The sequence below is a fragment of the Sphingobium terrigena genome (assembly GCF_003591655.1).
Classification (GTDB): Bacteria; Pseudomonadota; Alphaproteobacteria; order Sphingomonadales; family Sphingomonadaceae; genus Sphingobium; species Sphingobium terrigena.
Genome location: NZ_QVRA01000029.1, coordinates 1 through 45,959, shown reverse-complemented (window position 1 = coordinate 45,959; position 45,959 = coordinate 1). Strand labels below are relative to the sequence as shown.

Sequence of the window (45,959 nt, the reverse complement as noted above, 5' to 3'; positions counted from 1 at the left end):
ATGGGCGAGGAGAATCGCGATGCAGCTTAAGCTCCTCCTGATCGCGGGCGGCGCGGCGCTTGGCCTGGCAACGCCCGCGGCCGCACAGATGGACCATTCCAACATGCCGGGCATGAAGATGCCGCCGCCTAAGACGCCAGCGGTGAAAAAGCCTGCCGCTAAGAAGCCAGCAGCGACCAAGCCCGCCGCGCGCAAGAATTCCGTGAAGCCCGCCGCCAAGTCGACACCGCGCGCGAAGGCGGGATCGGGGGCCAGGCCCGCCGCAAGTCGGTCCGCCAAGCCGCCGGCCCCTGGAGCGGTCGTTGCCGATCCTCACGCGGGTCATGACATGACGGCCATGCCGGGCATGACTACGCCTGGAGCCAACCCCAATCCTGGTGCCGGGCACGACATGTCGGCGATGCCAGATACCTCCGGCGGTGCCGCCCCCGGCCAGCCAGGTGCCATGCAGGGCATGGACCATGGTTCGGGCGCTATGCAAGGCATGGCAGGTCACGACATGGGAAGCATGCCTCCTTCCACGACAGGCATGACGATGGTCGGGACCAACCTGCCGGCCGGCAACGCTCCGCCGCCGCCGATCCCGACGGATCGGGCCGCGGACCAGGTCTACTCTGCCGCCGCCATGGCGCATTCGCAGCAGCATCTGCAGATGCACGGCGGCCAGAATTTCTCGCAGGTCATATTTAATCTGGCCGAATACCAGATCCGCGACGGTCGCGATGCCTATCGCTGGGATGGCAGTGCCTGGTACGGCGGCGACATCAATCGGCTGGTGCTCAAGACCGAAGGCGAAGGCAATTTCGGGAGAAGCCTCGAAAGGGCGGAGCTGCAGGCGCTCTATGCACGGGCGATCGGACCCTTCACCGACTTCCAGGCCGGGATTCGTTACGACTTCAAGCCCAACCCCTCCCGTGTCTACGCTACGGTTGGGTTCGAGAGCCTGGCCCCAGGCTTTTTCGATGTGGAGGGCGCACTGTTCTTGTCTAGCAAGGGTGACGTGCTCGGCCGCGTTGAAGGATATTACGATCAGCGTATCACCCAGCGCCTGATCCTCCAGCCTCGTCTCGAAGCGGAATTTGCGGCGCAAGACGTTCCGGAAGACCGGATCGGCTCGGGCTTGTCGGACCTCGAGCTTGGCTTGCGGCTGCGCTACGAGGTGAAGCGCGAGTTTGCCCCTTATATCGGTGTTTCATACGAGCGCAGAGTGGGCCGCTCTGCTCGTTTTGCACGCGAGGACGGCGAGGATGCGTCATCGACCAGCCTTGTTCTGGGCATTCGCACATGGTTTTGAGGCCGATTGGGCTTTGTTGCGTTGACTAAGTCCAAGAAGGAGCAGGCAATGTTTAAGACACTTACAGCTCTGGCTCTGGCGGCGATGGCAGCGAGCCCGGCTTTGGCTCAGCAGCAGATGCAAGGCATGGACCACTCGAAAATGCAGGGCATGAACCACGACAACATGCCTGGCATGAACACGCCCTTCATGCCCGCCGAGATGGCGATGCACGAGAAGATGATGAGGGCCAAAGGCGCCAATGCAAATGAGACGTGGGCCCGCAAGATGATCGAGCATCACCGCGGTGCGATTGCCATGTCGCAGATCGTTCTCCGCGAGGCGCCCGATGCGAAGACCCGGCAAATGGCTCAGAAGTCTATTGCCGAGCAAAACAAGAGCATCGGTGAACTCCAGGCGATGCTCCGGTCGATGAGCAAGCGACCTCAGTGATAATCTTCGTTCCTCCCGCCCCACGAGGGGGCGGGAGGAATGACCAAGGAGTTTTTCCATGAAGACAGCTTTACGATCCGCGCTTACTGCCGCAGCCTTGTTGGTTCCGGTTGCCGTCAGCGCGGCCACCCCGATCGTTATGCACCGCGATCCCGGCTGCGGCTGTTGCGCCAAGTGGGCAGCGCAGGTGCAGCGGCAGCTCGGGCGCCAGGTGCGCGTCGTCGATGATTCCAATCGCCCGGCGCTGCAGAAGCGCGCGGGGGTCCCTGCGGACGTCTCGTCCTGCCACACAGCAATCGCCGATGGCATGGCTTTCGAGGGCCACGTGCCGATTGCCGATATGAAGCGGGCTCTCGCGACCCGGCCCAAGGGTGTGCGAGGCCTCGCGGTCGGCGGTATGCCGCTCGGCTCGCCGGGAATGGAAGTGCCGGGCGTCAAGACGCAGGCCTATGACGTGGTCGCCTTCGGTCCCGGCGGGCGCCGCCTGTTCGCGCGCCACGGCAGCTGATCGGCGGTTTTTTCAGGCTAGCGGCGCAGGACCCGGCCGCCGCAGCCGGCGTAGCTCCACGGTCCAGTTCGTCTGAAAGAGCAGGCGAAGAGTTCACAAAAGGATTCGGACGGGTGAGGAAAACGGGAATCGATGAACACGGATCAAGGGGTCGGGTGATGGGCGGTAAACGAGGCGGGGCCTTCGCTTTGCTCCTTGCGGTTGCAATGTCAGTAAGCACGTCGGCATCGGCTCATGAAGATCACGATGCGCTCGGGGCCGGTCCCGGGTCGGCCGCTAACAGCGCAGGCGAGACTCAGAAAAAGGATGGAGCAGACGCTGGCGACGGTCACATGGGGATGGGCTCTATGTCGACCGTGGACATGAACATGGCCGGCCGCGACATCGCCGGCGATGACATGGACATGGGCGGCATGCACGAGGAGACCGCCAACAAGAACAAGACTTTCGGCGAACGTCTTGTGAGTTGGCTGGGTCGGCTGCACACCATGGTCATTCATTTTCCCATCGCACTGTTCATCGGTGCGTTCGGGGTGGAGCTGTTCGGGTTGTGGCGCCGCAACCGGGACTATCAGCATGTCGCACATATAATGTTGGTCGTCGGAGCGCTGGGAGCAATCGCGGCGGCGTTCCTGGGCTGGTTCGCAGGCGGGTTCTACCTGACCGACCGCAACCCGATCCTGATGACGCATCGCTGGCTCGGAACGTTGATCGCGGTCTTCGGCGTTGCGCTGGCTTGGATGGCAGCGCGCCACCGTAAGGGTCCCGAGCGGTCGCGGACGTTGTACTGGGTGTTGCTTGGCCTGATGACGCTGGCGATCTCCATCCAGGGGTTCCTTGGCGGAACCTTCATGCATGGCGGAATAAACCACTTGGCGTTCTGACCCAGTCCGGCTGTGTGCGTGAAGCGGTCGTTTCCTGAACAGGGACCGTCGAGGACGCGTCTCCGCCAAGGACGCGTCCTCGGCTGATCAGCGGATCGACTGAACCGCTTCGTTGCAAGCCTGTTCGCAGCGGCGACAGTGTTCAGCGCAGATGCGGCAATGCTCGTGCATGCTCGCATGCTTCTCGCACTCCTCCGCACACAGCCCGCAGGCGATGGCGCAGGCTTGAAGAGCCGCGACCAGCGCCTGCTCGTTGCTGCCGGTGCGGCGGGTGCCGAGCGAGCCTGCCGCCAAGCAGATGTCGGCGCAGTCGAGGTTCAGACGAATGCACTGGCGAAGCTGCGCGACCATCTCTTCCGCCAGACAGGCATCAGCGCACGACGTGCAGGTTTGAGCACATGAGTAGCACTCCTCGAGACAGCGGATCAGTGCATCGTTCGTGCTTCCTTTCACGTCCGGATGCGTCGCGATCATCTCTTTCATGTGGTGCATCGTTCTCTCCTGTTCAGGCAGTGGTCTCACCACCTGTCGAAGCAAGAGGTTACAAACCTGAATGTTCCGGCCTTTGCGTTGGACCGTGCGGCCGCTTTGGCGTGTCGAGTAACCTCTGGCGCTGGTGGTAGCGCACCGTCTCGACGCCCATGCCGCCTGCGTGAGCGAGCCCGGGATCGTAGTGCGGGAATTTGAACGGAGAAGGGCCGTGTCGCCGATCGTCGTGTGGGTACGAATCAGCGCTGGGTGGCGGCTTTACTCGTTGCACTGCCAATAGCTCGCGCTAGGTCGGCAGTACGCCCCGAGCGGGACACAGCCCGGCCATGGCGGATGCCAATCCGCTGTCGCGGTCGCGCAACAGGTTATGGATTGCGGTCGCAGCGACCGCTGCTTGTCCGGTCGCGACGCTGATCTGATCGAGCCCTTCCACAACGTCACCAACCGCGTAGAGGCCGGCAACCGAGGTTTGTTGGTGGGCGTCGGTCAGCACGCATCCCGTTGCCGCGAGCTTCGCGCCCAGCGAAGTGGCAAGCCCTGTTCGAGGCGATGAGCCGAGCGCAGGGTAAAGCGTGTCGAATTGTAGCTCCAGGCCATTGGCCAATCGAACCTCGACACAATCGCCAAGACGCAGCTGCTCGACAGGCGAGGGCGCGACATCGACGCCCTGCTGGGTCAGCCTGGCAAATTCGGTCGGTGCGAGGTCGAGCGACCGTTCGGCGAGAAGCGTGACCTTGGCACCATAAGCGCGCAGGAATTCGGCTTCTTCAGCGCCATGGCGGTCGCAGCCGAGCACCGCCACGCTCATCCGCCGAGCCTCATAACCATCGCAAATCGGGCAGTAGCGGAGAAGGCCACGCGCGACGCCGATGTCATGCATCGCATCGGGCATCTCGGGACGTCGATTGACGACACCCGTCGCGAGCACGACGGTCCGCGCGTACAGGACGTTCGGTCCGCAACTTGCCGAGAAGTGATCGCCTGATGCGACGATCGCGTCGATCTCACCGCTCTGGACCGTACCGCCATATTCATGCAGCTGAGCCTGCAGGCGCGCAAGAAACGTGACGCCGGAAATGCCGCCGGGAAATCCTGGGAGGTTGTGCGAGCGCGGGATGGAGGCGGCGCGCCCCGCCGCCGCGTCGTAAACGACGCAGCTCCTGAGAAAGCGGGAAAGATAGATCGCGGTCGTGAGGCCAGCGGGACCGCCGCCCACAATCAGACAGTCGATGACCTCCTCGGGATCGCCAGTCCAGCCTTGATTGGTCAACCGCAACCTCATCATTACCCCGCGCATGCGCCCGGCGGGCCCGCGGCCCTACTCATTCGGACGGTAGGCGCAGGTAGAAAGCGCTTTGTACTCCCTTGTGAATACGTGCCGATGCCGCTTCCCCCTCATCAAGAGGGTGCGGCGGCACGAAAAAAGATCGTGAGGGGTGACCCGTCCTGCTGCGTAATACAGGTGAACTCAACGGAAATGGAGATTACCCGCATGCGTCGCTTGTTCATCACGACTGCTGCCGCCGCCTTGTTCTTCGCAGGCGGCGTGGCAAACGCGCACCCGAAGCTGGTGTCCGCCAGCCCCGCCGCCAACGCGGCGGTCGCGACCCCGGAGAAGATCAGCCTCCAGTTCAGCGAGAAACTCGTGCCTGCTTTCTCCAAGGCCGAACTGATCATGGCCGCGATGCCTGGCATGGCGGCCATGAAGATGCCGAGCAGCGCCGCGGTCGGCTCCGACGGGCGTACGCTCACGATCATCCCGAAGCAGCGTCTCCCGCGTGGGCGTTACAACGTCGACTGGCAGGTCGTTTCCGGCGACACGCACAAAATCACTGGCAGCTACACCTTCACGGTGAAGTGAGCGGATGATTGACTGGCCGACCGTCGCCATCCGCTTGGCGTTATACCTCGTCCTGGCGGTGCTGTTCGGCCTGTCGGCGTTCAGCCTCTATGGCCTTCGGCTCGGCGAGCGCGAGGATGCAATCGCTCTGCGGCCTTGGCTTTCGGGAAGTGCTGTGCTCGGGTTGCTGCTCTCAGCCGCTGGCCTGATCCTCATGGCCTCGTCGATGGCCGGATCTCCATTCTGGCCGGTCGACGAGGCCGCGGTGGCTGCCTTGCTCGGAGGGCCACCGGTTGGCTCCGCCTGGAAGGTGCGCATGGTAGCGCTGGTCATTGCCGGGGGCGCGGTCCTACTGGCGCGAGGCAGAGCATCATGGCTGGCGATGGCCATGATTGCCGCCGCTACGGCGTTGGCGACACTCGCGTGGAACGGGCACGGTGCCATGGACGAGGGAAGCACCGGATGGCTTCACCTGGGCGCGGACATTCTCCATCTCCTCGCAGGCGGTATATGGGTTGGCGCACTGTTCGGATTGCTTCTCCTGATGATGCGCCGCGCCGAGGCGATCGATGCCGCGCACCTTCAGCTTACCCATCGGGCGCTGCACGGCTTCGGGGCGGTGGGCACGCTCGTGGTTGCCATTTTAGTGATCACCGGCTTGATCAACAGCTGGCTGCTCGTGGGCCCAGCCAATTTCACGGCCTTGGGCACGACGCTCTACGGCTTGCTGCTGCTCGCCAAGCTGGTCTTGTTCGCAGCGATGCTGGGACTCGCGTCGCTTAATCGGTTCCGCCTCACGCCGGCCTTCGAACGCTCGATTGCCATGAACGATCATGACGGAGCGCTTATGACGCTGCGGGTCAGCCTGGCGGTCGAGACAACCTGCGTGATTGGTATCTTGGCGCTCGTAGCATGGCTCGGCACCCTCGCACCGCCCGCATCGGGCATGTAGGTGAGGTTAGCTCTGCTGGGTCTGTTGATGTATTCAAAGGTGAACGAACGAGGGTGGCAGAGTCATGACCGACGTCGAACGCAGCGAGCCCGGGAGCGGCAAGGGTGCTCCTGAGATCGTCCTCATCACGGGTGCGAGCGGTTTCATAGCCGCCGCGCTCATTGCCCGGCTCGGCGAACGGTACACGGTCGTCGGACTCGATCGTGCCGGTCCTCCGGACCCGCCGCCTCCTGCGGCCGCGGTCGCCATCGATCTCGGGTCCGACGAGGCGGTCCGCGCCGCGCTCGAGGAGGTGCGCGCACGATACGGCGCCCGCATCGCGTCGGTTATCCACCTAGCCGCTTATTACGACATAACCGGCAAGCCTAACCCGCTCTATGACAAGGTGACAGTCCAGGGCACCCGCCGGCTGATTGACGGGCTGCAATCGTTCGAGGTCGAGCAATTCGTCTTCGCCAGCACGATGCTGGTCCATAAGCCGACCGCCACTCCGGAGGAGCGCATCAGCGAGGAGTCGCCAATCGGTGCGTCCTGGGCGTATCCGCAGTCCAAGGTCGACACCGAGGCATTGCTGCATGAGCGCCACGGGAACATCCCCGTCGTCTTCCTCCGCGCCGCAGGAGTTTACGACGACGACGGGCGCTCGGCGTTTCTCGCGCAGCAGATATCGCAGATCTACGAGCACCGCCTGATCTCGCATTTCTATCCCGGCATGCTGTGCGCGGCACAGTCATCGGTGCACCGCGAGGACTTGGCCGACGCCGTGGTGCGCCTCGTCGATCGGCGGCACGACTTGCCGTCAGAACTGCCGCTGCTCGTCGGCGAACCCGACCCGCCCGGCTATGCCGAGATCCAGGACATCGTCGGGGAGGCGCTCCACGGCGAGGGCTGGAAGACGATCCGCATCCCGCAGCCGCTCGCGAAGGCCGGGATCATCCTGCAGAACGAAGCGCTCGGCAGCGACGACTTTATCCAGCCCTGGATGATCGACAGCAGCAACGACCACTATATCCTCGACATCTCGCGCGCACGGTCGCTGCTCGGGTGGGAACCGAAGCACAGCCTTCGCGACACGCTCCCGGCGATCGTCGCTGCGCTCAAGCGGCATCCGCGGGCCTGGTACCGGAACAACAAGCTCAACGAGAACCTGGTCGCGTGGGATGAAGAGCCAGAGGCCGAGCTTGCGGGGTCTGGCCACCACCAGCCCGCAGCGGCCGCCGGAACGGGCGGCATAGATCACGGCGGGATGGATCACAGCAAAATGGACCACGCGGCGATGGGGCACGGGTCCGGCGCCGCGGTCGCGGCCATGTCGGACCACGGCGGGCACGGCGATCACATGGCCTTGATGGACCGCGATGAGCGCCGCGCACGCTGGGCGCTTTACGCCAACATCGGTCTCGGTCTGTGGCTCGCCTCCAGCCCGCTCATCTATGATTCCATGACCACGCAGAGCGTCGGCGAAGCCGCGCGTTTCGTAACCGTCGATCGCGGGCTGCCTTCGATCGAATGGCGGGCCAGCGCACTGGCTATCAGCGATGTCGTCAGCGGGCTCGCCATCGCGCTGTTCGGCGCGCTGTCGCTCGCCCCGCGCACCAAGACATGGGCGCAGTGGGCTGTCGCGTTCATCGGCATCTGGCTGTTCTTCGCGCCGCTGATCTTCTGGAGCCCGAGCGCCGCGCAGTACAACAACAACCTGCTCATCGGCTCGGCCGTGATCGCCCTGTCGGTGCTCGTGCCAATGATGCCGGGCATGAGCATGGCGGGCATGATGGACCCCAAGAACATCCCGCCTGGCTGGACCTATTCGCCATCGACGGACGCGCAGCGGCTGCCGATCGTCGCCATGGCGCTGATTGGGCTTCTGACCTCGCGTATCCTGACGGCCTACCAGTTAGGCCACATCGATACTGTGTGGGAGCCGTTCTTTGCTGGATCGCTGGCCGACCCGCGTAATGGGACCGAGGAGATCATTACATCCGACATGTCGAAGGCTTGGCCGATCCCCGACGGCGGTCTTGGTACAGTCAGCTACGTGCTCGAAATTCTTATGGCGGTGATGGGCACCCGCGACCGCTGGCGGACCATGCCGTGGATGGTGACCTTCTTCGGCATTCTCGTCATTCCGCTCGGCGTCGTCAGCATCTATTTCATCATCAGCCAGCCGATCGTCATCGGCACGTGGAGCACGCTGGCGCTGATCGCCGCGCTCGCCATGCTGATCATGATCCCGTTCGCATTGGACGAGGTCATTGCCATGGGCCAGTTCCTCGCCTGGGCGAAGCGCCGCGGCAAGCCGCTGATCCGCACCTTCTTCCAGGGCGACGCGGTCGAGGCGGGGGCCGAGGACGCATCCGACGTGATGGCCTCGCCTTCTACCTTCTGGGCGGATGCGAAGCGCGGGCTGACGCTGCCGTGGACGCTGGCGGCCAGTATCGTGCTCGGCGCCTTCCTGATGCTGACGCGGGTGATCCTGGGGAACGAAGGCGAGATGGCGAACAGCGACCATGTCGTCGGCGCCCTCGTGATCACAGTCGCGATCATTGCCACCGCAGAGGTGGCCCGCGCTCTCCGCTTCATCAATGTCGCGTTCGGGGCATGGCTCGTCGCTGCCCCGTTCCTGCTGACAGGGGCCGGCCCCCTTGGGGCGATCGTGTCGGTGGTCGTGGGAATCGCGCTCATCGGGCTCAGCCTGCCGCGCGGCAAGCGCAGCCCCGAACATTATGCGAGCTGGGACAAATACGTAATTTGAGGCCTTACTCGCCTCCAGAGAGGAGGGGCACAGCATGGCGCAGTCCAGGTACCGAGTTCTATCCGGGGGTCATTCAGGCGGTTATATGGCCGTCGATTATGGCGGTGCGGTTGCCGATGGCCGGGTCAAGAGCGGCCGAGTATGCCGAGATGAACGAGTTCGCGTGAAGCTGCTCCAGGCCGCAGGCGTCGGCGTGAAGTTCGCGATCCATCCGGTTGCGGGGCGCATGCCCGGTCACATGAACGTGCTGCTCGCCGAAGCCGGCGTGCCCTATGACATCATCTTCGATATGGAAGATATCAACGCCGAGTTTGCCAACACCGATGTCGCGCTGGTCATCGGGGCCAACGATGTCGTCAACCCGGCGGCACGCACCGACAAATCCTCGCCGATCTACGGCATGCCCATCCTCGATGCCGACCAGGCCCACCAGGGGTCTATGTCGTCAAGCGCGGTCAGGGCAAAGGTTATTCCGGCGTCGAGAACCTGCTCTTCTTCAACGAGAATTGCAGCATGGTCTATGGGGATGCCCAGGCGGTGCTGACGCAGATGGTGCAGGCCGTGAAGGATCTCGGCGCGTGACCGTACCCCTTACCCCCGAAATCTGATTCACCACAGGAGAATGGACAATGACCTACGCGACCATCAATCCCTATACCGGAGACACTGTTGCGACCTTTCCCGACGCAACGGACGAGGAGGTGAAGACCGCGCTGGACAAAGCAGACGCGGCTTTCCTCAGTTGGCGCGAAACCTCCTTCGCCGAGCGCGGCCGTATCCTGCAGAATGCCGCAGACATCCTGCGCCGGGACAGCGATGCTTTTGCCCGCCTGCTGACGCTGGAAATGGGTAAGCTGGTCGCCGAAGCGAAGGCCGAGGTGGAACTCTCCGCCAAGATCTTCGAATATTATGTTCGGCATGCGGAAGACCTGCTGAAGCCGGAGAAGCTGCCGGTGCTCGATCCCGCCGAAGGCGAGGCGATGCTGGTGCACGAGCCGCTCGGCGTCCTCCTGGCGATCGAGCCATGGAATTTCCCTTATTATCAGATTGCCCGCATTCTCGCGCCGCAACTCTCGGCCGGCAACACGCTGATCCTCAAGCACGCCTCGAACGTTCCGCAGAGCGCCGCGGCGTTCGAGAGACTGATGAACGAAGCGGGTCTGCCGGAAGGCGCGTTCCAGAATCTCTATGCAACGCGCGATCAGATCAACTTCATCATCAACGATCCGCGCGTTCATGGCGTGGCGTTGACTGGCTCGGAAGCTGCCGGCGCGGTGGTTGCATCCGAGGCCGGCAAGGCGCTCAAGAAGTCGACCATGGAACTGGGCGGCGCCGACGCCTTTGTCGTGCTCGCCGATGCCGACATGGACAAGACGATCGACTGGGCCGTCTTCGGCCGGCACTGGAACGGTGGCCAGGTCTGTGTTTCGTCCAAGCGCATGATCGTCGTCGATGAAGTCTACGACACCTTCCTCGACGGTTATCGCAAGGGCGTAGCCAAGCTCGTCATGGGCGACCCCTCCGACCCCGGCACCACTCTCGCGCCGCTCTCCTCGCAAAAGGCGGCCGACGACATCAAGGAACAGATCCGCAAGGCCGTCGAACTGGGCGCCAAGGCTGAGGAAGTCGGTCCTACAGTGCCGAACAAGGGGGCTTTCGTGCAGCCAACTTTTCTGACCGACCTCGATGAGGGCAATCCGGCCCGTTATTGGGAATTCTTCGGTCCGGTATCGATGCTGTTCCGTGCGAAGGATGAGGACGATGCCGTGCGCATCGCCAACGACTCGCCCTTTGGCCTGGGCGGCTCCGTCTTCACCTCCGATCCTGTCCACGGCGCCGAAGTGGCGAAGCGGATTTCCACCGGCATGGTCTTCGTCAATCACCCGACTAAGGTGGAGGCCGACCTGCCGTTCGGCGGCATCCGTCGCTCGGGCTATGGCCGCGAACTGCTGGGCCTCGGCCTCAAGGAGTTCGTCAATCACAAGCTGATCGATGTCGTCGATATCGACGCGCATTTCTGAGAGAGGAACATCGCCATGGAAAGCACGATGAAAGCCGCGGTCGTCCGTGAATTCGGAAAGCCATTGGTCATGGAGGAAGTCGCGGTGCCCCGACCTGGCGCCGGCCAGATCCTCGTCAAGATCGCAGCCACCGGTGTGTGCCACACCGACCTGCATGCCGCTGAGGGCGATTGGCCGGTCAAGCCCAATCCACCCTTCATTCCTGGTCACGAGGGCGTCGGACATGTGGTCGCGGTTGGCGCAGGTGTGAAGCATGTCAAGGAGGGCGACCGGGTGGGCGTGCCATGGCTATATGATGCCTGCGGCCATTGCACGCACTGCCTGGGCGGCTGGGAAACGCTGTGCGAGGAGCAGCACAATACCGGGTATTCGGTGAACGGCAGCTTTGCCGAATATGTTCTCGCCGATCCCAATTATGTGGGGCATCTGCCCGGCAACGTTTCGTTCGTCGATATTGCGCCGATCCTGTGCGCCGGCGTCACCGTCTACAAGGGCCTCAAGGTAACCGACACCAAACCGGGCGACTGGGTGGTGATCTCCGGCATCGGAGGTCTCGGCCATCTCGCCGTGCAATATGCCAAGGCGATGGGCCTCAACGTCGTCGCCGTCGATGTCGATGACAGGAAGCTCGACCTCGCCCGGTCGCTGGGGGCCACGTTGGCAGTCAACGCCCGTTCGGAAGACCCGATCGCTTTCGTGAAGAAGCAGATCGGAGGCGCGAATGGGGTGTTGGTCACCGCCGTGTCGCCCAAGGCCTTCGAACAGGCGATGGGTATGGTGGGACGCGGCGGCACGGTCGCGCTCAACGGCCTGCCGCCCGGTGACTTCCCGCTGCCGATCTTCGACACGGTGCTGAACGGCGTGACCGTGCGGGGATCGATCGTGGGGACGCGGCTCGATTTACAGGAAGCCTTGGACTTCGCCGGTGACGGCAAGGTGAAGGCCACGATCTCAACCGACAAACTCGAGAACATCAACGACATCTTCTCCCGGATGCACAAGGGCGACATCCAGGGCCGCGTCGTCATCGATTTCGAGCAATAACGAGCCGCTTTTCGATCGGGCGTGTCTTCGTCGATCAGCCGGTCACCGCCGGGGCCGGAGGTCAATTGCCTTTCTGAACGCGTCTCCTCTCACCCTTAGGAGGGAGGAGACGCGCCGGTGGAGGAGAGGCGCCATCCTGAACAGACGAAGGAAGATTATCATGACTACTGGCAAGAAGGTCGCAATCGTCACAGGTGCCGGCCAGGGCATAGGCTTGGCCATCGCGGTGCGTCTCTCCCGGGAAGGCTTCGCCATCGGCTGTCTCGATTATAATGCGGAAACGGCAGAGGCGGCAGCCGATGCAATCATCGCTACAGGCGGTGAAGCACTCGCGGTCAAGGTCGATGTCGCTCAGCGCGATGACGTCTTCAAGGCGGTGGATGCGGTCGTTCAGCGGTTTGGCCGGCTCGATGTCATCGTGAACAACGCAGGCCTCGGACCGACCACACCGATCGAGGAGATCACGCCCGAAATCTACCACAAGGTGTTCGACGTCAATGTCGGCGGCACCTATTGGGGCATCCAGGCGGCGCTCAAGCATTTCAAGGCACGTAAGCCCGAGAAGGCCGGCGATATCGTCGGCAAGATCATCAATGCTTCGTCACAGGCGGGACAGGTTGGCAATCCCGATCTGGCGGTTTACGGCGCGACCAAGTTCGCGATCCGCGGCATCACCCAGACAGCAGCCAAGGATCTCGCACCCCTTGGCATCACCAGCAATGCCTATTGTCCCGGTATCGTGCGCACGCCCATGATGGAGGGCATTGCTCAGAAGGTCGCTGATGAAAATGGCCAGACCCTTGAATGGGGCCTGCAGCAATGGGCGAAGAACGTAACGCTCGGGCGCATCTCTGAGCCGGAAGACGTGGCAGCCTGCGTATCCTTCCTTGCTGGCCCGGACTCGGATTACATGACAGGGCAAGCCCTGATTATCGACGGCGGCATGGTCTTTAACTGAGGCAGAGGTTCGAAGACGATCCTGTTTCGGCAGGCTCGTCTTGGTGCAGCTGTCAGATGCTGGGAGGCATGCGATGCATGCAATGGTCCTGAATGCGGTCGGTCAGCCGCTCGTGTGGACCGAACTTCCGGATAGAAGGCGTCACCTCAAGGTTTGTGCGCCAGACAACTACAAGGGTTCCTGGGGCGCGCCTTCATGCATGGCGGCCTCAACCATCTGGCATTTTGAAGGGGGAAACATGATTTTGGCGTTTAGGGTGGCAATGGCCACAGCACTGGCGATGCCGATCGCGGTCGCCGCCCAGCCTGCATCGCGCTTCGCGGATACGAAGGCCGTGGAGGCAGTACTGTCGCAGTACAAGGCGGCGATTGAAAAGCTCGATGCGAAAGGAACAGAGCGACTCTTCGCGGCCGACTCCCAGATATTCGAAACGGGTGGCTCGGAGGGAACCTACGCGACATACCTCGCCCATCATCTTGGGCCAGAGCTGGCAGCCTTCAAGTCGTTTACATTTTCCGACTACAAGGTGAAGGTTCGCTTTGAGGGTCCGGTCGCACTTGCCACCGAGACCTACCGCTATCGGATCGAGCCGAAGAACGGGGCTGTTGCCGAACGTATTGGCGTCGCAACCAGCGTCTTAACGCGCTCGGGGAGCAGCTGGAAGATCATCAGCATGCACAGTAGCGCTCGCAAGCCGAAAGGCTCCTGATCGGTCAAGATCACATTGCGCCCGGACCCAGCTTCAGGGGTCGGCAATATGGCCGCTACTGCTTCTTCGCTGGATTCGGCGTAGCCGACTGCGGTGTCGCATTTGTAGAATTCGTCGGGTGATCGTGCTCCGGTATGCCAGCATAATGGTTCATCTGATCCTCGGAGATGTCCGACGTTTCCTCGCTGCTGCCACAAGCCGTTACGGCCAGAGGTAACAGAAACATGGCTGTGATAATCGCCCTCGATCTTCTCATAACAGAATACCCTTCGATGCCGATCTGAACCCATCATAGCTGATACGGTGGGATGCTCGTATCTGACTTCCTTACAATGATATGATCGACAAGGTTTTCGCTAGACTGGCATGCTCATGATGTCCTTATACGCGGAAAGCAACTTATTGCGAACTTGCAACGTCGCCTCGAACGCGATCGACGACTCCTGCCGCGCGAGCATTACCTTTGCAATATCGACCTCTTCGCCGCGTTCATAGGCAACCGTCAACTTTCCGGCGCGAGCGTTGATTTCATTGATCTTTTGAAGCTGTGTTTGCAGTGTAGAGGTAAAGCCACCTGGTTCCGCGCGCCCGGCAGCCGAGATCCCTTGGGTCGAACCTGGACCTACGACCGAGTCTGCACCGTCCGCCTTTCCAAGCACGGTATTCATCGCTGCTTCGAATTTTGCTCCCGCACCCTCGGGGCTACCAACAGAAACCGCGCTGCTTGCTACATTCCGAAGCGCCGCATTCCTGTCGAGAATGGCGCTTCGCACGGCCATGACGTCGTTGATGAAGATGCTGCTCATGTTCACCCCGGTGCGTCATCTAGCCCGCACTATTCATGAGCCCGCATGACTGAACGTATCCGGCCGGATTTTTCGGTGATCGTGTAATCAGGGCGAGCGCCATCGTCGGCATTTTCACCGAGTCAGGATCAATTGGCTTTTCAAGGTTGATGGACGAGGGCTCAGGCTTTGTGCGGCACGGCCGCGCTGACTATGTAGGTGCTGGCCGGAGGCTGATGGCGATGGCCTTGAACACGTTGGCATCGGGGCAGGCTGACGCAAAGGCGACACGGATGCGCGTGGCAGTCTCGATGACGCGGGCGGCGACCTTGAGCAGCCGCAAGCGCAAGGTGGCGAACTCTGCAACGGCGAGAGCCGTTGTCCTGGGGATCGCCTGCTGGATGCGCCACATCAGCCAGTAAGCAGCAGTATGCAGGATCAAGCGCATCTGGTTGGCGTTGGCCGAGCGGCACGAGGTGCGGTCGCTGGCGAGTTGGGTCTTATGCCGTTTGATCAGGTTCTCGGCCTGACCACGAGCGCAGTAGAGTGTGTCATAGATGTATTCGGCCGAGCCGTCCGTCAGGGAGGTCACGACGTAGCGGATGTCCATGCCGAGCTTGCTGGCCTCGATCCGGGCGGCGACGCGGCGCTGGCATTTCCAACTTTTAGCACCGTAGCGGGTCTCGGCATAATTGCGCAGGACGGCCCGATCTTCCTCGGCGCGCTTGACTGCACAGGCATCGGCGGCTGCAACGATGACCGGATCGGCGCGCAGCGCGGCATTGGTCGGCAGGCCGAACACGTAATCGACGCCAGCTTCCTCGCAGAAAGCCATCACCTCTGGTCTGCCATAGTGCCCATCGCCGCGGACGGTGATGCGGGTTGTGGGCCAGTGCTTGCGGATGTGGTGCACCAGGCGCCGGATGTGACCTGCCGCTTCGGCGCCCGATGGCGTCTTGCCGGTGCGCAGCAGCATCGCCACGGGTCGCCCTGTCGCGGTATCGTAGACATGGATCGGAAGGAAGCAGCGCTCGCCGTGGTGGCCGTTCCAGAATGAAAGCTGTTGGTAGCCGTGCACGACATCACACGTATCATCGATATCCAGCGTAACCGCCTTGGGCGCTATCGGATAGCTGGCGCAGTAGACGCCGATCATGGCCTGCATCATGCGCACCAGTTCGCGCGTGGTGGCTGCGTTTTCCCACCGGCTCATCGTCGGCTGACTGGCAAGGCCCGCGCCGGCGCCTGGCAGTTTGCCCAGCGCCAGGCGGAAGCCGGGATCATCGCGCAGAGCATCAAGGTCATCGGCATCCTCGTAGCCGCAGCAGATTGCCAGAACTCGCGCCCGCAGGATGTCGTCCAGCGCATGGATTACCCGAGAGGGATCGCGCAGATCGGCAATACAGCCGGCGAGCTGCGCGCAAATTCCCATCTCGCGTTCGGCCTGCGCCAGCAGTAGAACTCCGCCGTCCGAGGTCAACCGGCCACCGTCGAACGCGGCGCTGACTTTCTTGCGCCCGATGGCTGGAAACGAAAACCGGGGCGCGCTAACCTCGCTGTCGACGGGTGTGGCTTGTGGCATTTTCTGTCCTGAACAGGAACGGTGTAGACAACCAATTTCCTACTTTAGAACAGTGCCTTACGCCACTCCCGTCAACTGCCTCATGCGCCCCGGTGAATAACAGCGGCTAGCATAGCTGCATGATCGCATCGCAAGCGTTAGAGGATGGTTAACGACGCTTAGGAATGATTTCTTCATCGTAAAGCCAGGCGTCGATCGTTATCGGATTTGCCCAAGCCTGCCAGATGACGCGCGACCAGATGATCCAATCATTGGCACTTGGCGAAATGGTCGCACGACGTTACGGGGCATCTTAATCGTGCAGCGCGCTCTCTCTCTGTGTAGGGCGGTGACAAACCCGGCCACGGGAGCGCCGGCATAGGTGCCGGTGCGGCGGAGAGAAATCCTGCCAGTGGTAAGCTGCTCCATTTGGGGCGGCGAGGATGTTTGCCTTGGAGAGCTACGCGGTCGTTCGGCGTTTCGTGTTCGTGGAAGGTCATAGTCGCCGGGAAGCGGCGAAGGTGTTCGGTCTGAGCCGGGACACGGTGGCGAAGATGTGCGCGTTCTCGCTGCCACCAGGCTACCGGCGCGCGAAGCCGCCGGAGAAGCCGAAGCTGGGGCCGCTGTTGCCGGTCATCGACGCCATGCTGCGCGAGGACCGCCTGTCGCCGGCCAGGCAGCAGCACACCGCCAAACGGATCTTCGAGCGGCTGCGCGACGAGCATGGCCATGGCGGCGGCTACACGGTGGTGAAGGACTATGTGCGGCTAAGTCGGGCCCGCAGCCGGGAGACGTTCGTGCCGCTGGCGCACCCGCCGGGCCATGCCCAGGTCGACTTCGGCGAGGCGTGGGCAGAGATCGGCGGCGTGCGGCAGAAGGTTCATTATTTCTGCATGGACCTACCGCATTCCGATGCGTGTTTCGTGAAGGCCTATCCGCGCGAGACGACCGAGGCGTTCCTGGACGGCCATGTTTCGGCCTTCGCCTTCTTCGGCGGCGTGCCGCTGTCCATTCTCTACGACAATCTGAAGATTGCGGTGGCGAGGATCTGCGGCGACGGCAAGCGCGAGCGCACGCGGGCCTTCACCGAGCTGGTCAGCCACTACCTGTTTGCCGACCGGTTTGGCCGGCCCGGCAAGGGCAACGACAAGGGGAAGGTCGAGGCGCTGGTAAAGCACGCCCGCGCGATGTTCATGGTGCCCATTCCCGTGGCGGCCAGCTTCGACGAGTTGAACGAGCGCCTGGCGAAGGACTGCCTGGCCCGACAGAACGGGCATGCCGGACGCCATGCCGACACCATCGCCGAGCGGCTTGCCGCCGACCGGCAGGTCTTCCGGGCCTTGCCGGCGGTGCCGCTGGAGCCGTGCGAGAAGCGGTCGGCGCGCGTGTCGTCGACCGCGCTGGTGCGCTACCGGACCAACGACTATTCGGTGCCGACCGCCTACGGCTTCCGCGACGTCCTGGTGAAGGGGTTCGTCGACGAGGTCGTCATCAGCATCGCCGGCGAGGAGATCGCCCGCCATCCGCGCAGCTATGGCGAGGGCGCCTTCGTCGCCAACCCGCTGCACTATCTCGCGCTCATCGAGCAGAAGCCCGGCGCGCTCGACCAGGCGGCCGCCTTGCAGGGCTGGGATCTGCCCGAGATCTTCCAGCATCTGCGCCACCTTTTGGAAGCCCGTATGGGCAACAAGGGGAAGCGGGAGTTCATCCAGGTGCTGCGGCTGCTCGAAGCCCTGCCGCTCGCCGTCGTCTCCGACGCGGTGACACAGGCCGTGCAGCTCGGCGCCATCGGCTTCGACGCGGTGAAGCTCATCGCGCTGGCGCGTATCGAACGGCGACCGCCCCGTCTCGATCTGGCCGCCTATCCGCACCTGCCCCGGACGGACGTGAAGACGACCCGGGCGGCGGACTATGGAGTGCTGGCGGCATGACAAGCGACAAGATGCCGACCGGCACGACCGGCGGGACACCCCAGGTGCTGCTCGCCCACCACCTCAAGCAGCTCAAGCTGCCGACCGTGCTGCGCGAATATGAGAAGGTCGCGCGCGAATGCGCCCGCGACGGTATCGACCACCCGCGCTACCTGCTGCGTCTCATCGAGCTTGAGCTCATCGACCGGGAGCGGCGCACGGTCGAGCGGCGGATCCGCGCCGCCCGCTTCCCGGCGGTGAAGAGTCTCGACACCTTCGACTTCACCGCCATCCCCAGCCTCAACAAGATGCTGGTGCTCGAACTCGCCCGCTCGGAATATATCCTGCGCCGGGAGAACGTCATCGCGCTGGGTAACAGCGGCACGGGCAAGACGCACGTCGCCCTCGCGCTCGGCCTGGCGGCTTGCCAGAAGGGTTTCACCGTCGCCTTCACGACCGCGGCCTCGCTGGTCAACCAGCTGATGGAGGCGCGCGACGAGCGGCGTATGCTCAAACTCCAGCGGGAACTGGCGGCCGTGAAGCTGCTCATTGTCGACGAGCTCGGCTATGTGCCGCTGTCGGCGACCGGCGCAGAACTGCTCTTCGAGGTGCTGTCGCAGCGATACGAGCGCGGCTCGACCATCATCACGTCGAACCTGCCGTTCGAGGACTGGACCCAAGTGCTCGCCTCGGAGCGGCTCACCGGCGCGCTGCTCGACCGCCTCACGCACCACGTCTCCATCCTCACCATGAATGGCGACAGCTACCGCCTCAAACAGTCCGCCGGCCGGCGCTCCGCCAGAAGGGCGGAGCAAAACCAGGCCACTGTGTCGGCCGACCCGAACACCGGAGAGATCCCGCCGACATAGCCGGGAGAAAACGGTCGCGACGACATGGAAAGGGCCCCGATCGGGGCCCTTTCCATGTCGTCATCACACCTCGACCGCTGGCCTACTTTTACACCGCCACCGTGGCCGGATTTTGCTCCGCCGTTGACACTCTCGCTGAATCAAAGGACCATCCCGCGAAACCCTTGCCGCTCCCGCGTCGCTACGCCTTCGCGACGCGGCTCGGTGCGCCGACGAGCTTCGGCGCGGTCCTAGCCGCCGCGTCTTGTCGCTCGTGCTGCGGCGTTGGGTGTGGGGGCTGGCCTTCGCCGCGCTGATGCCTCTACGCTGGCCCTGACGGCGCTTTCCCTCGTCGGCCTGGCTGCCGGGTAGTCGACCTATGAGCGGCGTCGAAGTGCCTGCGCCGCGGATCGGTCCTGCACCGTGACACTACCCTCCCGCGCAACCCCGATCATGCTCGCGATCGGCACGGCAAGGTTTCGACGCCTCCGCCCACGTCTCCGCAAGCGAGCGCCACGCCAGGACAAAAGCTTTAAGAAATCCAACAATAGGGAGACGGTGGATCAATTCCTGATCCACCCGATGCAGGGTGTGGCAATAATTGATCCACCCTTATTGAGGGCATCGCGTGGAAGGTACGCCAGACGATGGAGTGGATGGCTCCCGCTCACCGGCTGAGGCAGACTGCCTCGGCTGAAGAGCGAGGAGACGGACGATGAGTGAGATTGTCACGATTGGGCTGGATATCGCGAAGTCGGTGTTCCAGGTCCATGGTGTAGACGCTGCGGGTCAGGTGGTTGTGACCCGGCAATTGAAGCGCGGACAGATGTTGAAGTTTTTCGCGGCATTGCCTCCGGTTCTGATCGGGATCGAAGCCTGCGGAACGGCGCATCACTGGGGTCGGCAGCTCCAGAACCTGGGCCACGACGTAAAACTCATCCCGCCGATCTACGTGAAACCTTACGTCAAGCGGCAGAAGAACGATGCCGCCGATGCCGAAGCGATTTGCGAGGCGGTGACGCGGCCGACAATGCGGTTCGTCGAAATCAAGTCAGTTGACCAGCAGGCTGGCGGCGTGCTGCACAAAACGCGGGCACTGCTGATCAAGCAGCGGACGATGATGTTCAATGCCGTGCGCAGCCATCTGGCCGAATTCGGTCTTGTGACGGGTACCGGCGTGGCGCAGGTGGTGCGCATGGTCGATCGGCTTGCGAAAGGGGACGAACTCGATCTTCCGGAACTGGCGCGCGAGACACTCGGCGTCTTAGCGCGCCACATTCAGGAACTGCAGGACAAGCTCACCGGGATCGATAAGCAGTTGACCCGCTGGCATTATCGCAACGACGTCAGCAACATCCTTGAAACCATCCCCGGCGTTGGTGTGATCACCGCCTCGGCGCTCGCGTCGATGGTGACCAACGCGCAGAGCTTCAGGTCGGCCCGCCATTTCGCCGCCTGGCTTGGACTCGTGCCCCGGCAAAACTCGTCAGGTGGCAAGACCCGCCTGGGCAAGATTACCAAGGGCGGCAATCGCTACCTGCGACAATTGCTGGTCGTCGGTGCGACTTCAGTGCTGCGGCATGTCCGGGCGGGCAGCGTCAAAGGCTTTGAATGGGCCAAAGCCTTGCTTGATCGCCGTCCGCCCAAGGTCGTGGCCGTTGCTCTGGCCAACAAGATGGCGCGTATTGCATGGGTGGTGATGACGCGCGGCGTCGAGTATGAAAGAAAGGAATTGGCGATCGCAGCCTGATTGGCAGGCGATGGCAAAACAAGGTTGAGGTGTGAAGACCGACTGAAGGCAAGCCATTCGATCCACCGAGCTTCGGCAAACCTGCTTAGCGTACAGGACTTCGAGTCCGCGTAAACGATGAGGAGGCCAGGGCTGGCGGAATCCTTCAAGGCCAGCAGCCGTATAAAGGCTGCACATAAAGGCCGGACACGCGACTGCACTCGATATGGCATGTCAGAACGTCAGAAAATCGCACCGCAACGCGGGAGCCATCCACACGCAACGCTAAGCGAGAACATTTCAAGAACCGTATGATGGCCGTTACCGCCGGAGGTCGCTAAGCCCCAGTTCTTCCCACATCCATGTAAAGTCATAGGTGCCCATCGGATCGGCGGTGCCCGATTTTGCCGCGCCATTTTCGATATATTTGAGCCAGTCGGCTACCTTTACCCGCCCCGCCTTTGTACAGGCCAGAACGCGTGGCGTCTTGTGGCTGAGGGCTGGGACCGGCTCATCGAGCGTTTTCGTATATTCACGGGTCAGCATATCGTGAACGATGCGCTCCATTTCATGCGGTGGAATATCCAGCGCCTCGTCCTGTGGCGTGCGGGCGGCATCGTCGGCCATAACCTGATCGAGCGTCCGGATTTCGGCCATAGGCGCGCTCACGCAATCACCAAGCCATTCGCCCATCTGGGTAATTGCTCGCTCCGCGCGGGCGGCACTGTTTACCTCGACGATCAGCTTGCGCCCTGCCAGTTCCACATTGGCAAAAACCGGCGTGCCGTCATCCATGGTCGTGACGAAGGCCCGCTTGCCTTTGGTCGCTTGCGGCTTCTTGTTCTTCGTCGCTGGTGCCAGCCAGTTCCAGAAACTGTCGCTGGCAGGTTCCAGCCATTGTGCCGCGTTCAGCCTTCGGATCAGGCTCTTGCCGACCACGCCTTTCGCCAGCGGAAAAACGATACGGTGGAACACCAGGTCATCGCCGTCGGCGTTGACCATATCCGGCGCGCTGCCGGGCATGGCCTTGCCCAGACAGTCGAGCAGCCACATGTTCGTGAACATCGGTCCCGATGCTCCCAGAAGCGCGTCCCGATCGGACGGGTCCAATTCCGCAGTGTCCTGAGTTTCGTCGGCAAGTCGGGAAAATGCATCGACCACTCGCACGGCGCCCTCAGCGCTGAACGGCAACAGCGCTCCGGAAATGCCATGGCGCCCGTTCACGTCGACAACCCTTGCGGCGATCTTGTCCCAGTTGACCAGGGTCTGGGTTGCACCGTGTTCGCGCACCGTCACCGGAGCAACGTCGCGCAGCAGATCGCGCAAGGTCATCGACTGACCAGGCACGACTTCGCTGACCTCATAGAGCGACATGACCGTATCGCGTAACGCGCGCATATAGGCCTTGTTCGGCGCCTTTTCGTTCCAGCCCCGGCGCTTGAGATAGTCATCGACCAGATTGCGACCGTCGGGTTCCAGTTCCTGCGTAAGCAGATCTTCAAAGGCGCAGCCCCATAGCGGCCCTTGCCAGTGATCGCCAATTATCTCGAATATGGCGTCAGGCTCGAGTCCGGTCGCTTCGCTCGCCGGATCGAGATGCGCGGACAGCATTTCGGCCAATGCCTCATCCCATGGCGCGCGATCCGCATATTTCATCAGGCCGGAAAGATCGTGAGCCGATTTCGATCTGGACATTCAGATGGGCCTTTCCACGCCGAGGCGGCGCATTTCTCGATAGATGGTCGATCGGCCGATGCCGAGTTGTCGTGCTGCTTCTGTCGGCGAGATGCTCGCTTCGACCAGTTTGATGGCGGCATGTACCTTGGACATGTCGAGCGGCTGACGGCCGGGCAACTTGCCTTTGGCGCGCGCGGCGGCGATCCCATCCCTGGTTCGCTCGGAGATCAGTCTCCGCTCGAAATGGGCGATGGCCCCGAACACATGGAAGATGAGTTCGCCGGCGGCCGACGATGTGTCGATCTTTTCCTCAAGACTCAGGAGCGCGATGCCCTGGCCGCGTAGCGTCTCGACCGTGGTGAGCAATTCGGCGAGCGAGCGCCCAAGCCGATCGAGGCGGACCACCGCCAGCGTGTCGCCCTTGCGGGCATAGGCGATCAGTTCGGCCAGACCGGGCCGCTCCATGCTCTTGCCCGACATGACGTCGGTGAACACCTTGATCGCGCCGGCCTCCTCCAGACGCATGGTCTGTCCAGCCACGTCCTGATCGCCGGTGCTGACGCGGGCATAACCCAGAATATCGCCCATCCCGTGCGTCTCCCAAACGGTCGTTCTGTGGACGATCTGAAGGGCGATCGCTTCGCCCCATCCATATCCGTCCACATACTATGTCTCTTTACTCATGGCTGTCCATAGGCCCAGATGACCTTTTGTGGACGGGAATCGGAATGACGAAGCGTAAGCATCAACTCCTGACCGAGAGCGAACGCGATCAGATCCTCGCCATCCCGAGCGAGCGCGACCATCTAGCCCGGCTCTACACCTTCGAGCCTTCGGACATCGAGATCATCGGCGCACGACGGGAGCGACGGAACCAGTTGGGTGTCGCGCTGCAACTAGCGCTCTTGCGGCACCCGGGCATCACACTGGCGCAGTTGATACAGGACAAGGGAGCGATACCCCATGATCTCGCCGCCTTCGTCGCGGAACAACTTGGTCTACACGTAACCGACCTGGCCAACTATGCAGCGCGGGATCAGACGATGACGGACCATGCCCGCGAGCTGGCGATGCGAGCGGGCCTTCGTGGACCAACCCGCGCCGACATTCCCTTCATGATCGAAGCGGCCGCGAAAACGGCATGGGCGACCGACAAGGGGATGACGATAGCGATCGGCGTTGTCACCGCCCTTCGCGAGGCCCGGATTCTACTGCCGTCCATCTCCACCATCGAACGCGCCAGTAGTGCGGGACGCGCGCGTGCCCGCAAGCAGGCTGCCTACGCCCTGATCGCTGATCTTAGCGCCGAACAGGTCCACGCCCTCGACCAGGTCTTTGACGACGCCGGCGGCATGAGCCAACTCGCTTCGCTCAAGACCATTCCCGTTGCGGCCAGGCCCGATCACATCCGCCAGATTCTCGACCGCCTGCGGCAAGTGCGGAAGATCGGCATCTCCCCGGACGTGGCTGGCCGCATCCATGCCGACCGATTTCGGCAATATGTCAGGGAAGGCCGCGCTTCGCCTGCCTATATGATCGAGCGATATATTCCCTCCCGACGGCGCGCTACGCTGGTTGCGTTCCTGCTCGACCTCGAGGAACGACTGACCGATAACGCCTTGGAGATGGCGGACAAGCTGATCGGCAGCATCTTCACCCGCGCGAAGAACGCCCAGGCGCGCAGCTATGCCACCACGTCAAAGAATGTGGCGCGGCTGATGCTGATCTTTCGCAGGACAATCGACGCATTGACCGATGCGGTCGATACCGGCGAAGATCCAATGGAGGCCCTGGACGCATCGGTCGGGTGGAACACCCTCCTGAAGGCGAGGCCAGAAGTGGCGACAATCGCGGAAACCGCCAACCTTGATCCGCTGACGGTGGCGGCCGACCGCTATGCGACGTTGCGCAAGTTCGCCCCCGACCTGCTTGAGGCGCTCCAGTTCAGGGCCGGAAAGGGCAGTGCAAAAACGATCGCCGCCATCGAGATGCTGCGCGACCTCAACAGGTCGGGCAAACGCGATCTGCCTGCCGACGCTCCGATGCCCTTCCGCAAGGAATGGCGGAAAATCGTCGTGGGCGATGACGGCAAGATCAACCGGCGTCTCTGGGAAATCGCGACGATCGCGCATCTGCGCAACAAGCTGCGTTCCGGGGATGTCTGGGTGGAGCGATCGGCAGGATACCGCCGGTTCGACAGCTACCTGCTCAGCGAACCCCAGGCGAAGCCGATCGTGTCGGCTCTCGGTCTGCCACCCACAGCCGGCGAATGGCTCGAACAGCGGGGCCGCGAACTTGACTGGCGGCTTAAGAAATTTGCCCAGCGCCTGAAGCGCGACGCTCTGGAGGGTGTGCGATATCGCGACGACCGCCTCCAGATATCCCCCGTTCGCACGATCGCGACGCCCGACGCCGAAGCGCTGGCCGACCGGCTCGATGCCATGATGCCACGCATCCGCATCACCGAGCTACTGCATGAGGTGGCGCAGGAAACCGGCTTTCTTGCGGCGTTCACCAACCTGCGTACCGGCGAGCCGTGTCCCAATGAAAACGCGCTGCTCGCCACGATCCTCGCCGATGCGACCAATCTCGGCCTGTCGCGCATGGCGGCGGCGAGTCAGGGCGTCACGCGCGATCAGCTCCTCTGGACCCATGACGCCTATATCCGCGACGACAGCTACCGCGCGGCGCTGGCCCTCCTCATCAACGCGCACCACCGCCTGCCATTCTCACGAGTATGGGGCGACGGCACCACGTCCAGTTCCGATGGCCAGTTCTTCAGGGCCGCGAAGCGCGGCGCGTCGGGCGGCGATATCAACGCCCGCTATGGCGTCGATCATGGCTTCAGCTTCTACACCCATAATTCTGATCAGCGCGCGCCCTACCACGTCAAAGTGATCTCGGCCGCGACGCATGAGGCGCCCTATGTCCTCGACGGCCTCACCAGCCACGGCACCGATCTCAGGATCGTCGAGCATTACACCGACACCGGCGGGGCGACCGATCATGTCTTCGCCCTGTGCGCGATGCTGGGATTTCGCTTCTGCCCGCGCCTGCGCGACTTCCCCGACAGGCGGCTCGCGCCGATCGCGCCGGTCACGGCCTATCCGTCCATCACCCCGCTGTTGGGCAAGCGTATCCGCACCGACATCATCGGTGAGCAATGGGAAGACGTGCTGCGCCTCGTAGGGTCGATCAAGGCCGGCCATGTCGCGCCATCGGTCATGCTGCGAAAGCTCGCTGCCTACGAACGGCAGAACCAGCTCGATGTCGCGCTACAGGAAATCGGCAAGATCGAGCGGACGCTGTTCATGCTGGACTGGCTAGAAAATCCCGATCTGCGCCGGCGATGCCATGCCGGTCTCAACAACAGCGAGCAGCGCCATGCCCTGACGCAGGCGATCTACACATTCCGCCAGGGCCGCATCATCGACCGCAGCCACGAGGCGCAGCAATATCGGGCGTCCGGCCTCAATCTGCTCGTCGCCGCGATCGTCTATTGGAACACGATCTACATGGATGCCGCCGCCCAGCATCTACGATCAACATCGGTCGCGGTGCCTGATGATCTACTCGCCCATACGTCCCCAGTAGGTTGGGAGCATATTGCTTTCTCGGGCGATTTCCTCTGGGATCGAGCAGCCGCTTCCGCTGGCCGCAAGGCCCTCAATCTGCCGCCGGATAGCCGCGCCGCCTAAGCGTTCGCTGATTGTTCGCCCTTAGCGTTGTTTAGCGTACCATCCACGCTATGCCCTCTAGTTTCGCGCTTTTCAGAACCGCCCCTCCATAGTCGCTGCTGGCATCACTTCATGCCGGCATGTCTTTCATCATCTCGTCGTGATCGGCCGGCACACTCGCCACAAGCCCTTGTACTGCTCGCGCATCGTTCCCTGGAGCCTGGGCACGAACGCGAGCATACCCCGCGCGAAGAAGTTTAGGCGGCCATCTTTTCGCAGGCGTCGGCGCACTTGCGGCACGCGGCCACGCAATCCTCCATGCCGTCCAGGGATTCGCAGCTCGCAGCGCACGCTCGGCAGACCTCGGCGCACTCGCGGCAGATATGTTGATGGTGGGACGACTTGCGCGCCATGAAGTCGATTGCGACTTCGCAAATCTGCGCACAGTCGGCCATGATCTTTATATGCTCCGGTGCGGCGTGCTGGCCGCCCATTTCAAGGCAATGGTTCATTGCCATGTGCAGGCAGGTCACATGACACTCGTGGCAGGCGTCCATGCAGGCCTGCATGTCGGGGTTCATCTGATGCATCGATCCATCTCCGTCTGAGTCCCCCCACTAGAAGATACGCGCTTTGCGCGATAACCCCTTGCATAAAAATTCCAGCGGCGCTTGCCGGTTCCAGACCAAGCGATGTCGCCACCATAATTCCGCCGGCGAGCGCAAGCGGCGTCAACCGTCATCGTCGAGATCTGGCCCGCGCCCGCGCCCGCGCCCGGCTCTGCTGCCATGTCGGCCATCGGACCCGGAACCTGCTGAGCATGGGAGCGGCCATCTTTTCGGGCGTGACACTCTGCCCGTGGGGGGCCAGCGCGCGCATCGTGCCGATGACGTGCTTCAGCCACACACCCACGAGCCACAGGTCAACGCGATGTACCGTTGCGTACCGACAGCTTCGACAGTGCTTACGACACTCAAATGGGGAGCGACCTGAGGTGCGTCATCGAGGACAAGGCCGAGCCGCCAGATAGGCTCAGGACGCCAGACGCGTGAGTATAGGGCATTCGGGCCGCTCGTCCCCATGGCAGGCATTCGCAAGGTCGAGCAGTGCTTCGCGCATGGCATTGAGTGCATCCGCCTTCCGACCCAGGTCTCCCGCGCGCGATTCCGCCAGAGCCTTGACCTCCGCGCTCGCGCGCTCGCGGTCGGACCAGAGATCAAGCAGCACGCGGATTTCCCCAATGGGAAAGCCGAGATCGCGGGCGTTGGCGATGAAACGCAGGAGGTGCACGTCGGCTTGCGAATAGTCGCGATACCCGCTGTCACGTCGCGGCGGCGACGGGATAAGCCCGATCTTCTCATAATGGCGGATCATGCGCTGCGACACAGCGCTCGCATCGGAGGCCGCGCCGATGTTCACAGCGTCACCCGATTGAGACGCAGCGCGTTGGTGACGACGCTGACGGATGACAGGGCCATCGCCGCAGCGGCGATGACAGGCGACAGAAGGATGCCGAACACCGGATAGAGCAGCCCGGCGGCGATGGGGACGCCAGCGGCATTGTAGATGAAGGCGAAGAACAGGTTCTGGCGTATGTTGGCCATCGTTGCCTCGCTCAGGCGCCGCGCCCGCACGATGCCGTTGAGATCACCCTTGAGCAGTGTGATCCCGGCGCTTTCGATGGCGACATCGGTGCCCGAACCCATGGCGATGCCGACGTCCGCCGCCGCGAGAGCGGGCGCGTCGTTCACCCCATCGCCAGCCATGGCAACGACATGGCCTTCGCGCTGCAGCCGCAGGACGACAGCGCTCTTCTGATCGGGCAGCACCTCGGCTTCAACCGCATCGATGCCTAGTTTCCGGGCCACCGCCTCGGCGGTTGTCCGGTTGTCGCCCGTCAACATGACGACGCTCACGCCCTCTTTTCGCAAGGCGGCCAGCGCCTCCGCTGTGGTTGCCTTGATCGAGTCCGCAATGGCGAGAATTCCGGCGACCCGGCCATCAACGGCCGCGAAAATCGCCGTCGCTCCGTCCGCCCGCAGCTCATTGGCGCGTGCAGCCGCGGCTGACACATCGATGCCATTCTCTTTGAGATAAACGGCGCCGCCCAGAAAGATCCGCTTGCCGTCCACGGTCCCGACCGCGCCCTTTCCGGTAGGCGAGTCAAAGTCGGAAACCTCGGGAACGTCGATGTCACGATCCTTCGCGGCCGCGACGATCGCGAGCGCCAGCGGATGCTCCGACGCCCGCTCGACGCCCGCCGCCAGGCGAAGAAGATCGTGCTCCGAAAAGCCGTCCATCGCCACGATATTCGTGACCGATGGGCGCCCTTCTGTCAGCGTGCCGGTTTTGTCGACGACGATCGTGTCGACCTTTTCCATGCGCTCCAGCGCCTCGGCATTCTTGATCAGGACACCGAGGCCGGCCCCCCGTCCGATCCCGACCATGATCGACATCGGCGTCGCGAGACCCAGCGCGCAGGGACAAGCGATGATCAGCACCGCGACCGCGGCCACGAGGCCATGCGCCAGTCGCGGTTCTGGACCCCATATTCCCCAGATCGCAAAGGAGAGCAGTGCGACGGCAAGCACTGCCGGCACGAACCAGCCCGCAACCTTGTCGGCCATGCGCTGGATCGGCGCGCGCGAACGCTGCGCATCTGCCACCATCTGGACGATCCGCGCCAGCATCGTATCCCGGCCAACCTTGTCCGCGCGTATGACGAGCGATCCTGTTTGGTTTATCGTGCCCGCCACTACATGGGCATCGACCGTCTTCGTCACCGGCATCGACTCGCCAGTCACCATGGACTCGTCGATCGAAGAGCGGCCGTCCTCGACAATCGCATCCACAGGCACCTTTTCGCCGGGGCGGACGCGCAACCTGTCGCCGACCACGATCAGGTCAATCGCGACTTCCTCGTCGTGACCATCCGGCAGGATCCGGCGGGCAGTCTTGGGTGCCAGATTGAGCAGGGCCTTGATCGCGCCCGATGTCCGCTCTCGCGCGCGCAGCTCGAGAACCTGCCCAAGGAGCACGAGGACGGTGATGACCGCGGCGGCCTCGAAATAGATGGCGACCGTGCCATCCATCATGCGGAATGCCGCCGGGAATATTCCGGGGGCAAGCGTGGCCACCACGCTATAGGCCCAGGCGACACCGGTTCCCATCGCGATCAGCGTGAACATGTTCAGGTTTCGCGTCCGAATGGACGCCCAACCGCGCTCGAAAAACGGCCAACCGGCCCAAAGCACGACGGGGGTCGCCAAAGCGAGCTGAACCCACCCTGATATTCGCTCGGGGACGAGTTGATGAAGCGCGGGGAAAAGGTGTCCGCCCATTTCGAGTAGGAATATGGGCACCGTCAGCGCCAGGGCGATCCAGAAGCGCCGTGACATATCGACGAGTTCAGGGCTCGGGCCTGATTCCGCCGTTATGAGCTCGGGCTCGAGTGCCATGCCGCAGATCGGGCAAGGACCGGCACGATCTTTTCGGATCTCCGGGTGCATCGGACAAGTCCAAATCGTGCCAGGTTCTGCGGCCGTGGGCGTGTCGCCCCCGCTCGACAGATATCGTTCCGGCTCGGCGACGAACTTCGCCCGACATCCGGCACTGCAGAAGTGAAACTCCTGGTCGCCGTGTGAGGCATGGTGCGCGGTCGCGCCGGGATCGACCATCATGCCGCAGACAGGATCCTTCGCTGTCGTCGGACCTTGCGGCTCGCGGTGCTTTCCAGCGCAACAGTTATGCGCACCAGATGTGTTCGCGGAAATAGGATCGGTCATGGCTCGTCTCCTTGTCGACGCTAAACAATCTGGGGTCTGACATCGTGTCAGGGTCAAGGCCCCGGTTCAAATATTCTGTCCGCCAGACGCTGGAGCCTGATTATTCGAGCAAGAGATTGTGGATCGCGGTCGCTGCCTTGGCCGCCTGACCCGCCGCGACGGCAATCTGGTCCAACCCTTCGACGACGTCGCCGGCAGCGAACAGGCCGCTGATCGATGTTCGTTGGTGGTCGTCGACGATGATGCAACCCGACGCGCTCAACGAAGCACCGGCTACCCGCGCGAGCTCTGATCTTCCGGAACTTCCGAGCGCGACATAGAGCGTATCGAAGCTGAGCGATTGGCCATCGGACAGGCGCACGAGAACATCATCATCGTTTATCGATAATGTTTGTATGGCGGCACGTTCGACCGCAATTCCGCCGTCCGCAAGATCAGCTTGGTCGGCAAGAGAAAGCTGCACGGATTCTTCAGTGAGCAGGGTAACGGTTTCGCTGTAGCGCCGCACGAAGATCGCCTCGGCCGCTCCATGCTCCGAGCAGCCCAGGACTGCCACGCGCTTGCCGCGCACCTCGTACGCATCACAAATTGGGCAGTAGCGGATGAGGCCGCGCGAAACGCCTCTGTCATGTGCAGCTTGGGCGAGGTTGGGTCGGTGGTTTGCAACGCCCGGCGCAAGCAACACCGTCCGCGCCTCGAGGGTGCGGGAACTCATGCCCACGGCAAAGCCTGTCTTGGACTGCATGATACCGAGGGCCACGTCACTGACCAATTCCGCACCGTAGCCGACAGCGTGCTGACGCATACGCGACAACAACTCCTCACCAGATATCCCTTCCGGGAAGCCGATGAGATTATGCGTCGTGGGAATGCTGGCGGCACGTCCGGCCCCGGCGTCGATAACCAACGTGGCACGCAGAAATCGACCCAGGTAGGTGGCAGCTGTCAGGCCTGCGGGGCCTCCGCCAATGATAATGCAGTCGTACATGCGCACCTCGCCGACGGTGATCCTCATTTCTATTACGCGCGCTCGCCCATCTTCCCTCGCATGCCCTTCGATGTTTTGAAGAAATTGCTGGCCGGGGCGAGGGGTGCGCGCCGCCGGTGCGTAAGTCAGTAGTAGCCCGTCGAGAGACTCGATGGGCCATTCGGGAGCCCACGGGTCGCAGCGTGGAGCGGGGCGAGCGTCCAAGGGAAGACCTGATCGAACCAACGATCATCCGCTTGGCCGTTCGTCCCGCGATGGGCGGAACTGTTGGCTCCTTGGCACTTGCGAGCGCAAGTGCAGGGGGAGGTATAAATGGAGACCTACAGTCCTTTTTCTGTGTCGATGGGACGTGCGCTTTGGGTCATGGCCATGGTAGCGGGACCGCCTTTGATCATCATGGGTGTCGTGGGGCTGGTCATCTCGATTATTCAAGCCGCGACGTCGATCAACGAGCAAACGGTCAGCTTCGTGCCTAAATTGCTCGCGCTGCTGCTATTCCTGGTCCTCTTTGGTGCCGCGATGGGAGCATTGCTTGTCGATTATACGCGCGACCTCCTCATCCACATTCCAGACGACATCCAGTGAACAGCGAGGCAATCGACTTCCGCATGGCGTGGCAGGGATCAGGAATCTGGCCTGCCGTCGACCACAATGCTAGCCTCTCGAGCTCATCGAGTAATCGACAAAGGGGGACGGTTTGGCGGATTTTGAATTGCTGGCACGGCAACTCATTCAGCGATGGAAGGAAGATCCGAACGCGACCTATCAGAGCTGGTTTTTGTGGGACGAGCGGATCAAGAATTTCCGCTCCATCCGCCGCGGTCTGGCCCAGGTGGTCGCCGAGATCGAGACGGGACGATTTGGCGTCGCTTATCGCGGCTCGTCGCTGGAAACCGTGGTTCATTCGGTCGCGGAACAACGGCAGATCTTCAAGGGGGCAGATCATGCCTTTTTGTGGAAGCCAAAGCTGCGGATACCGGACATTTATGAGAACGCGGCGCATCAGCGCGCCTTTGGCCGGTTGCTGGATCACTGCGCGTGCTGCGATACGGCGGAAGAAATTATTTCCGGCATCCATACGATCGACCGGCTGAACATTAAGGGGCTCGGGCCAGCGGTCGCCAATCTCCTGTATTTTCTGCATCCGACGCTGGTGCCGCCGTTCAACACGGCGATCGTTAACGGGTACAACAAGCTCACGGGCGGAAAGGTCAAGCTGGGGAGTTGGCCGCATTTCCTGGCAATGCGGTCGGAGGTTCTCGATCTCAATGAACAATTCCGGGATCTGCTGTCCAACGATCTTGGCGCCATTGGCGGTCTATTGTTCGACATCGGCTCAGGCCGATATCCGGCCCCGCCCCGCGGTGAGGAGGATCAAAGCGCTAGCGGCTGGACAGCTCGTCTCGAGCAAGCCCGGGCAGAAGCGCAGAACCTCAATAAGGCTGTTCAGAAGCAGGGCGAAAGCGATCGCACCCATTCGGAAATTCAAGCCTGGCTCCGCGATATCGGTCGGGCGCTTGGCTATGATGTCTGGATAGCGGCCAATGATCGCGGCCGTCTTCATAACGGGATACGCCTTGGGGAGGGGTGCCTTGAAAGCTTGCCAGCTTCCATTTCCACCTCGACCGGCGGCGACGCCATCCGCCTGATCGATGTGTTGTGGCTCGAACAGGGCGGTGATCGTGTTGCGGCGGCTTTCGAGGTGGAGCACTCGACTTCGATCTATTCCGGCATAGTGCGCATGCTCGACCTGGCCCTGAGCGGGAGCGCACTACACGCAACCGCTGGGCTGTTCCTCGTCGCCCCGGACGCCCGAGAAGCCGACGTGCGGGCGCAACTGGCGCGCCCCGCCTTCAGCCGTGTCGCCGATCTCGAGATCGCCTATCTTCCCTATGGCGAGCTGGAGCGGCACAAGGAGGCAATTTCGCGGTTCGGATCAGGGCTGAAGGCGATCAAGGCCATAGCCCGCACACTGCCCTAAAAATCTCTCACTCACATTCCCGATGCTGGTGGCGCAAGCAGCCCAAGCCACGCGACCAGCGCGAGGATCGCGATTGCGCAACTGCTTTCGATCAGGAGGCTCCGGCGTAATGCTCCGACTGCGGCTGCGCCCTCTCCGCGCTCCAACGCAGCCGCGAGCGCCGGCGTCAGAAAAAAGCGGTTCGCCGCGGCCAGGAGGAGCATCGCACCGAAAAGCAGCAACTTGCCTAGAAGCAGGATGCCATAGAGGGTGGTGAAAAGTGCGCCGAGTTTCGATGGCCCAATCAATATCCAACTATTTACGAGGCCCGAGACAATCAGCAGGCCGACGACAATCGAGCCAACTCTTGCAAATCCGTCCAATGCCCGGTGGGAAAGATGGATATGCTCGGCCGCCATGCGCGTAGCGGACCGGAAGATCAGGAGACAGAGGCCACATAGCGCCCCTATCCAGGTCCCGGCCGCCAGCAGATGGGTGATGTCTGCGGCCAGGTGGAGCCAGCCAAGTGCGCCTTCATCGGCGGCTCCATGGCCGGTCCACGCCAGCGTAGAAAGTGCCACGGCGGCCGTGATCGAGAGCGAAGCCAATGCGAAGGTCGGCCGCTGCCATCCCACGATCGAGAAATACAACACTAACAGGAGAGCGGCGATACGCAGCTGCCAAACGGTGCCGATCGTCGTGCCCGAGATTACCAGGCTGACCGTCGCGCGGTCGACCTCGCCGATGGCGACTCCGCCCATCGATGCGGCCAATACCATGACGCCCAGGATCGACAATCCGATGCCGACCAGAGCGATGGTGGCGAGAACGGGACGGAAGCGCAGGACCGAGCCGGATTGCCGCTCGGCCCCGCGCAGCGTGTAGAGCCCGAACATCGGCAGCCCAAACAGGAGCATGAGATCAAGATATAGCCCCAGCCTGACGGCGGTCGCTACCGTGTCTGGCACCCCTTACTTGACCTTGAACGTGTAGCTGCCCTGGACGCGATGCGTGTCGGTGGACACGATGTGATAGTCGACCTTGTACGTCCCGGCAGACAGCGGCTTGGCGAAGGTCGCAACAAGCGTCTTGCCATCGGGGGCGAGGGCAACCTTGACGCCATTCATCTTCATCGGCCCCATCTTCATGCCGGGCATTTCGGTCATGGTCAGGTCGATGCCGGAAAATTGAGCAACGAGCGCCTCGGAAAAAACGAGCTGAACTTTTGTAGGGGCGGTGACCACCGCGTCGGCGGCGGGCATCGCAGTCGCCAGCCTGGGGTGTGCCTGAGCGGCCGTGGCTACGATTGCAGAGGCGGCCAGCGCAACCGCAAAAACTGTCTTACGAAACATCGATTTCTCCATGCGCGGCGGTACTGCCGACAATTCGAATTACGCACGGCCGCCCGTGACCCCTCAACGATGCCGCCACAATTCTTAGGCGAGCGCCGCACCCGACCTTCTGAGTTCGGTGAACGAGGATGATTTTCATAGGCCATGAGGGGTCGAGGCGCCCCGCGGCATTTGCCGAGCGGCCCCTTTCTTGCGATCGCGGCACTCGCCGTCGCTGCGGTCGGCGGTGTGGTGGTGTATGTCGGTGCATATGACATCGGCGCCGACTCGCCGCATAGCCGGCCTATCTACTGGATGATCGAGCAATTCCGGGATCGTTCTGTCGCTGTGCGCGCACGTAATGTCGTCGTCCCTGGCAATCTGATGGATGTAAAGCGCCTAGAGAGCGGCGCGGGGCTCTACACGGAGATGTGCAGTGGCTGTCATCTAGGGCCGGGCCTCGAGAAGACAGAGATCAGCCAGGGCCTGTATCCACGAGCCCCAGAGCTATTCCGGGAGCCACAAAGGTCGGCCAAGGAGCAGTTCTGGATGATCAAACATGGCGTCAAGCTCACGGCCATGCCGGCGTGGGGGAAAACGCACAGCGACGATTTGATTTGGGATATGGTGGCTTTTGTTCGTCAGCTACCGAAGATGTCGGCTGCGCAATATCAGGCCGCTGTCGCCAGCGCGCCGGAAGATCATGATGCGATGATGAAAGACATGCCAGGTATGGCGAAGACGGCGCCTTGAATGGGTACTTGCGTCGGTCAGCGCGAGATATCGCGTCGCGTGCTGCCGGGTGACCAGGCATTGGGTAGCGTCGTCAGGCGCCAACGGGTGAGATCGAATGATGGGAATAGACGATGAACATTGACCTTGACGGGCTTTTGAGCCGCTTGCGCACCGACGCCGTTCACCCAGGGCTTTCCGGTCTGGAGGAGGCTGTGTTCAGGCGCATTGCGGCGCGTCCGCAAGTTTCCACCGCGCAGCAGCTGACCCTTGGCATGGTGGCGGCGTTCGGCGCTGTATTGCTCGGCGTCGCCAGCAATGGTCTTGCAACGCCGGCCGAAGCGTCCGTGACATTATCTCCATTTGGGCCGTCCAATCCGCTTGCGCCATCGACGCTGTTGGTGGGATCGCGATGAAGGCCAAGCTGCTTTTGCTGGTCGCAGTGGTGGCCTTTATCGCGGCGGTCGCTGGCGTCTTTCTGGGCCGGTATTTCTTTCCGCAACCGGTGGCTGCGGGTGTCGAACTGCATGAGGTGTTGCACGGAAAACTTGATCTGGACGCTCGTCAAAAGAGCCAGATCGATCTTCTTGAACAGCGTTTTGCTGTCCGCCGGCGGGCACTCGAACTTGAATTGCGGGCCGACAACGCACGGCTTGCAGATGCCATTGAAGCCGAGCACGGCAACGGTCCGCGGGTAACAGCCGCTGTCGATCAATCACACCAGGCAATGGGCGAACTTCAGAAAGAGACGCTTGGCCACATCTTCGCCATGCGCCAGATCCTGCGCCCGGATCAGGCCAGGACGTTCGATCAGGCGGTGGTTCATGCGCTCACCGACGACGTACGGTGAGTCTGGATCTCAAGGCGTGTTCGGACGGTGAACTCGCGGCGTTGACCTTGGGTGGTCGCCAGGCGGCGTTCGCCGAGATTATGCATCGCCATCAGACACCGATTTTCCGTCTGGTTCGCGGTCTCGTGGTCAACGCGGACGAGGCGCTTGATCTGACGCAGGATTGCTTTGTCTCCGCCTTCGGCCATTTGCAGAAATATGATGGCGATCGCCCGCTGCGCGCCTGGCTGTCGCGCATCGCGATCAACAAATGCCGAGATTGGCGTCGCCGGCAGAAAGTGCGGCGATTGTTCACTTTCGGAGCGGGTCCAACAGAGCAGGAGCGCGAAGCGGTCCCGGACGATAGCCCCTCTGCCCATGAAACGGTCTCGGGAAGGATGGAGCTCGCACGCCTCAATGCGGCGATCGCACAGCTTTCGGCTCCGTTGCGCGAGGTACTCTTGCTGAGGACGGTAGAGGGAATGACCCAGGCGGAAACTGCGGCCGCGCTTGCGATCAGTGGCAAGGCTGTCGAGACGCGCCTGTACAGGGCTCGAAGCCGGCTCGCGGAAATATTGGCGGATTGATGAGGGGTCCGCCCAGGTCGTGCGTAAGCCTCAGAGAGTATGGTGCATAAGGCGTTCGCTGAGCCTTGCGCCTGATTTTGAACAAGGGAGACGACATGAGCCCGGTATTGACCCGCCGCGATTTAATCCGGGGAGCCTCGCTTGCTGGCGGTGGCTTGGCATTGTCCGCGTGGATGCCGGCATGGGCGCAGCCCGTATCAACCGGCATCGCGACGCCGCTCCCGACGGTTTCCGGCAATGACATCGAGCTTAAAATTGCTCAGCAGATGATGACGATCGACGGTCGGAAAATGCGGGCCATTGGCGTCAACGGCACAGTTCCGGCGCCGTTGATCCGGCTGCGCGAGGGACAGACTGTTCGCCTGCATGTGACCAACGATCTCGATGAGGATAGCTCGATACACTGGCATGGCGTGCTGGTGCCGCCGCAATTCGATGGCGTGCCGGGTATATCCTTCCCGGGCATTCGGCCCAAAACCACTTTTGTCTATGAATTTCCGATCATCCAGAACGGCACCTATTGGTATCATAGCCATTCGGGCCTTCAGGAGCAGCTGGGGCATTATGGTCCGATCGTGATCGACCCTGCCGGTGTTGACCCGGTGAAATATGACCGCGAGCATGTCATCGTGCTGGCCGATCACAGCGCCATTTCGCCAGAAGCGATCTTTCGGGCGATGAAAGTGGACCCCGGGCATTTCAACTTCCAGCGCCAGACGCTTGCCGGTCTGCTGTCCAAGCGCGACCAGGCTCTGAAGGATCGCCTCGATTGGGGCAAGATGCGGATGGATCCAACCGATATTTCCGACGCGACGGGTTCGGCTTATACCTACATCGTCAATGGCTACGGGCCTCGAGACAATTGGACCGCTCTGTTCACGCCGGGCGAACGCGTCCGGCTGCGCTTCATCAACGCCTCGGCGATGACGACCTTCAATGTGCGGATACCGGGCCTCCCGCTGACGGTGGTGCAGGCTGACGGCCAGAATGTGCGGCCCGTGATGGTCGAAGAATTCCAGATCGGAGTGGCTGAAACCTACGACGTGATCGTTACTCCGCCCGATGATCGCGCCTACACGCTGGTCGGTGAGGCCATCGACCGTTCAGGCATGGCGCGGGCCACGCTCGCGCCGCGTGCTGGGATGACGGCCGAAGTGCCGCCGCTGCGTGAACGGCCGCTCGCCACGATGAAAGACATGGGCATGGACATGTCATCGATGCCGGGCATGGAAGGCATGGACATGTCCGGAGGCGGCATGTCGCCGATGCGGGGCGTCGACCCGACTGCGGAGAAAAATGCCTCGGCGAAGCTGACGGTGGCTGGTGCCGGGGCCATGGCCATGGGCGCGGCTCCTGGCGGGACCGCCATGGCGGGCATGGATCATTCCAATATGGCGGGCATGGCGGCAGGCGGGGGTGCGATGGCCGGCATGGATCACAGCGCCATGGCGGGGCAGCCGGGCATGGATATGGGCTCCATGGAAATGGGGCCGATGAACATGCGTGACTTTTCAAAAGCGCCGCAGGTCAAAAAGTCACCGGGCGTGCAGACGATCTCGCCTATGCCGATGGACCGCACCGGAGAGCCCGGTCAGGGTCTCGAGAATGTCGGCCACAAGGTTCTCGTTTACAAGGATCTCATGGCGCTGGAGCGCAATCCTGACGTGCGTGCTCCGGACCGCAGTCTCGATATCCATCTCACCGGCAACATGGAGCGGTTCATGTGGTCGTTCGACGGCGAGAAGATGTCGGATGTGCATGACCCGATCCCCTTCATCGAGGGTGAGAGGGTTCGGATCAATCTGATCAACGACAGCATGATGGGTCATCCGATCCATATCCACGGCCACTTTTTTGAACTGGTCACGGGTCATGGCGATCATGCGCCGCGCAAGCACACGGTCATCGTGCAGCCGGGCGGGAAGGTCACATGGGATTTTACCGCTGATGCGGTCGGCGACTGGGCGTTCCACTGCCATCTTCTCTACCACATGCACGCCGGGATGATGCGCGTCGTCAGTGTGCGGCCGAAGGGAGACGCAGCATGAAGCGCGTTTTGACGACACTGCTCGGCGGGTCGGCGATGTTGCTCGCCATTCCGGTAACCGCGCAAGCCCAGTCGATGCAGGGCATGGATCATTCCAGCATGCCCGGTATGGCGATGCCCGCGAAAAAACCGGCTTCCCCCAAGCCTGCCAAAAAGCCTGCGGCAAAGAAGCCGGCTCCTAAAAGGGCCGCGCCGGTCAGAGTGGCCCCGGCAAAGCCCGCGGCTCGCCAGGATATGGAAGGCATGGATCATTCGACCATGCCTGGAATGGCGATGCCTCAGCCGGGACCAGCAGCCGCGGCAACGGCGCCGACTATGGACCATGGCGCGATGCCGGGCATGGATATGGGCAACAGCGGTTCTACACCGATGGCTGGCAGCATGCCCGGCATGAATATGTCCGGGGATCATGGTGGCCACGATATGGCTGCCATGCCGGGCATGGAAATGACCGGAACCGCACTCCCGGCCGGAAATGCCCCTGCGCCAAAGCCTCCCATGGACCACTACGCCGATCGGCAGTTCCCGCCCGCTGCGATGACACAGTCGCGAATGGCTATGATGCACGAGCAGGGGGGGCAAGCCTTCTATCAAATCATGTTCAATATCGCGGAGTATCAGGTTCGCAATGGGCGTGACGGCTACCGCTGGGATGGAGAGGCTTGGTATGGCGGGGACGTCAATCGGTTGACGCTGAAGAGCGAGGGCGAGGGTGTCCTTGGCGGTCCTGGCGGATCGTTCATGGAGACCGCCGAGGTCCAGGCGCTCTACAGCCGGGCGATCGATCCGTATTGGAACCTCCAAGCTGGCGTTCGATACGATTTCAAGCCCAATCCGTCCCGAACATACGCTACTGTCGGGGTGGAGGGCCTCGCACCCTATTGGTTTGAAACCGAAGCGGCTCTATTCCTTTCCAACAAGGGTGAAGTTCTCGGTCGTGTTGAGGGTTATTATGACCAGCGCATCACGCAGCGAATCATTCTGCAGCCCCGAATTGAACTGAATCTCTCCGCGCAGGACGTGCCTGAGACACGGATTGGGTCTGGAATCTCCAACGCCGAGTTCGGATTGCGCCTGCGCTATGAGATCCGACGGCAGTTTGCGCCTTACATTGGCGTATCCTACGATCGAAAACTGGGCAAAACTGCCGACTATGCAAGGGCTGATGGTGAACGCATTAAGGCGACCAGCTTCGTCATTGGTGTGAGGACCTGGTTTTGAGCGTTGTCAGTGGAGTCAACGAAGGGGACGTAACATGATGAAAACGTGGATGCGAGCCTCGCGGTGCAGACGATAGTCGGCAGCACGGCCATGTATCTTGTCATGTTCTTCGTGGACGACAGGCTCGGCAGCTCTACAACAATCTGAACATGTTCTGCATGTCCCAGAGATGGTTGCGCTGAGAAAGGTCGCCAGGCGCCGTATGTTGGCCCAGAGGGATAAAGCTGCGCTGTGCAATGAGTTTATTCGGTCCCAGAGACAGGAAATTGACCAGGTGAAGGCGCTTCTTGCCCGCAATATAGTGTCGCAAGAGTGGTGCTATCGGCTCGACCGGCAACGCGCCTGCATGAAATCGAAGGAGCTACCATGATCAGCATCCGTACCCTCGCCGCCGCTTTGGCACTTGCCGTTCCGGTCGCAGCGATGGCGGCGAACCCGATTGTGGTTCACCGCGATCCTGGCTGCGGTTGCTGTGAGAAATGGGCGGCGCAGGTACGCGCGCAGTTCGGCCGGCAGGTGCAGATCATCGACGATGCCGGCCGCGCCGGCTTGAGCAGGCGTGCCGGCGTGCCCTCAGACCTGGCTTCTTGTCATACCGCCACCATCGACGGGATGACCTTTGAGGGCCATGTTCCGATCTCCGACATGAAGCGCGTGCTGGCCCAGCATCCCAAAGGCATCACCGGGCTCGCCGTTGCGGGGATGCCGATGGGATCGCCGGGCATGGAGATGGCAGGCATGAAGGGCCAGCCTTACGATGTCATCGCCTTTGGCCCCGAAGGGCGTCGCGTCTTTGCGCACCACAGTTGATCGCAGGCATCGACGCTTCGCTGATTCCGAAGCCATCGCCGGGTGGGTGTTGGTCTCGTCTTGCCGCCCGGTGTCAGAACGGCTTGCGCCCGGTATAGAGCGAGATCGAGCCGGTCGGCGTCTGGACGACGCGAACTTCGGCGACATTTTCGAAGCCGGCGTCGGCGATGAGCTCCGGCAGGATGCCCTTTGCGTTGAGCCCGGTGCGCTCCCAGCCGTCGAGCGCCTGCACCTGACGAAACAGCGTTCGCATCAACAAGGTACGCTGAAGTCCGTAATCGGCAATCGCCACGAGGCCACCTGGGCAAAGCGTTCGTGCCATGGCCCGAAGGATGGCCGATTTCACCGGCAGGTCGCATTGATGCAGCACGAGGCTCGACACGATCTTGTTGGCGATCGTGCCGACCAGGACGTCGACCTGGTCGCCGAAACCTCGAACCCACTCGCTTTCTACGCCGGCCGTTTGTGCCTTTTGCCGCGCCAGCGCGAGAGCGGCAGGATCCGGATCGACCCCGATCACGCGTGCCGTGGGGACAGCCTGTTTGATCGCGATCAGCTGCGAGCCCGTGCCGGCGCCCACATCGACGATGACATCGCCCGCCTCGGGTGCAATCGACTCGAGCAATGCGCTGCGCCACCGACGCTCGCGGGTCATGACCGCAATCACCCGGTCATAGTCGCCCGTCAGGCCAGACAGCCCGAGTGCGGGGACGAAGGTTGGACTGTCATTCACCGTTATGCCTCCATGTGCTTCATGGCGATCGCAGCACCCCGAGTCTTGAACCTTTCGCTTGCATCTTCAGTTTCGCGACGGGAGTAAGCTCCGATGCCAAGCTATGGCGATTTGTGGACCGGCCATGTCCGCCTGGGCGACGGATGGGCGTGGTTCGAGGGTCGTTGCGGCGACACCCGACCCCATCGCCATCTCGCCGCGCAGATGATCGTCGGACTGTCCGAGCCGATCCATGTCGAGACGATCGCAGGTTCGTTGACTGGACCTGCCGTGCTGGTGCGCGCAGGCGCGCTTCACGCGGTTCGTCCCACCGCGACGCATGCGAGGGTGATCTATGCGCGATCCTTCAGCCCGCTGGGTATTGCCTGGTCCAGGCTTGGGGACGGTAAGGACGCGGCGTCGCCACCGGCAGCGCTATCCGAGCAGTTGCGCAGCTCCGATGACCTCGCTGGAACGCTTTACGAGCTTGCAGCGGCCTGCCCGACACCGCCGATCGACGCGCGCCTTTGCGAGGCATTGCGGCGCCTGAAGGACGCACGAGTGGACATAGCCGATCTAGGTGAAATCGCGCGCGCTGTCGGACTCTCTGAACCGCGGTTGCGTGCGCTTGCCGCGGAGCAGTTGGGCGCACCGCTCTCACACTGGCGGCTATGGTTCATGCTCGAGCAGGGCCTGCGATCACTTGGCGCGGGCGCGCCCCTTGTGGCAGCCGCAGCGGATGCGGGGTTCAGCGACCAGGCGCATCTCTCTCGTACGATGCGGCGGTTCATGGGCGTCACACCAAGGACCGCGGCATTGGCGATGGCCTCCCGCTGACGGCAGCATCGACCAGGGTCGAGCGACCGAGCCTTGGGTGGAATACGTATAGTGGCTGTCTTCGATCCGGCCCAAATTTGGGGGGAAAGGAAGCCGTCATGACCGATGCAAGCAAGCTCAGTGTGATACGATGTGCCGCGAGCAGCGCTGCCGCTCTTTCCACTGTCTTCGTGCTTTGCTGGCTCGCGGCGACTTTGTTCGGTCCGATCGGGTCACACATGTTCGTGACGATGTTCACGACAGCTCCGCCGGGATCGTTCGTCGCGCTTGGGGCGGGGTTGTGCTGGTCGATCGTCTTCGGCGCAGCCGTGGGAGGTCTCTTCGCCGCATTCCACAATTGGATCGGTCATTGGCAGCGTCCCTAGGACGGCGCAGCGCAAGTGAGCAATCAGCAATTTTTAACGAGTTCTATATTCAAGGAAACGTGATCATGGAACGGCAACGACCGGCACATACTGGGAAAAAGAATTTCCTGACGTCGCGCGCGGGCATCGTGATGATAGGCTTTCTTGCGCTCGGTTTCGTGCTGCTGTTCACGGAGCATCGCGCGCATGTACTTGGCGCGCTGCCCTTTCTGCTGCTGCTGTCGTGTCCCCTGATGCACCTCTTCATGCATCACGGACATGGGCATGGTCACGATGGAACACCGCAGCCGGGGGCCGGTCGTTCGCCCCGGGAGGGTCAGGGCCAGTGACGGGCCATGCGCAAGCCTATGGTCTGTGGGGCCTCGTCGTCGTCAATGCAGCGGTCTTCATCCTGTTCGCCTACAGTTTCTTCAAGCCGCGAACCACTCGGGACTGGCGATCGTTCAGCGCGTTCAGCGCCTTCCTGGTTGCGCTGTTCGTGGAAATGTACGGCTTCCCATTGACTCTCTATGTCCTGTCCGGGTGGCTGCAGAGCCATTATCCCAATATCGACTGGTTCTCGCATGATGCCGGGCATCTGCTCGAGATGCTCTTCGGCTGGCGGGCGAACCCGCATGCCGGGCCATTCCATATCATGAGCTTTATCCTGATCGGCGGCGGGTTCATCTTGATCTCGACGGGTTGGAAGGCGCTGTACGACGCGCAGAAGGTCCACGAGCTCGCGACCCAGGGGATCTATTCCTATGTGCGGCACCCGCAATATATCGGGTTCATTCTGGTGATGTTCGGGTTCCTGCTGCAGTGGCCGACGATCCTGACGCTTGCGATGTTTCCGGTCCTCGTCGTCATGTATTTGCGGTTGGCGCGGACCGAGGAGCGTGAGGCTCTCGCCGAATTTGATGATGCCTATCGGCGCTACGCAAAGACCGTTCCACCGTTCGTGCCCCACCTCGCGCGCCTGCTCGGGGCGAAGCGTGACGCAGGAGCGGATCAGCGATGAATTCCCTGCCAGCCGGACCGGCGCAAATCCCAGGGGAACCGCTCAGCCGTCCGCCCGGCATCGGGGCGTGGCGTATAGGCCGGCGCGGCTGCACGTACGTGCCGGTCGCCTCGCCGAAATGACTGAAGCTTGAAACCGCGACACCGAGAAGGAGCACTGGCCATGGCAGATCCGCTGAAACCGACCACATCGCCGCTTACCGCTGGCAGGAATCCGGCAATCCCCGCGGTCGCCTTTGATGTGGGACTGCGAACATATATGCTCGCAGTCTACAACTACATGGCCAGCGGTCTGTTGTTGACCGGGATCGTCGCGATGTTGGTTGCGAACAGCGCCGCCATACGCGCCGTGTTTTTCGCCGCGAGCGGCACTCCGACGCTGCTCGGATGGATAGCGGTCTTCGCACCGCTCGCCCTGGTCTTTACGCTAAGCTTCGGTATCAATCGGCTGTCCGAGAGCACCGTCAAGGCACTGTTCTGGACCTATGCGATCCTGATGGGCGTATCGCTGTCGACCATCCTCCTCGCCTATACCGGCGTGAGTGTCGCGCGCACATTCTTCGTTACGGCCGCAGCCTTCGGAGGTTTGAGCCTGTGGGGCTATACAACCAAGAGGAACCTGTCGGCGTTCGGGACCTTCCTGATCATGGGCGTCGTCGGCCTGCTCATCGCCATGGTCGTCAACATGTTCCTGCGGTCGTCCACTTTGGATCTCATCGTCAGCGCGATCGGCGTGCTTCTGTTTGCGGGCCTGACTGCCTTCGACACGCAAAAGATCAAGAGCGTCTACTTCGATGTGGCCGGTACCGAGTTTCGCGGTAAGGCGGTCGTGATGGGAGCGCTGACGCTCTATCTCGACTTCCTCAACCTGTTCCTGTTCCTGCTGCGCTTCATGGGTGATCGGCGGCAATAGGTCAGCCGGGATGACCGGCCGACACGCGCAGGCCTTGGCGGCGGGCGCATCTATGGCTGCCGACACGTCGGCGGCGGCTTGCCTCGATTTCGGAGACCTGCCTTGAAGACGTCCACCTTCGATCTGCGTGGATCATTCGAATCGCTCGACCATCTCGGCGTCGAAAAGCAGTTGCTGCGGGTTCCCGGCGTGACGCAGGTCTCCGCGAACGCCGCCTCCGACAGCGTCACCGTCAGCTTTGATGAAGCGCGCACCAGCGAAACCGCGATAGAGGAGCAGATCGCGGCATGCGGTTTCCATTGCGGCGGCCGGCTCGTCCCGCGGCACGTGTGCGTGATCGGAAGCACAACCCAGTCCTCTGTCTTGCCCGACGCGACGCATCCTCCCGATCATCGTTCCGATGGTGTCGCCGCAAGATCGGTTGCTCCCGATCGCAAGCCGGTGACGGCCGAACACGACGCCATGGCGCACGAGATGGGCCATGGCGACGGCAAGGACATGGCGGCTATGGCGCGCGACATGCGCAACAGGTTTATCGTCAGCCTCGTTTTTGGCCTGCCGATCTTTGCGCTGTCGCCAATGGGTCTGGACCATCCCCTTCTGAAACCGATGTTCGGACTCAGTCTCGACCTGACCCTGTTCCTGCTTGCCAGCGCCGCGATCCTCTATCCGGTCTGGCCCTTCGTGGTCGCCGCGATCCGCGCGCTTCGGAACGGTGTGCTGAATATGGCGGTGCTCGTCCTGTTGAGCGTCGGCACCGGTTATCTGTTCAGCGTGGCGTCGACATTCCTGTTCAAGGGCCAGCAATTTTACGAGGCTTCCGCGGTCCTGCTCATCTTCATTCTGCTCGGCCATTGGCTGGAGATGCGCGCTCGCGCCGGCGCGTCCCAGGCAATCCGCGCGCTCATGGATCTGGCGCCGCCTATGGCGACCGTGCAGCGCGACGGAAAGGACGTCGAAGTGCCGACCGCCGAGGTGCTGGCCGGCGATGTTGTGCTGATCCGGCCGGGCAACAAGATTCCCGTCGACGGCGAAATCCTCGAAGGCAAATCTGAGGTCGATGAGTCGATGCTCACGGGCGAATCGATGCCGGTGTCGAAGGCGGCCGGCGACACCGTGATCGGCGCGACGATCAACCGCAGCGGTAGCTTCCGCTATCGCGCGACCAAGGTTGGCGCCGACACCGCGCTCGCCCAGATCGTCAAGCTCGTCCAGGAAGCGCAGAACTCGAAGGCGCCGGCACAGCTGCTCGCCGACCGGGCATCGCAGTGGCTGGTGCTCGCGGCAATTCTGATCGGTCTCGCGACGTTCGCCATCTGGTACTGGATTCTGGGTGGGACATTGCTGTTTGCGCTGACCATGACGATAACCGTTTTCGTGATCGCCTGCCCGGACGCCCTTGGCCTTGCCACGCCAATGGCGATAATGGTCGGTACCGGCCTTGGCGCGATGAACGGCATCCTGTTCAAGAATGCCAGCGCGCTCGAGGATGCGACCAAGCTTGACGTCATCGTGTTCGACAAGACGGGGACCCTCACCATGGGCCGGCCCAATGTTGTCGAAGTAGTGACAGCGGAAGGCATCACCCGGGACGAGGTGCTTCGCATCGCCGGTGCGATCGAGCGCAACTCCGACCACCCGCTTGCGCTGGCGGTCCTCGAAGGTGCATCCGGTATCACCCTTCCTGAGACGCGCGACTTTGCCAATATCGAGGGGAAGGGCGCCAGCGCCCAAGTCGAGGGCGCAACCGTGCTGCTTGGCAACCGGCGCCTC

The 45,959-nt window shown here is 62.3% G+C and carries 43 protein-coding genes and 1 pseudogene; 31 read left to right on the top strand and 13 right to left on the bottom strand.

What is annotated here, in order from left to right; all coding sequences use genetic code 11:
- Positions 1–19 precede the first annotated feature (19 nt).
- From D0Z70_RS20860 to D0Z70_RS20845, 4 genes are all read left to right on the top strand, one after another.
- On the top strand, positions 20–1,294 hold the full coding sequence (locus tag D0Z70_RS20860) for a copper resistance protein B (RefSeq protein WP_119749766.1): 1,275 nt from the start codon (positions 20–22) through the stop codon (positions 1,292–1,294).
- A gap of 48 nt (positions 1,295–1,342) precedes the next feature.
- Positions 1,343–1,726, top strand: coding sequence for a DUF305 domain-containing protein (locus tag D0Z70_RS20855; RefSeq protein WP_037472990.1), 384 nt, complete (start codon positions 1,343–1,345; stop codon positions 1,724–1,726).
- A gap of 58 nt (positions 1,727–1,784) precedes the next feature.
- Positions 1,785–2,234 carry a DUF411 domain-containing protein gene (locus D0Z70_RS20850; protein ID WP_047100380.1) on the top strand — a complete coding sequence of 150 codons (450 nt, stop codon included), beginning with the start codon at positions 1,785–1,787 and terminating at the stop codon, positions 2,232–2,234.
- Positions 2,235–2,581: 347 nt separating this feature from the next.
- Positions 2,582–3,118 carry a DUF2231 domain-containing protein gene (locus D0Z70_RS20845; RefSeq protein ID WP_119749764.1) on the top strand — a complete coding sequence of 179 codons (537 nt, stop codon included), beginning with the start codon at positions 2,582–2,584 and terminating at the stop codon, positions 3,116–3,118.
- 87 nt (positions 3,119–3,205) lie between these two features.
- Here D0Z70_RS20845 and D0Z70_RS20840 read toward each other — a convergent pair whose 3' ends face one another.
- Both D0Z70_RS20840 and D0Z70_RS20835 read right to left on the bottom strand, forming a co-directional pair.
- Positions 3,206–3,610: a four-helix bundle copper-binding protein gene (locus tag D0Z70_RS20840; protein ID WP_047100480.1), complete on the bottom strand. Its 405-nt coding sequence runs from the start codon at positions 3,608–3,610 to the stop codon at positions 3,206–3,208.
- Positions 3,611–3,893: 283 nt separating this feature from the next.
- Positions 3,894–4,877, bottom strand: a complete 984-nt coding sequence (locus tag D0Z70_RS20835) for an NAD(P)/FAD-dependent oxidoreductase (RefSeq protein ID WP_306341418.1) — start codon at positions 4,875–4,877, stop codon at positions 3,894–3,896.
- Positions 4,878–5,099: 222 nt separating this feature from the next.
- Here D0Z70_RS20835 and copC (D0Z70_RS20830) point away from each other — a divergent pair, with 222 nt between their 5' ends.
- The 8 genes and pseudogenes from copC (D0Z70_RS20830) (at position 5,100) to D0Z70_RS20795 (ending at position 13,883) form a co-directional block, all read left to right on the top strand.
- On the top strand, positions 5,100–5,468 hold the full coding sequence (gene copC, locus D0Z70_RS20830; RefSeq protein WP_037475981.1) for a copper homeostasis periplasmic binding protein CopC: 369 nt from the start codon (positions 5,100–5,102) through the stop codon (positions 5,466–5,468).
- A 4-nt stretch (positions 5,469–5,472) separates the two neighbouring features.
- Complete coding sequence (gene copD, locus D0Z70_RS20825; protein ID WP_037475979.1) at positions 5,473–6,399, top strand: copper homeostasis membrane protein CopD; 927 nt, start codon at positions 5,473–5,475, stop codon at positions 6,397–6,399.
- 64 nt (positions 6,400–6,463) lie between these two features.
- Positions 6,464–9,151 carry a vitamin K epoxide reductase family protein gene (locus D0Z70_RS20820; protein ID WP_037475977.1) on the top strand — a complete coding sequence of 896 codons (2,688 nt, stop codon included), beginning with the start codon at positions 6,464–6,466 and terminating at the stop codon, positions 9,149–9,151.
- A gap of 169 nt (positions 9,152–9,320) precedes the next feature.
- A pseudogene (locus tag D0Z70_RS20815) lies at positions 9,321–9,733 on the top strand (NAD(P)(+) transhydrogenase (Re/Si-specific) subunit beta); the annotation flags it as partial.
- Between the two features lie 47 nt (positions 9,734–9,780).
- A complete protein-coding gene (locus tag D0Z70_RS20810) occupies positions 9,781–11,172 on the top strand; it encodes an NAD-dependent succinate-semialdehyde dehydrogenase (RefSeq protein ID WP_088184706.1) in 1,392 nt (463 codons plus the stop codon).
- A 15-nt stretch (positions 11,173–11,187) separates the two neighbouring features.
- Positions 11,188–12,216 (top strand): alcohol dehydrogenase AdhP, encoded by a 1,029-nt coding sequence (gene adhP / locus D0Z70_RS20805; RefSeq protein WP_037475973.1) that lies wholly within the window; start codon positions 11,188–11,190, stop codon positions 12,214–12,216.
- Between the two features lie 160 nt (positions 12,217–12,376).
- Positions 12,377–13,174, top strand: a complete 798-nt coding sequence (locus tag D0Z70_RS20800; RefSeq protein ID WP_088184705.1) for a (S)-acetoin forming diacetyl reductase — start codon at positions 12,377–12,379, stop codon at positions 13,172–13,174.
- Between the two features lie 82 nt (positions 13,175–13,256).
- Positions 13,257–13,883 (top strand): YybH family protein, encoded by a 627-nt coding sequence (locus tag D0Z70_RS20795; protein WP_239019061.1) that lies wholly within the window; start codon positions 13,257–13,259, stop codon positions 13,881–13,883.
- A gap of 356 nt (positions 13,884–14,239) precedes the next feature.
- Here the strand turns inward: D0Z70_RS20795 and fliE are convergent, their stop codons facing one another.
- Both fliE and D0Z70_RS20785 read right to left on the bottom strand, forming a co-directional pair.
- The gene (fliE, locus tag D0Z70_RS20790) at positions 14,240–14,689 is read right to left on the bottom strand and encodes a flagellar hook-basal body complex protein FliE (RefSeq protein WP_235209629.1); all 450 of its coding nucleotides are present in this window, start codon (positions 14,687–14,689) and stop codon (positions 14,240–14,242) included.
- 190 nt (positions 14,690–14,879) lie between these two features.
- Entirely contained in the window at positions 14,880–16,250 is a 1,371-nt protein-coding gene (locus tag D0Z70_RS20785) for an IS1380 family transposase (RefSeq protein ID WP_088184704.1), read from the bottom strand.
- Positions 16,251–16,672: 422 nt separating this feature from the next.
- Between D0Z70_RS20785 and istA the strand changes: the two genes are divergently transcribed.
- From istA to D0Z70_RS20765, 3 genes are all read left to right on the top strand, one after another.
- Positions 16,673–18,160, top strand: a complete 1,488-nt coding sequence (gene istA / locus D0Z70_RS20780; RefSeq protein ID WP_088184703.1) for an IS21 family transposase — start codon at positions 16,673–16,675, stop codon at positions 18,158–18,160.
- Positions 18,157–19,008, top strand: coding sequence for an IS21-like element helper ATPase IstB (gene istB / locus D0Z70_RS20775; RefSeq protein WP_373438208.1), 852 nt, complete (start codon positions 18,157–18,159; stop codon positions 19,006–19,008). Before istA ends, istB begins: the two co-directional genes overlap by 4 nt.
- Before the next feature lie 694 nt (positions 19,009–19,702).
- A complete protein-coding gene (locus tag D0Z70_RS20765) occupies positions 19,703–20,737 on the top strand; it encodes an IS110 family RNA-guided transposase (protein ID WP_010338606.1) in 1,035 nt (344 codons plus the stop codon).
- Positions 20,738–21,037: 300 nt separating this feature from the next.
- Here D0Z70_RS20765 and D0Z70_RS20760 read toward each other — a convergent pair whose 3' ends face one another.
- Together D0Z70_RS20760 and D0Z70_RS20755 are read right to left on the bottom strand one after the other, a co-directional pair.
- Positions 21,038–22,411: a DUF7986 domain-containing protein gene (locus tag D0Z70_RS20760; RefSeq protein WP_062734668.1), complete on the bottom strand. Its 1,374-nt coding sequence runs from the start codon at positions 22,409–22,411 to the stop codon at positions 21,038–21,040.
- A complete protein-coding gene (locus D0Z70_RS20755) occupies positions 22,412–22,981 on the bottom strand; it encodes a recombinase family protein (protein WP_013849886.1) in 570 nt (189 codons plus the stop codon).
- 140 nt (positions 22,982–23,121) lie between these two features.
- On the opposite strand from D0Z70_RS20755, the gene D0Z70_RS20750 reads away from it, so the two are divergent.
- The gene (locus D0Z70_RS20750) at positions 23,122–26,091 is read left to right on the top strand and encodes a Tn3 family transposase (protein WP_015449292.1); all 2,970 of its coding nucleotides are present in this window, start codon (positions 23,122–23,124) and stop codon (positions 26,089–26,091) included.
- 236 nt (positions 26,092–26,327) lie between these two features.
- Here D0Z70_RS20750 and D0Z70_RS20745 read toward each other — a convergent pair whose 3' ends face one another.
- The 4 genes from D0Z70_RS20745 to D0Z70_RS20730 form a co-directional block, all read right to left on the bottom strand.
- The gene (locus tag D0Z70_RS20745) at positions 26,328–26,651 is read right to left on the bottom strand and encodes a four-helix bundle copper-binding protein (RefSeq protein WP_239019060.1); all 324 of its coding nucleotides are present in this window, start codon (positions 26,649–26,651) and stop codon (positions 26,328–26,330) included.
- Between the two features lie 451 nt (positions 26,652–27,102).
- Complete coding sequence (gene cueR, locus D0Z70_RS20740) at positions 27,103–27,489, bottom strand: Cu(I)-responsive transcriptional regulator (protein WP_024018159.1); 387 nt, start codon at positions 27,487–27,489, stop codon at positions 27,103–27,105.
- Positions 27,486–29,855, bottom strand: a complete 2,370-nt coding sequence (locus D0Z70_RS20735) for a heavy metal translocating P-type ATPase (protein ID WP_037529499.1) — start codon at positions 29,853–29,855, stop codon at positions 27,486–27,488. Before D0Z70_RS20735 ends, cueR begins: the two co-directional genes overlap by 4 nt.
- Before the next feature lie 100 nt (positions 29,856–29,955).
- Positions 29,956–30,870 (bottom strand): NAD(P)/FAD-dependent oxidoreductase, encoded by a 915-nt coding sequence (locus tag D0Z70_RS20730; protein ID WP_024018161.1) that lies wholly within the window; start codon positions 30,868–30,870, stop codon positions 29,956–29,958.
- A gap of 285 nt (positions 30,871–31,155) precedes the next feature.
- On the opposite strand from D0Z70_RS20730, the gene D0Z70_RS20725 reads away from it, so the two are divergent.
- Complete coding sequence (locus D0Z70_RS20725) at positions 31,156–31,428, top strand: flagellar biosynthetic protein FliQ (RefSeq protein WP_088181985.1); 273 nt, start codon at positions 31,156–31,158, stop codon at positions 31,426–31,428.
- 112 nt (positions 31,429–31,540) lie between these two features.
- Positions 31,541–32,824, top strand: a complete 1,284-nt coding sequence (locus tag D0Z70_RS20720) for a hypothetical protein (protein WP_024018163.1) — start codon at positions 31,541–31,543, stop codon at positions 32,822–32,824.
- An 11-nt stretch (positions 32,825–32,835) separates the two neighbouring features.
- Here the strand turns inward: D0Z70_RS20720 and copD (D0Z70_RS20715) are convergent, their stop codons facing one another.
- On the bottom strand, positions 32,836–33,771 hold the full coding sequence (copD, locus tag D0Z70_RS20715) for a copper homeostasis membrane protein CopD (protein ID WP_031308578.1): 936 nt from the start codon (positions 33,769–33,771) through the stop codon (positions 32,836–32,838).
- A gap of 3 nt (positions 33,772–33,774) precedes the next feature.
- Positions 33,775–34,155, bottom strand: a complete 381-nt coding sequence (gene copC, locus D0Z70_RS20710) for a copper homeostasis periplasmic binding protein CopC (RefSeq protein WP_031308579.1) — start codon at positions 34,153–34,155, stop codon at positions 33,775–33,777.
- A 171-nt stretch (positions 34,156–34,326) separates the two neighbouring features.
- Between copC (D0Z70_RS20710) and D0Z70_RS20705 the strand changes: the two genes are divergently transcribed.
- The 7 genes from D0Z70_RS20705 (at position 34,327) to D0Z70_RS20670 (ending at position 40,360) form a co-directional block, all read left to right on the top strand.
- Entirely contained in the window at positions 34,327–34,887 is a 561-nt protein-coding gene (locus D0Z70_RS20705) for a c-type cytochrome (RefSeq protein ID WP_239019059.1), read from the top strand.
- Between the two features lie 113 nt (positions 34,888–35,000).
- Positions 35,001–35,282 (top strand): hypothetical protein, encoded by a 282-nt coding sequence (locus D0Z70_RS20700; RefSeq protein ID WP_024018167.1) that lies wholly within the window; start codon positions 35,001–35,003, stop codon positions 35,280–35,282.
- Positions 35,279–35,716, top strand: a complete 438-nt coding sequence (locus D0Z70_RS20695) for a periplasmic heavy metal sensor (protein WP_024018168.1) — start codon at positions 35,279–35,281, stop codon at positions 35,714–35,716. Before D0Z70_RS20700 ends, D0Z70_RS20695 begins: the two co-directional genes overlap by 4 nt.
- The gene (locus tag D0Z70_RS20690; protein ID WP_024018169.1) at positions 35,713–36,282 is read left to right on the top strand and encodes an RNA polymerase sigma factor; all 570 of its coding nucleotides are present in this window, start codon (positions 35,713–35,715) and stop codon (positions 36,280–36,282) included. The genes D0Z70_RS20695 and D0Z70_RS20690 overlap by 4 nt, the downstream gene beginning before the upstream one ends.
- 95 nt (positions 36,283–36,377) lie before the next feature.
- Positions 36,378–38,330 (top strand): copper resistance system multicopper oxidase, encoded by a 1,953-nt coding sequence (locus tag D0Z70_RS20685; protein ID WP_024018170.1) that lies wholly within the window; start codon positions 36,378–36,380, stop codon positions 38,328–38,330.
- Positions 38,327–39,550, top strand: coding sequence for a copper resistance protein B (locus D0Z70_RS20680; RefSeq protein ID WP_031308582.1), 1,224 nt, complete (start codon positions 38,327–38,329; stop codon positions 39,548–39,550). Before D0Z70_RS20685 ends, D0Z70_RS20680 begins: the two co-directional genes overlap by 4 nt.
- 366 nt (positions 39,551–39,916) lie before the next feature.
- A complete protein-coding gene (locus tag D0Z70_RS20670) occupies positions 39,917–40,360 on the top strand; it encodes a DUF411 domain-containing protein (protein ID WP_088181983.1) in 444 nt (147 codons plus the stop codon).
- A 73-nt stretch (positions 40,361–40,433) separates the two neighbouring features.
- Here the strand turns inward: D0Z70_RS20670 and D0Z70_RS20665 are convergent, their stop codons facing one another.
- Entirely contained in the window at positions 40,434–41,093 is a 660-nt protein-coding gene (locus tag D0Z70_RS20665) for a class I SAM-dependent methyltransferase (protein ID WP_024018175.1), read from the bottom strand.
- A 93-nt stretch (positions 41,094–41,186) separates the two neighbouring features.
- Here D0Z70_RS20665 and D0Z70_RS20660 point away from each other — a divergent pair, with 93 nt between their 5' ends.
- The 6 genes from D0Z70_RS20660 to D0Z70_RS20635 form a co-directional block, all read left to right on the top strand.
- Complete coding sequence (locus D0Z70_RS20660) at positions 41,187–41,909, top strand: AraC family transcriptional regulator (protein ID WP_024018176.1); 723 nt, start codon at positions 41,187–41,189, stop codon at positions 41,907–41,909.
- Between the two features lie 98 nt (positions 41,910–42,007).
- Positions 42,008–42,274 carry a hypothetical protein gene (locus D0Z70_RS20655; RefSeq protein ID WP_024018177.1) on the top strand — a complete coding sequence of 89 codons (267 nt, stop codon included), beginning with the start codon at positions 42,008–42,010 and terminating at the stop codon, positions 42,272–42,274.
- A 65-nt stretch (positions 42,275–42,339) separates the two neighbouring features.
- Positions 42,340–42,603: a DUF2933 domain-containing protein gene (locus D0Z70_RS20650; protein ID WP_024018178.1), complete on the top strand. Its 264-nt coding sequence runs from the start codon at positions 42,340–42,342 to the stop codon at positions 42,601–42,603.
- Positions 42,600–43,274: a methyltransferase family protein gene (locus D0Z70_RS20645; protein ID WP_024018179.1), complete on the top strand. Its 675-nt coding sequence runs from the start codon at positions 42,600–42,602 to the stop codon at positions 43,272–43,274. The genes D0Z70_RS20650 and D0Z70_RS20645 overlap by 4 nt, the downstream gene beginning before the upstream one ends.
- Before the next feature lie 162 nt (positions 43,275–43,436).
- Positions 43,437–44,186, top strand: coding sequence for a Bax inhibitor-1/YccA family protein (locus D0Z70_RS20640; protein ID WP_024018180.1), 750 nt, complete (start codon positions 43,437–43,439; stop codon positions 44,184–44,186).
- Between the two features lie 102 nt (positions 44,187–44,288).
- The coding region (locus D0Z70_RS20635) for a heavy metal translocating P-type ATPase (RefSeq protein WP_147418808.1) at positions 44,289–45,959 on the top strand (1,671 nt) is incomplete at its 3' end.

Coding starts and splice junctions, on each gene's coding strand:
- D0Z70_RS20860 (WP_119749766.1), top strand. CDS start 20: ATGCAGCTTAAGCTCCTCCTGATCGCGGGCGGCGCGGCGCTTGGCCTG.
- D0Z70_RS20855 (WP_037472990.1), top strand. CDS start 1,343: ATGTTTAAGACACTTACAGCTCTGGCTCTGGCGGCGATGGCAGCGAGC.
- D0Z70_RS20850 (WP_047100380.1), top strand. CDS start 1,785: ATGAAGACAGCTTTACGATCCGCGCTTACTGCCGCAGCCTTGTTGGTT.
- D0Z70_RS20845 (WP_119749764.1), top strand. CDS start 2,582: ATGTCGACCGTGGACATGAACATGGCCGGCCGCGACATCGCCGGCGAT.
- D0Z70_RS20840 (WP_047100480.1), bottom strand. CDS start 3,610: ATGCACCACATGAAAGAGATGATCGCGACGCATCCGGACGTGAAAGGA.
- copC (WP_037475981.1), top strand. CDS start 5,100: ATGCGTCGCTTGTTCATCACGACTGCTGCCGCCGCCTTGTTCTTCGCA.
- copD (WP_037475979.1), top strand. CDS start 5,473: ATGATTGACTGGCCGACCGTCGCCATCCGCTTGGCGTTATACCTCGTC.
- D0Z70_RS20820 (WP_037475977.1), top strand. CDS start 6,464: ATGACCGACGTCGAACGCAGCGAGCCCGGGAGCGGCAAGGGTGCTCCT.
- D0Z70_RS20810 (WP_088184706.1), top strand. CDS start 9,781: ATGACCTACGCGACCATCAATCCCTATACCGGAGACACTGTTGCGACC.
- adhP (WP_037475973.1), top strand. CDS start 11,188: ATGGAAAGCACGATGAAAGCCGCGGTCGTCCGTGAATTCGGAAAGCCA.
- D0Z70_RS20800 (WP_088184705.1), top strand. CDS start 12,377: ATGACTACTGGCAAGAAGGTCGCAATCGTCACAGGTGCCGGCCAGGGC.
- D0Z70_RS20795 (WP_239019061.1), top strand. CDS start 13,257: ATGGTCCTGAATGCGGTCGGTCAGCCGCTCGTGTGGACCGAACTTCCG.
- fliE (WP_235209629.1), bottom strand. CDS start 14,689: ATGAGCAGCATCTTCATCAACGACGTCATGGCCGTGCGAAGCGCCATT.
- D0Z70_RS20785 (WP_088184704.1), bottom strand. CDS start 16,250: ATGCCACAAGCCACACCCGTCGACAGCGAGGTTAGCGCGCCCCGGTTT.
- istA (WP_088184703.1), top strand. CDS start 16,673: ATGTTTGCCTTGGAGAGCTACGCGGTCGTTCGGCGTTTCGTGTTCGTG.
- istB (WP_373438208.1), top strand. CDS start 18,157: ATGACAAGCGACAAGATGCCGACCGGCACGACCGGCGGGACACCCCAG.
- D0Z70_RS20765 (WP_010338606.1), top strand. CDS start 19,703: ATGAGTGAGATTGTCACGATTGGGCTGGATATCGCGAAGTCGGTGTTC.
- D0Z70_RS20760 (WP_062734668.1), bottom strand. CDS start 22,411: ATGTCCAGATCGAAATCGGCTCACGATCTTTCCGGCCTGATGAAATAT.
- D0Z70_RS20755 (WP_013849886.1), bottom strand. CDS start 22,981: ATGGGCGATATTCTGGGTTATGCCCGCGTCAGCACCGGCGATCAGGAC.
- D0Z70_RS20750 (WP_015449292.1), top strand. CDS start 23,122: ATGACGAAGCGTAAGCATCAACTCCTGACCGAGAGCGAACGCGATCAG.
- D0Z70_RS20745 (WP_239019060.1), bottom strand. CDS start 26,651: ATGAACCCCGACATGCAGGCCTGCATGGACGCCTGCCACGAGTGTCAT.
- D0Z70_RS20735 (WP_037529499.1), bottom strand. CDS start 29,855: ATGACCGATCCTATTTCCGCGAACACATCTGGTGCGCATAACTGTTGC.
- D0Z70_RS20730 (WP_024018161.1), bottom strand. CDS start 30,870: ATGAGGATCACCGTCGGCGAGGTGCGCATGTACGACTGCATTATCATT.
- D0Z70_RS20725 (WP_088181985.1), top strand. CDS start 31,156: ATGGAGACCTACAGTCCTTTTTCTGTGTCGATGGGACGTGCGCTTTGG.
- copC (WP_031308579.1), bottom strand. CDS start 34,155: ATGTTTCGTAAGACAGTTTTTGCGGTTGCGCTGGCCGCCTCTGCAATC.
- D0Z70_RS20700 (WP_024018167.1), top strand. CDS start 35,001: ATGAACATTGACCTTGACGGGCTTTTGAGCCGCTTGCGCACCGACGCC.
- D0Z70_RS20695 (WP_024018168.1), top strand. CDS start 35,279: ATGAAGGCCAAGCTGCTTTTGCTGGTCGCAGTGGTGGCCTTTATCGCG.
- D0Z70_RS20685 (WP_024018170.1), top strand. CDS start 36,378: ATGAGCCCGGTATTGACCCGCCGCGATTTAATCCGGGGAGCCTCGCTT.
- D0Z70_RS20680 (WP_031308582.1), top strand. CDS start 38,327: ATGAAGCGCGTTTTGACGACACTGCTCGGCGGGTCGGCGATGTTGCTC.
- D0Z70_RS20670 (WP_088181983.1), top strand. CDS start 39,917: ATGATCAGCATCCGTACCCTCGCCGCCGCTTTGGCACTTGCCGTTCCG.
- D0Z70_RS20660 (WP_024018176.1), top strand. CDS start 41,187: ATGCCAAGCTATGGCGATTTGTGGACCGGCCATGTCCGCCTGGGCGAC.
- D0Z70_RS20655 (WP_024018177.1), top strand. CDS start 42,008: ATGACCGATGCAAGCAAGCTCAGTGTGATACGATGTGCCGCGAGCAGC.
- D0Z70_RS20650 (WP_024018178.1), top strand. CDS start 42,340: ATGGAACGGCAACGACCGGCACATACTGGGAAAAAGAATTTCCTGACG.
- D0Z70_RS20640 (WP_024018180.1), top strand. CDS start 43,437: ATGGCAGATCCGCTGAAACCGACCACATCGCCGCTTACCGCTGGCAGG.